45 protein-coding genes and 1 tRNA gene (2 of these 46 only partly in view) are annotated in these 50,020 nt (G+C 58.2%); 24 read left to right on the top strand and 22 right to left on the bottom strand.

Features of this window, described 5'->3' with window-relative positions:
• The 4 genes from RTX96_RS05900 to RTX96_RS05885 form a co-directional block, all read right to left on the bottom strand.
• Positions 1-59: transfer RNA gene (locus RTX96_RS05900), tRNA-Pro, on the bottom strand (it extends 118 nt beyond the left edge of the window).
• A 91-nt stretch (positions 60-150) separates the two neighbouring features.
• Positions 151-1,839: a kdo(2)-lipid A phosphoethanolamine 7''-transferase gene (gene eptB, locus RTX96_RS05895; protein ID WP_103820439.1), complete on the bottom strand. Its 1,689-nt coding sequence runs from the start codon at positions 1,837-1,839 to the stop codon at positions 151-153.
• A 214-nt stretch (positions 1,840-2,053) separates the two neighbouring features.
• The gene (locus tag RTX96_RS05890; RefSeq protein ID WP_042394035.1) at positions 2,054-2,485 is read right to left on the bottom strand and encodes an organic hydroperoxide resistance protein; all 432 of its coding nucleotides are present in this window, start codon (positions 2,483-2,485) and stop codon (positions 2,054-2,056) included.
• A gap of 85 nt (positions 2,486-2,570) precedes the next feature.
• Positions 2,571-3,773 (bottom strand): MFS transporter, encoded by a 1,203-nt coding sequence (locus RTX96_RS05885; RefSeq protein ID WP_103820440.1) that lies wholly within the window; start codon positions 3,771-3,773, stop codon positions 2,571-2,573.
• On the opposite strand from RTX96_RS05885, the gene RTX96_RS05880 reads away from it, so the two are divergent.
• Positions 3,772-3,945, top strand: coding sequence for a hypothetical protein (locus RTX96_RS05880; RefSeq protein WP_312670516.1), 174 nt, complete (start codon positions 3,772-3,774; stop codon positions 3,943-3,945). The two genes, RTX96_RS05885 and RTX96_RS05880, sit on opposite strands and share 2 nt — an antisense overlap.
• 73 nt (positions 3,946-4,018) lie before the next feature.
• Here the strand turns inward: RTX96_RS05880 and RTX96_RS05875 are convergent, their stop codons facing one another.
• Positions 4,019-4,711 carry an autotransporter domain-containing protein gene (locus RTX96_RS05875; protein ID WP_103820442.1) on the bottom strand — a complete coding sequence of 231 codons (693 nt, stop codon included), beginning with the start codon at positions 4,709-4,711 and terminating at the stop codon, positions 4,019-4,021.
• A 152-nt stretch (positions 4,712-4,863) separates the two neighbouring features.
• Here RTX96_RS05875 and tag point away from each other — a divergent pair, with 152 nt between their 5' ends.
• A complete protein-coding gene (gene tag / locus RTX96_RS05870; RefSeq protein ID WP_103820443.1) occupies positions 4,864-5,445 on the top strand; it encodes a DNA-3-methyladenine glycosylase I in 582 nt (193 codons plus the stop codon).
• On the top strand, positions 5,423-5,863 hold the full coding sequence (locus tag RTX96_RS05865) for an N-acetyltransferase (protein WP_312268412.1): 441 nt from the start codon (positions 5,423-5,425) through the stop codon (positions 5,861-5,863). The genes tag and RTX96_RS05865 overlap by 23 nt, the downstream gene beginning before the upstream one ends.
• Here the strand turns inward: RTX96_RS05865 and RTX96_RS05860 are convergent.
• Positions 5,832-8,216, bottom strand: a complete 2,385-nt coding sequence (locus RTX96_RS05860; protein ID WP_312670511.1) for a molybdopterin guanine dinucleotide-containing S/N-oxide reductase — start codon at positions 8,214-8,216, stop codon at positions 5,832-5,834. The two genes, RTX96_RS05865 and RTX96_RS05860, sit on opposite strands and share 32 nt — an antisense overlap.
• A gap of 114 nt (positions 8,217-8,330) precedes the next feature.
• On the opposite strand from RTX96_RS05860, the gene RTX96_RS05855 reads away from it, so the two are divergent.
• The 6 genes from RTX96_RS05855 to ghrB all read left to right on the top strand — a co-directional run bounded on the left by RTX96_RS05855 (position 8,331) and on the right by ghrB (position 14,280).
• Positions 8,331-8,993 (top strand): OmpA family lipoprotein, encoded by a 663-nt coding sequence (locus tag RTX96_RS05855; RefSeq protein ID WP_103820446.1) that lies wholly within the window; start codon positions 8,331-8,333, stop codon positions 8,991-8,993.
• A 118-nt stretch (positions 8,994-9,111) separates the two neighbouring features.
• Positions 9,112-10,134, top strand: coding sequence for a LacI family DNA-binding transcriptional regulator (locus tag RTX96_RS05850; RefSeq protein ID WP_312670509.1), 1,023 nt, complete (start codon positions 9,112-9,114; stop codon positions 10,132-10,134).
• A gap of 96 nt (positions 10,135-10,230) precedes the next feature.
• Positions 10,231-10,992, top strand: a complete 762-nt coding sequence (locus tag RTX96_RS05845; protein WP_312670507.1) for a sugar phosphate isomerase/epimerase — start codon at positions 10,231-10,233, stop codon at positions 10,990-10,992.
• A complete protein-coding gene (locus RTX96_RS05840) occupies positions 10,985-11,929 on the top strand; it encodes a sugar kinase (RefSeq protein ID WP_103820449.1) in 945 nt (314 codons plus the stop codon). Before RTX96_RS05845 ends, RTX96_RS05840 begins: the two co-directional genes overlap by 8 nt.
• A 63-nt stretch (positions 11,930-11,992) precedes the next feature.
• On the top strand, positions 11,993-13,291 hold the full coding sequence (locus RTX96_RS05835; RefSeq protein ID WP_312670504.1) for an MFS transporter: 1,299 nt from the start codon (positions 11,993-11,995) through the stop codon (positions 13,289-13,291).
• A 14-nt stretch (positions 13,292-13,305) separates the two neighbouring features.
• Positions 13,306-14,280 (top strand): glyoxylate/hydroxypyruvate reductase GhrB, encoded by a 975-nt coding sequence (gene ghrB, locus RTX96_RS05830; protein ID WP_312670502.1) that lies wholly within the window; start codon positions 13,306-13,308, stop codon positions 14,278-14,280.
• A gap of 63 nt (positions 14,281-14,343) precedes the next feature.
• Here the strand turns inward: ghrB and cspA are convergent, their stop codons facing one another.
• Both cspA and RTX96_RS05820 read right to left on the bottom strand, forming a co-directional pair.
• Positions 14,344-14,556 (bottom strand): RNA chaperone/antiterminator CspA, encoded by a 213-nt coding sequence (gene cspA / locus RTX96_RS05825; protein WP_042393997.1) that lies wholly within the window; start codon positions 14,554-14,556, stop codon positions 14,344-14,346.
• A gap of 265 nt (positions 14,557-14,821) precedes the next feature.
• Positions 14,822-15,532, bottom strand: coding sequence for a DUF3053 domain-containing protein (locus tag RTX96_RS05820; protein WP_103820452.1), 711 nt, complete (start codon positions 15,530-15,532; stop codon positions 14,822-14,824).
• Positions 15,533-15,912: 380 nt separating this feature from the next.
• Between RTX96_RS05820 and RTX96_RS05815 the strand changes: the two genes are divergently transcribed.
• On the top strand, positions 15,913-16,203 hold the full coding sequence (locus tag RTX96_RS05815) for an HTH-type transcriptional regulator (RefSeq protein ID WP_103820453.1): 291 nt from the start codon (positions 15,913-15,915) through the stop codon (positions 16,201-16,203).
• Between the two features lie 76 nt (positions 16,204-16,279).
• On the opposite strand, the gene glyS is transcribed toward RTX96_RS05815, so the two are convergent.
• From glyS to RTX96_RS05800, 3 genes are all read right to left on the bottom strand, one after another.
• Entirely contained in the window at positions 16,280-18,349 is a 2,070-nt protein-coding gene (glyS, locus tag RTX96_RS05810; RefSeq protein ID WP_312670499.1) for a glycine--tRNA ligase subunit beta, read from the bottom strand.
• Positions 18,350-18,358: 9 nt separating this feature from the next.
• On the bottom strand, positions 18,359-19,270 hold the full coding sequence (gene glyQ / locus RTX96_RS05805; protein ID WP_042393986.1) for a glycine--tRNA ligase subunit alpha: 912 nt from the start codon (positions 19,268-19,270) through the stop codon (positions 18,359-18,361).
• 105 nt (positions 19,271-19,375) lie between these two features.
• A complete protein-coding gene (locus RTX96_RS05800; RefSeq protein WP_103820455.1) occupies positions 19,376-19,678 on the bottom strand; it encodes a YsaB family lipoprotein in 303 nt (100 codons plus the stop codon).
• A gap of 93 nt (positions 19,679-19,771) precedes the next feature.
• On the opposite strand from RTX96_RS05800, the gene RTX96_RS05795 reads away from it, so the two are divergent.
• Entirely contained in the window at positions 19,772-20,764 is a 993-nt protein-coding gene (locus RTX96_RS05795; protein WP_312670497.1) for an acyltransferase, read from the top strand.
• 38 nt (positions 20,765-20,802) lie between these two features.
• Here RTX96_RS05795 and xylB read toward each other — a convergent pair whose 3' ends face one another.
• Together xylB and xylA are read right to left on the bottom strand one after the other, a co-directional pair.
• Positions 20,803-22,257 (bottom strand): xylulokinase, encoded by a 1,455-nt coding sequence (xylB, locus tag RTX96_RS05790; RefSeq protein WP_312670496.1) that lies wholly within the window; start codon positions 22,255-22,257, stop codon positions 20,803-20,805.
• 95 nt (positions 22,258-22,352) lie between these two features.
• On the bottom strand, positions 22,353-23,675 hold the full coding sequence (xylA, locus tag RTX96_RS05785; protein WP_042394153.1) for a xylose isomerase: 1,323 nt from the start codon (positions 23,673-23,675) through the stop codon (positions 22,353-22,355).
• Between the two features lie 318 nt (positions 23,676-23,993).
• Between xylA and xylF the strand changes: the two genes are divergently transcribed.
• The 4 genes from xylF to xylR all read left to right on the top strand — a co-directional run bounded on the left by xylF (position 23,994) and on the right by xylR (position 29,041).
• A complete protein-coding gene (gene xylF / locus RTX96_RS05780; protein WP_103820458.1) occupies positions 23,994-24,986 on the top strand; it encodes a D-xylose ABC transporter substrate-binding protein in 993 nt (330 codons plus the stop codon).
• A gap of 75 nt (positions 24,987-25,061) precedes the next feature.
• Positions 25,062-26,603, top strand: coding sequence for a xylose ABC transporter ATP-binding protein (locus tag RTX96_RS05775; RefSeq protein ID WP_312670495.1), 1,542 nt, complete (start codon positions 25,062-25,064; stop codon positions 26,601-26,603).
• Entirely contained in the window at positions 26,581-27,762 is a 1,182-nt protein-coding gene (gene xylH / locus RTX96_RS05770; RefSeq protein ID WP_312670493.1) for a xylose ABC transporter permease XylH, read from the top strand. The genes RTX96_RS05775 and xylH overlap by 23 nt, the downstream gene beginning before the upstream one ends.
• Before the next feature lie 100 nt (positions 27,763-27,862).
• Positions 27,863-29,041 (top strand): D-xylose utilization transcriptional activator XylR, encoded by a 1,179-nt coding sequence (xylR, locus tag RTX96_RS05765; protein WP_103820461.1) that lies wholly within the window; start codon positions 27,863-27,865, stop codon positions 29,039-29,041.
• A gap of 98 nt (positions 29,042-29,139) precedes the next feature.
• Here the strand turns inward: xylR and RTX96_RS05760 are convergent, their stop codons facing one another.
• Positions 29,140-30,015 carry a protein bax gene (locus RTX96_RS05760; RefSeq protein WP_103820462.1) on the bottom strand — a complete coding sequence of 292 codons (876 nt, stop codon included), beginning with the start codon at positions 30,013-30,015 and terminating at the stop codon, positions 29,140-29,142.
• Positions 30,016-30,329: 314 nt separating this feature from the next.
• Between RTX96_RS05760 and RTX96_RS05755 the strand changes: the two genes are divergently transcribed.
• Positions 30,330-32,366, top strand: a complete 2,037-nt coding sequence (locus RTX96_RS05755; RefSeq protein WP_312670490.1) for an alpha-amylase — start codon at positions 30,330-30,332, stop codon at positions 32,364-32,366.
• Between the two features lie 124 nt (positions 32,367-32,490).
• Positions 32,491-33,747 carry a valine--pyruvate transaminase gene (gene avtA / locus RTX96_RS05750; RefSeq protein ID WP_312670488.1) on the top strand — a complete coding sequence of 419 codons (1,257 nt, stop codon included), beginning with the start codon at positions 32,491-32,493 and terminating at the stop codon, positions 33,745-33,747.
• Between the two features lie 49 nt (positions 33,748-33,796).
• Here avtA and RTX96_RS05745 read toward each other — a convergent pair whose 3' ends face one another.
• From RTX96_RS05745 to aldB, 3 genes are all read right to left on the bottom strand, one after another.
• Entirely contained in the window at positions 33,797-34,207 is a 411-nt protein-coding gene (locus RTX96_RS05745) for a type II toxin-antitoxin system HicB family antitoxin (protein ID WP_103820465.1), read from the bottom strand.
• 15 nt (positions 34,208-34,222) lie between these two features.
• A complete protein-coding gene (locus tag RTX96_RS05740; RefSeq protein WP_103820466.1) occupies positions 34,223-34,408 on the bottom strand; it encodes a type II toxin-antitoxin system HicA family toxin in 186 nt (61 codons plus the stop codon).
• Between the two features lie 220 nt (positions 34,409-34,628).
• Entirely contained in the window at positions 34,629-36,167 is a 1,539-nt protein-coding gene (gene aldB / locus RTX96_RS05735) for an aldehyde dehydrogenase AldB (RefSeq protein WP_103820471.1), read from the bottom strand.
• Positions 36,168-36,331: 164 nt separating this feature from the next.
• On the opposite strand from aldB, the gene RTX96_RS05730 reads away from it, so the two are divergent.
• On the top strand, positions 36,332-37,216 hold the full coding sequence (locus tag RTX96_RS05730) for an ROK family protein (protein WP_103820472.1): 885 nt from the start codon (positions 36,332-36,334) through the stop codon (positions 37,214-37,216).
• Between the two features lie 102 nt (positions 37,217-37,318).
• Here RTX96_RS05730 and selB read toward each other — a convergent pair whose 3' ends face one another.
• From selB to RTX96_RS05705, 5 genes are all read right to left on the bottom strand, one after another.
• Entirely contained in the window at positions 37,319-39,178 is a 1,860-nt protein-coding gene (gene selB, locus RTX96_RS05725) for a selenocysteine-specific translation elongation factor (RefSeq protein WP_312670481.1), read from the bottom strand.
• Entirely contained in the window at positions 39,175-40,563 is a 1,389-nt protein-coding gene (gene selA / locus RTX96_RS05720) for an L-seryl-tRNA(Sec) selenium transferase (protein WP_312670479.1), read from the bottom strand. Before selA ends, selB begins: the two co-directional genes overlap by 4 nt.
• A gap of 95 nt (positions 40,564-40,658) precedes the next feature.
• Entirely contained in the window at positions 40,659-41,267 is a 609-nt protein-coding gene (locus RTX96_RS05715; protein ID WP_103820475.1) for a glutathione S-transferase, read from the bottom strand.
• A 90-nt stretch (positions 41,268-41,357) separates the two neighbouring features.
• Positions 41,358-42,494 carry an HlyD family secretion protein gene (locus RTX96_RS05710; RefSeq protein WP_312670476.1) on the bottom strand — a complete coding sequence of 379 codons (1,137 nt, stop codon included), beginning with the start codon at positions 42,492-42,494 and terminating at the stop codon, positions 41,358-41,360.
• Between the two features lie 3 nt (positions 42,495-42,497).
• Positions 42,498-42,827: a DUF3302 domain-containing protein gene (locus RTX96_RS05705; RefSeq protein ID WP_312670475.1), complete on the bottom strand. Its 330-nt coding sequence runs from the start codon at positions 42,825-42,827 to the stop codon at positions 42,498-42,500.
• Between the two features lie 433 nt (positions 42,828-43,260).
• Between RTX96_RS05705 and RTX96_RS05700 the strand changes: the two genes are divergently transcribed.
• From RTX96_RS05700 to lldR, 6 genes are all read left to right on the top strand, one after another.
• The gene (locus RTX96_RS05700; protein WP_312670473.1) at positions 43,261-45,186 is read left to right on the top strand and encodes a PTS mannitol transporter subunit IICBA; all 1,926 of its coding nucleotides are present in this window, start codon (positions 43,261-43,263) and stop codon (positions 45,184-45,186) included.
• A 94-nt stretch (positions 45,187-45,280) separates the two neighbouring features.
• Complete coding sequence (gene mtlD, locus RTX96_RS05695; RefSeq protein ID WP_312670471.1) at positions 45,281-46,429, top strand: mannitol-1-phosphate 5-dehydrogenase; 1,149 nt, start codon at positions 45,281-45,283, stop codon at positions 46,427-46,429.
• On the top strand, positions 46,429-47,019 hold the full coding sequence (gene mtlR / locus RTX96_RS05690) for a mannitol operon repressor MtlR (protein WP_103820480.1): 591 nt from the start codon (positions 46,429-46,431) through the stop codon (positions 47,017-47,019). The genes mtlD and mtlR overlap by 1 nt, the downstream gene beginning before the upstream one ends.
• Positions 47,020-47,077: 58 nt before the next feature.
• Entirely contained in the window at positions 47,078-47,440 is a 363-nt protein-coding gene (locus tag RTX96_RS05685; protein ID WP_103820481.1) for a YibL family ribosome-associated protein, read from the top strand.
• A 258-nt stretch (positions 47,441-47,698) separates the two neighbouring features.
• A complete protein-coding gene (gene lldP, locus RTX96_RS05680) occupies positions 47,699-49,354 on the top strand; it encodes an L-lactate permease (RefSeq protein WP_312268392.1) in 1,656 nt (551 codons plus the stop codon).
• Positions 49,351-50,020, top strand: the 5' portion of a protein-coding gene (gene lldR / locus RTX96_RS05675) for a transcriptional regulator LldR (protein WP_103820483.1). Its footprint extends 104 nt past the window's final position; 670 of the gene's 774 nt are visible here — the first part of the coding sequence; the start codon lies at positions 49,351-49,353; the stop codon falls past the right edge of the window. The genes lldP and lldR overlap by 4 nt, the downstream gene beginning before the upstream one ends.

Genomic DNA, 50,020 nt, shown 5'->3' with positions numbered 1-50,020 from the left:
TCGAACCTCCGACCCCTTCGTCCCGAACGAAGTGCGCTACCAGGCTGCGCCAATCACCGAATGCGGGGCGCATCTTACTGCTGGCAACCCCAACCGTCAATCCCTTATTGTAAAAAAGCCATTCGATCGGTGAGAAACTCACCACCGGGCTTAATTCGCTTTTGCAACCTTGTCCGGCAGACGACACCAGTTGTTATTCTGGTTGATCCCACCGTCCGGCGAGGTGTAGCCCAGACAGCCCATAATGGTGTCATACAGCTCAACGTGGCGGCGCGGTACCTTCATATCCGCTTCCCGCTTGAGCTGGGCAAACATCTTCGCTTTCTCCGGGTTCTCCAGATATTTGTCAGACATCCATACCATCATCGGCACGCGGAACTGCTCCGGCGGCGCCATGTTGCGCGGCGTACCGTGCAGGTGCTCATGCTCGTTGATCGACTCACCGTGGTCGGCCGCATAGAAGACTATCGCCTTCTTATCCCGCACCTGATCGATAACCTTCGTAATAAAGCTGTCGACGTAGGTCACTGAGTTGTCATAGGCGTTAATCAGCTCCTGCTTGCTGCACTCCTTATCGATACCCACGCACTCCGGCGTCCACTGCGCATAGCTGCGCGGATAGCGCTGCACATAGTTATAGTGCGACCCTTTGGTATGCAGCACAATCAGATGCTTACCGGTCGGGTTGTTCTGCAACGCAATGTTAGTCTCATCCAGCAGCAGCATGTCGTCGACGTGCTTGCCCCGGTTGCGTGGCTCAGCGCCAATCTGCTCGCGATAGCTGATGTTATCCGCCATCGTGTTGCTATAGAACCACATCTCGCTCTGCATCGCATAGAGATCCGAGGCAAAGCCGAGCTGCTTAAGTACTGCAAAGATATTCTGCTCTTTCAGAGTACGCTGCGGATTCTCATCTGCCCCGCCCTGGCGCACAAACATACAGCGCAGTGAGAGCTTGGTCGCCGTATCGCAGGAGTAGCCGCGGAACGCCGCCAGGTTCTTCTCCTGAGCCAGCTTAGGCGTGGTATTACGCTCGTAGCCGAAGATGCCCATATGATCCCAGCGGGTGGTCTCACCAATGATAAAGATCACGGTGGTATCCTCCAGGTCTTTAGGCGGTACGTAGGTGAACTTCGTCGCCGGGTTCATCAGCGACTTATTGTCCGAAGACTCATCCACCTGCGCCCAGGCGTAAAGCCCCAGCGCCGACAGCCAGTTGGAGGGCAGATAGGAGTTCGCCACCACGCCGCCGTAGCTCGGCATATCAATCCCGGTGCTGCGCTCGACTTTCTTCTGCTGCATATCCATCAGGCGGATCGGCCCCCACACCATCAGCCCCGCCAGCACCACCAGCGTCACGCTGCGCAGGCGCTGCCCCGGCGTACGCAGCTGGCGCAGCAGGGTGTAGCGGCACCGGTTGCTCCAGATAAACAGCAGCGGCAGCGCGCTGACGGCCACTAGCCAGAGCACAAAGTGCAGGCCCACCACCTCTTTCGAGAGGTCGATATCCGTGGTCATCACCGAGGCAACGATGCCATAGCCAATCACCACGTTCAGGAAGGTCATGTAGTAGCTGGCTCCGGCGGAGAAGAGCACCAGCAGGGTGGCCAGCACGCGCCAGACGCGGCGGCCAAAGAGAGAAAGCACCCGCAGTAAAAAGAAAGTAATCAGTACCGTGCCGAACAGCTCAATGGCCACGGCGCAGGCTTTTGAAAAGGTAAAATCCTGCGCATAGCTGTCGAAGCGGCGGAAGAAGACGGCACAGTTCATAAACAGGCCGATGTATAACGCCAGCAAGAAGCTAAGCCTCTGCTGCGTCATGACTTTGATATATCTCATGCAAGCTGCCCTGTGAAAAGGGAATCAATAAAAGCACCCGCATACTGTGTCTTTCACCAGCAGGCAGGTTAATAGAGTGCGTTGGAAGTCAAACCAGGTAACTTCTTAAAGCGCGGCATAGTAGACCACAAGGCCAGGAAAAAGTGTCATGGGGAATGTGATCCGGTCAGATATTTACAAAAATATGACCGGATCGAGAGAGGCAGAAAAAAGATTAAGAGGTGATGACGTTCAGGGTAACGTCGATGTTGTCGCGGGTGGCGTTAGAGTAAGGGCAGACGACATGCGCTTTTTGCACCAGCTCTTCTGCTTCCTGGCGATCCATCCCCGGCAGATGAATATCTAGCTGGGCTTCAATGCCAAAGCCAGTGGGGATCGGGCCGATACCTACCTGCCCTTCTATATAGGCATCCTGGGGAATTTTCTTCTGCTCTTGCGAGGCGACGTGCTTCAGCGCGCCCAGGAAGCAGGCCGAGTAGCCTGCGGCAAACAGCTGCTCCGGGTTGGTCGCTTCACCACCTGCCCCGCCCATCTCTTTGGGTACGCCAAGTTTGATATCCAGCACGCCATCAGAAGAGACAGCGCGGCCATCACGGCCGCCGGTTGCTTTTGCTTTCGCGCGGTAAACCACTTTTTCTAAAGACATAGGGTGACTCCTTTTTGTTGGAAGCGCTAATCACTAAAGATAGTCGCTGTCACCCGTCCTGGCAGGTTTACCGCACGAAAAGCCGTTAGGCGTGTGCCTGTTTGTATACTTTGCTCTGCGGCTGGCGAATGGTGGTGGAGAGCGCCAGGGAGAGGATAAGCAGGGCGAAAATCACGCAGAAGGTGATATAGAAGCCGCCGAACAGCGAGGCGATGATCGAGCCGCAGATGCTGCCGATACCAAAGCCCAGGTAGATTACGCCGTAGTTTTTCGCCAGATTGTTCAGGCCGAAGAACTCGCTCACCAGCGACGGGAAGACGGTAATGGTACCGCCGAAGTTAAAGGCGACGCAGGCAATGGCCGCGAAGAAGGTCACCGCGTTGAGCGGAGCAAACAGCAGCGCGGCCATCCCCACCAGCGAAACCATCTGGCCGAGGGTAATCACCCGAATGCGAGCGATCTTATCAGAGAGGATGCCCAGTACCAGGCGGCCCGTCAGGTTAGCGATAGCAATCACCGTTACTGCGTTGGCTGCGGTGGCCATATCCAGATGTACCATGCCCTGGGCGATATCTTTCGCCACGCCAATCACGTACAGGCCGCTCATGCAGGCGGTCAGGAACATCACCGCCAGCATCCAGTACTGCGGTTTCCGCATCGACTGTGCAAGAGTGAAGTCGTTTTCGATCACGCCGTTGGTCATCGTCACTTTCTGCTGCGGAGCGTCTTTCATCAGCATCGCGCCGAACAGGATCATGCCCATCACAATCGCCCCCCAGATCATAAAGGTGCTTTCAAGGCCAACGGTCGCCAGCAGATGGCTGTCGATAAACTTAAAGCCGAGGCTGCCAAGACCGTACGAGCCAATGGCGAACGCTGAGATCAGCCCTTTACGCTCCGGGAAATATTTAACGCAGTTGGAGAGGGTCAGCAGGTAGCCTGCGCCATCGGCCAGGCCAACCAGCACGCCAGCGCTGAGCCAGAGCATCATCAGGTTGTTTGCATGGGCGGTGAGCATTAAGCCAACGCCAAGCAGGATGCCGGAAGCCATCGTGACGCGCTTAACGCCAAAACGCTCCTGCAGCTTCCCGGCGACCGAGGAGGAGATCGCGAGCCCCAGGCTGAGCAAGCCGAAGGAGAAGGCGACCTGGCTTACAGGCTCATCGAGCTTTTCTGCCAGCGCGCTGTTGAACAGGCTCCATGTATAGACCGATCCTAAGGCAAACTGAGTGATGATAGTGCCGACCAGGGTTAGCCAGCGGGTGCGATTTGCGGTTGATGTTTTCATGGCAGTCTTCCTGCATAAGGAAATTAAGAAATTCTCTGCCGTCAACGATAGCGAAGCGCATTTCATGCCGGGTGAAAAAAGGCATGAAATGCAGCGAGAAGGGAATGAAATGCCTTGGAGAGGGAATGAATGGCAGCGTCTTTTTCGGCCGCTGCGTTTTTTTACCCTATAAGTTAGTGCGTACTATCAGCGCCAGGCGCGCCAGCTATGTAGTTTAAATGTTACTCAGCTGTTTAAAATGGGTATCAGAAACGCGCACTTACGCCCATGCTGTAGAGATAGTTCTGCCCGGTCACATCGTTCTCCGACTGCGACATAGAGGCATAGGCGGCGAGGTGCGGATTGAGCAGCATATCCGCGCCAAAGGTGACGTCCATCCAGTTGCCATACTGGCTGGAGGCAGAGAGGCGATTGAGGCCCGACTGGCTTTTCCACTGATTCTCGCCAAACTGCTGGTTGTAGCTAATCTGCGCCCACGAGCGGAGGTCACCAAAGTGGCTGTCTACCCGCCAGCCCACGGAGCTGACGCTGGCATGCCACAGCGGATCGCTAAACTGCAGGTTGGCTGGGCTATCACCAAACTCATTAAACATGGTTGAGGTTGAGCTGTCGTAATGCCAGACGGCCACCGGCCCGGTAGTCACACTGTGAGCCAGTGGAAAATTCCACCCCATGCTCATCGTACTTGTTGCGTCGAGTGGGTTATCATCGGGCAGGTTAAAGGTTGCGCCAGGCAGGTTCTGCCCCGACCGGATGCGCTCCTCCAGAATATCGTCATAGCGTGGTTGGTGATCGCTATCCCATGTATAGCGATCGGTCATATTACTTTGCGGGTCGGTCACGATATATTCCTGCTGCCAGGCATTCGCCGTGTGGCAGAAAAACACGCAAACAGACACTAACGCCAGGCGGCGGCCACTGAATTTTTTCGTGTTCATCAATGCGACTCCAGGAGAGAGCCGAATTCGGCATTATTGTTATCGTTCTTGGTGGGCTTAAAACCCTGTATTAAATATTGTCTCTTTACCAGGCACGTCAAGCCAGCGGCAGTGATTTCTTTTGTGATTCATAGCAACAAAGGGAGAAGAAAATGCAACGTTGTGGCTGGGTCAGTCAGGACCCGTTGTACATCGACTATCACGACAGGGAGTGGGGCGTTGCGCAGACCGACGGCCAGAAGCTGTTCGAGATGATCTGCCTTGAAGGCCAGCAGGCCGGGCTGTCATGGATCACGGTGCTGAAAAAGCGGGAAAACTACCGCCGCTGCTTCCATCATTTCGATCCGCAGCGGGTGGCGGCGATGCAGGAGGAGGACGTTGAGCGCCTGATGCTGGACGCGGGCATTATTCGTCACCGGGGGAAGATCCAGGCCATTATCGGCAACGCCCGCGCCTACCTGGCGATGGCGGAGAAGGGCGAGTCCTTTAGCGAGTTTGTCTGGTCCTTTGCCGGGAACCCACCGCGCGTGACCCAGGCGGCCACCCTGAGCGAGATCCCTACCTCTACCCCGGAGTCGGACGCCCTGTCAAAAGCCTTGAAGAAGCGCGGCTTTAAGTTTGTCGGCACCACCATCTGCTACTCGTTTATGCAGGCCTGCGGGCTGGTCAACGATCATATTATCGGCTGTTTCTGCCATCCAGGAGGCGAGGATGATCCACGAATGGCATCGTAAAGATAGCGCTCCGCTGCTGCGGCTGTGGCTGGAGAGCACCACCTTTGCCCACCCCTTTATCCGGGAGAGCTACTGGCAGGAGAGCATCGCTATGGTGCGGGATGTCTATCTCGCCAACGCCACCACCTGGGTGTGGGAGGACAAAGAGGCGCTACAAGGATTTGTCAGCGTGATGGATGCGCGCTTTGTCGGCGCGCTCTTTGTACGCCCCGCCGCCATCGGCAGGGGCATAGGTCGAGGGCTGCTGGAGTACGTTATGCAGCGCCACCCCCAGCTTAGCCTGGAGGTGTACCAGAAGAACACCCGGGCGGTGCACTTCTACCATGCCTGCGGGTTCCGCATTGAGGATTGCGCATGGCAGGATGAAACGCAGCACCCGACGTGGATTATGAGCTGGCAGGCGGATCAAACGCCGTAAGCGTCAGCGCCGGTCCGGTATATTTCTCTACCCATGCCAGGGCGGTATTGCCTGCGCAGCCGTTGCCCAGCCGTGAGGTGGGAAGATCCCTGGTCAGCACGTTGACCGCACCGTTTTTACAGATGCCTCCCGCCGCTGGGTCGAGATCCGGCCAGCCGCCTTCATGAATACAGATCACCCCAGGTCGGATCCCCTCGGTCACGACCGCGCCCGCCAGGACCTGCCCGCGTTCGTTCCATACGCGCACCACGTCACCTGCAACAATCCCACGCGCCTGCGCATCCTGGGGATGCAGGGTAATGGGCTCACGCCCGGCTACCGCGTACCGCTCGCGCAGTTCGCTGTAGCTTAGCTGGCTGTGCAGACGGTGTGCCGGATGCGCCGAGAGTACCTGCAGCTGTCCGGACTCTGCGTTGCCGTGCCACTCCACCGGCGCAAGCCACATCGGGTGCGGCGGACAGTCGGCATAACCATATCCGGCAATGCGCTTTGAGTAGATCTCAATTTTACCGCTGTCGGTTTTCAGCGGATTCGCCTGCGGATCGCGACGGAAGTCGGCAAAGCGTATGAAGCGCGCGTTCTGTTCGCTCTCCGGCATCTCAATCAGCTGGTTCGCTTCCCAGAATGCCGCAAACGGCGGCAGGGTCACGCCCTGGCTGGCGCCGCGCTGGCCAGCGATCTCATAGAAAGTTTGCAGCCACTGCAGATCGGTTTTGCCCTCGGTAAAGCGCACCCGGCCCCCCTCTTCCCAGCGCTCGCTCAGGTCAGCAAAGATCTCAAGATCGTCCCGGGCTTCGTCCTGCGGAGCAACAACCTGCTTCATCGGCACCAGATGCTGGTTACTGTAGTCGCCGGTCATGGTGAGATCGTTACGTTCAAAGGAGGTGGTGGCAGGCAGGACGATATCCGCGTGTTTCGCAGCGGCGGTCCAGTAGCACTCGGAGATCACCACCAGCTCCGGCTTCTGCCAGGCGCGGATCAGGCGATTGGTATCCTGGTGATGGGTAAAGTTTGCCCCGCCCGCCCACCAGATAAAACGAATGTCCGGGAAGTGCCTGTCCATGCCGTTGTGCTGGTACGCGCCGCCAGGGTTTTCCAGCGCCTCGACGATGCGCGCCACCGGGATTTTATCGACCGCATCTACGCCGCCCTGAACGCTGCCCTGCATCGACGCCAGCACCGCCGCCCGCCGCGTCGGGTTGCCGCCGTTGGCAAAGTGGTAGGAGAGACCAAAGCCGCCGCCCGGGGTGCCGATCTGTCCGAGCATGGCCGCGAGGGTCACCAGCATCCAGTGCTTCTGCTCGCCGTACTGCTGGCGCTGCATCCCCCAGCCGGACATCAGCATGGTGGTGTTTTCATGGAATAGCTGCGCCAGCTCGCGGATTTTCTCCGCCTCAATGCCGCAAATCGCTGCCGCCCACTCGGCGGTTTTCGCCACGCCGTCGCTCTCGCCGCTCAGGTAGGCAGCAAACACCTCATAGCCTTCAGTGCAGCGCGCCAGGAAGTCGTTGTCCTGCCAGCCGTTCTCCAGCAGGGTATGGGCGATGCCGAGCATCAGCGCGACGTCGGTTCCCATATGCGGCGCGATCCACTCCATGCTATCGCCAAAGAAGTCGACCGTCTCCGATCGCATAGGATCGATGCAGATCAGCCGCTTGCCGCTGCGCCGTAGCCGATCAAAAAAGGCGATGCCCTGTTCATCCGAGGCGTTCCAGGCAATTTTCAAGGTATTAAGCGGGTTGGCACTCCAGAGCACTACCACTTCACTGTGCTCCAGCACCAGCGGCCAGCTGGTCTGCTGCTGATAAACCTCGTTGCCACCCACCACGTAGGGCATGATCGCCTGCGCCGCGCCGGTGGAGTAGTCCCCCAGGTGACCGGTATAGCCGCCTGCAAGGCTCATATAGCGCTGCAGCAGCGTCGCCGCCTTGTGCAGCACGCCGTTAGATCGCCAGCCGTAGGAGCCAGCAAAGATAGATGACGGACCGTAGCTGTCGCGAATGCGCTTATGCTGGGCGTGGATCAGATCCAGCGCCTCGTCCCAGCTGACGCGTACAAACTCATCCTGACCGCGAACGCCCTGTGGGCTATCCGGCGAAGCGAGAAAGCCTTTGCGCACCATTGGAAAACGCACCCGGGTATTGCTATGAACCTGGTCGCGTACCGCCGTCTGGAGCGAGTTCGGATGGGAGGTCGGCAGCGCGCCGCGTGAGTTCAGAACCTGTACGCCATCGGTTTCAACCAGCATGGGCCCCCAGTGGGCCGCGGTCAGAACCGTTTTAATCGTTGTGTTTGCCAAAGCGCGTGCTCTCCGGTCGTAGATGCAGGTGTGATGGTCCTTTATACAGACCATTCAATGTTATTTACAAAATTCGGATTCTTTCCGGAAATTTTCACCCTATTCAGGCGTCATAATCAACCACCACCTTGCAGTGGCTTAGAACGAAAACGCATTTAAGGATAAACGATGAAAAAACGCGTCATTATGATTGCCGCCGCGGTATGCGGTGCCCTGGCAATTTCTGGCTGTACGACTAACCCCTACACCGGCGAACGTGAAGCAGGAAAATCTGGCATCGGCGCGGGCATTGGCTCGCTGGTCGGCGCAGGCGTAGGCGTCCTCTCCTCCTCGAAGAAAGATCGTGGTAAAGGTGCGCTGATTGGCGCAGCGGCAGGCGCGGCGCTCGGCGGCGGTGCAGGCTACTACATGGACGTGCAGGAAGCCAAACTGCGCGAGAAAATGCAGGGAACCGGCGTCAGCGTGACGCGAAACGGCGACAACATCGTGCTTAACATGCCGAACAACGTGACCTTCGACAGCAGCAGCGCCACCCTGAAACCGGCGGGTGCTAACACCCTGACCGGCGTGGCGATGGTGCTGAAAGAGTACCCGAAAACGGCGGTGAACGTGGTGGGCTACACCGACAGCACCGGCGGCCAGGATCTCAACATGCGCCTGTCACAACAGCGCGCCGACTCGGTTGCCAGCTCGCTGATTACCCAGGGCGTGGATGCCAGCCGCCTGCGCACCAGCGGCATGGGTCCGGCGAACCCGATCGCCAGCAACAGCACCGAAGAGGGCAAGGCGCAGAACCGCCGCGTCGAGATCACGCTTAGCCCAACGCAGTAAACAGAGACGCTCGCTCCTGTAGGCCGGGCAAGGCGGAGTCGCCGCCCGGCATTTCACATCAAATCCTACCTTGCGTAAAATATGTTACTCTCCAGAAGGTTACCCCTCGGAGACGGACATGAACGCAAAGGCCGCGCGCCCCACCATCAGCGATGTCGCAAAAGCGGCAAAAACCGGTAAAACCAGCGTATCGCGCTATCTAAACGGCGAGCAAAACCTGCTCTCTGAGGATCTGCGCCTGCGCATAGAGCACGCCATTGCCGCTCTCGACTACCGCCCCAGCCTGATGGCGCAGGGCCTCAAGCGCGGACGTACCCGCCTGATTGGCCTGATCATCGCCGACATCACCAACCCCTACTCCGTTAACGTGCTTAGCGGTATTGAGGCGGCCTGCCGGGAGAAGGGTTTTACGCCGCTGGTCTGTAATACCAATAACGAGCTGGATCGGGAGCAGCACTACCTGGATCTGCTCCGCAGCTATCAGGTCGAGGGGATCGTGGTCAACGCCGTCGGGATGCGGGAGGAGGCGCTGAACCGCCTGCAACAGTCGGCGCTGCCGATGGTGCTTATCGATCGCAAAATCCCTGATTTTGCCTGCGACGTGGTGGGGCTGGATAACACCCAGGCCGCTACCACCGCCACCGAGCATCTTATCCAGCAGGGGTTTGAAGCGCTGCTGTTTCTCAGCGAGCCGCTTGGCACGGTCAACACCCGCCGCGAGCGTCTGAACGCCTTTCGCGCTACCCTTGCCCGCTACCCCGGCGTGGTGGCCGAGAACGCCGAGACGGTGCTTCACGAGACGGCGCAGATCGATAACGCCCTGCGGCAGTTCCACGCCCGTCATCGCGGCATGCGTAAGGCGGTGATCTCTGCCAACGGCGCGTTAACGCTTCAGGTAGCCCGTTCGCTCAAACGCATTGGCCTCCACTGGGGCAGCGACATTGGCCTGCTTGGCTTTGACGAGCTGGAGTGGGCCGAGCTGGCTGGCGTTGGCATCACTACCCTCAAGCAGCCCACCTGGCAGATTGGCTATGCCGCCGTCGAGCAGGTGGTACGCCGTATCGACGGCACTGACGATACCGTCCGCGAACAGCTCTTCTCCGGCGAGCTGATTGTGCGCGGCTCAACGTCTCTTTACTAACCTTCGTGACGACGATCATGCTTTAGAGATGGTGTTCTTTTCTTTGGAACCGGTTCCATCTAGCGTTAAGACAAGAGTTAACGCTGGAGCTGCCAGATGGAAAGAAAAATTATTGTTGTCACTGCCGCCTACGGCCACGATCGCCTAAACCAGTTGGGCGGCCAGGCGGCGGTACTCCCGTTTATCGCTAACGGCGGTGCGGACGGTGTCGAGATCCGCCGGGAGCTGTTTAGCCCGCAGGAACTGGAGAACCTCTCCAAGCTGGCCGCCGCCATTGCTGGGCACAATCTGCTGGCCTGCTACTCCGCGCCGGAGCCGCTCTGTCTGCCCGACGGCACGTTGAACCCGCTGCTGCCTTTGCTGCTGCAGGAAGCTCACGCCCTTAACGCCCTGTGGTTAAAGGTCTCCCTTGGCCACTTCCAGCACAAATCTTCCCTTGAACCACTGCGCGCCATGCTGGCGGAGAGCGGTATGGCGCTGGTGGTCGAGAACGACCAGACCGAGTGTGGCAAGCTGGCCCCCATGCAGCGTTTCAGCGCCGCCTGCAGGGTAATGAATCTCCCCGTGACGCTGACCTTTGATATGGGCAACTGGCTGTGGGTGGATGAGTCCCCGGAAGAGGCCGCGCGCCTGCTGGCACCTGCCGTGAGCTATGTCCACGTGAAGGCTGCCCAGGCCCACCATTTTCACTGGCGTGCCGTGCCGCCAGACCATGACGATCCGCGCTGGCAGGCGCTGCTTGACGTGCTGCCCGCCGACGCGCCGCGCGGTATCGAATTCCCTCTTGAAGGGCGCGATTTGACCGCCGTCACGCGCCGCTACGTCACCTGGTTACGTGAGGAGTTTCATCATGCATAACGCCCTGGATGTCATCACTATCGGCGAAGCGATGGCGATGTTTGTTGCCACCGAACCGGGTGAGCTGGCCGAGGCCGATGCCTTTATCAAACGCGTCGCGGGCGCGGAGCTTAACGTCGCCACCGGTCTCGCCCGCCTGGGTTTAAACGTTAGCTGGGTCAGCCGCGTCGGGTCCGATAGCTTTGGCCGCTTCGTACTGAGCTCGCTGGAAAAGGAGCGTATTAATAGCGAGAGCGTCACCGTTGACGATCGCTATCCTACTGGTTTTCAGCTGAAATCGCGGGCGGAAAATGGAACCGATCCCATCGTGGAGTACTTCCGCAAAGGCTCTGCGGCCAGCCATCTCTCTCGTGATGACTTTGATGCAGCGACCTTTACCCGCGCCCGACATCTGCACCTGAGCGGCGTGGCAGCGGCGCTCTCCCCCAGCGCTTACGATCTTCTGGATCACGCGGCAAGTACGATGAAGGCGCAGGGGAAAACGATCTCTTTCGATCCCAACCTGCGTCCGGTGCTGTGGAAAAGCGAAGCGGAGATGGTTGAGAAGCTGAACCGCCTCGCCTTCCAGGCCGACTGGGTGCTGCCAGGCTTAAAGGAAGCGGCCACGCTTACGGGTCAAAGCACGCCGGAGGGGATGGCAGATTTCTACCTTGCCCAGGGCGTCAAAGCAGTAGTCATTAAAACCGGTGCCGACGGAGCATGGTTCAAAACCGCCGCGGGTGAGCAGGGTGCAGTGGCTGCCGTCCGGGTGGATAACGTTGTCGATACCGTTGGCGCAGGGGATGGCTTCGCCGTTGGGGTGATCAGCGCCCTGCTTGAGGGGAAAACCTTCCCGCAGGCGGTCGCTCGCGGGAATAAGATCGGCTCGCTGGCGATCCAGGTTCCCGGCGACAGCGAAGGCTTACCGACGCGTGCGCAGTTAGCAGAATCGTTCTAATTACAGATCCTCTGTACCCTACACCACAGAGGCAGCATAAACCTCAACATTCGAGGCAAGCCTATGAAAAGTTCGACCAATGCAGCTAAACGCTGGCTGTATATTATGCCGATTATATTTATCACCTACAGCCTGGCCTATCTCGACCGGGCCAACTTCAGCTTCGCATCCGCTGCAGGGATTAACGAGGATCTGGGGATCACCAAAGGCATCTCATCGCTGCTGGGGGCGCTCTTCTTCCTCGGCTACTTCTTCTTCCAGATCCCCGGCGCGCTGTATGCCGAACGCCGCAGCGTCCGCAAGCTGATCTTCATCTGTCTGATCCTGTGGGGCGCATGTGCCTCGCTGACCGGCGTGGTCACTAATATCCCAATGCTCGCCGCCATCCGCTTTATTTTGGGCGTGGTGGAGGCGGCAGTAATGCCGGCGATGCTGATCTATATCAGCAACTGGTTTACCAAATCTGAACGCTCGCGGGCCAATACTTTCCTGATCCTCGGCAACCCGGTCACGGTGCTATGGATGTCGGTGGTCTCCGGCTACCTGATCCAGTCCTTCGGCTGGCGTGAAATGTTCATTATTGAAGGCGTTCCGGCCATCATCTGGGCCTTCTGCTGGTGGGTGCTGGTAAAAGATAAACCTGAGCAGGTTAAGTGGCTGGCGGAAGATGAAAAGACTGCCTTGAAAGCACAGCTGGAGAAAGAGCAGGAGGGTATTAAAGCGGTACGTAACTACGGCGAAGCCTTCCGCTCGCGCAACGTTATCCTGCTCTGCATGCAGTACTTTGCCTGGAGCATTGGCGTGTACGGTTTCGTACTGTGGCTGCCGTCGATTATCCGCAGCGGCGGCGCGAACTTAGGCATGGTCGAAGTGGGCTGGCTCTCCTCTGTCCCTTACCTGGCCGCGACTATCGCGATGATCCTCGCCTCCTGGGCCTCTGATAAGCTGCAAAATCGTAAGCTGTTCGTCTGGCCGCTGCTGCTGATCGCCGCCTTCGCCTTTATTGGCTCCTGGGCGGTGGGTGCGGATCACTTCTGGATCTCCTATACCCTGCTGGTGATTGCCGGTGCGGCGATGTATGCCCCGTACGGCCCGTTCTTCGCCATCATTCCCGAGATGCTGCCGCGTAACGTGGCGGGTGGTGCGATGGCGTTGATCAACAGCATGGGCGCGCTCGGCTCCTTCTTTGGCTCGTGGTTTGTAGGTTATCTCAACGGTTCAACCGGCAGCCCGTCCGCATCGTACATTTTTATGGGGGTAGCGCTTTTTGTTTCGGTATGGCTTACTTTGATTGTTAAGCCTGCGAATAATCAACAGGCTCCTGCCCGCATGATGCGCGCCGGACGCCCCTCAACCCATTGATTACGGAGATACGCATGAAGCCGTCCATCATCCTGTACAAAGCACTGCCTGACGATCTGCACAAGCGTCTGGAAGACCACTTTACCGTCACCCGGGTCGATAACCTTGACCCGGAGACGGTGCAAAAAAACGCGGAGGCGTTTGCAAATGCAGAGGGCTTGCTGGGTTCGAGTGAGAAAGTGGACGCGGCGCTGCTGGAAAAGATGCCGAAGCTGCGTGCCGCCTCCACCGTATCGGTTGGCTACGATCAGTTTGATGTCGATGCGCTGAACGCGCGGGGCATTTTCCTGATGCATACTCCTACCGTGCTGACGGAGACGGTCGCCGATACCATGATGGCGCTGGTCCTCAGCACCGCCCGCCGCGTGGTAGAAGTGGCGGAGCGAGTAAAAGCAGGCGAATGGAAACAGGGCATTGGTCCGGACTGGTTCGGCATCGACGTGCACCACAAAACGCTGGGGATTATCGGCATGGGCCGCATTGGGCTGGCGCTGGCGCAGCGGGCGCACTTTGGTTTCGGTATGCCGATCCTCTATAACGCCCGCCGCCATCACAGCGAGGCGGAGGAGCGTTTCCAGGCCCGTTACTGTGATATCGATACCCTGCTGCAGGAGTCAGACTACGTCTGCGTAGTGCTGCCGCTGACCGACGAAACGCACCACATGATTGGCGCGGAGCAGTTCAAGAAGATGAAGTCATCAGCCATCTTTATCAACGCCGGTCGTGGCCCGGTAGTCGATGAACAGGCGCTGATTGCGGCGCTGAAAAGCGGTGAGATCCACGCCGCCGGGCTGGACGTCTTCGAGCAGGAGCCGCTGCCGGTGGACTCGCCGCTGTTGAGCCTGCCGAACGTCGTCGCCCTGCCCCATATCGGCTCGGCAACGCACGAGACGCGCTACAACATGGCCGCCTGCGCCGTCGATAACCTGATCGACGCCCTGAGCGGCAAGGTAGAGAAGAACTGCGTGAATCCGCAGATAGCGAAGTAAAACGCAGAAAACAAAAAACCCGCCGAGGCGGGTTTTTTTAACATCGTGCTTTAAACGTTAAGCTTACAGGCTTACAACGTTACCAGCAGACGGGCCTTTAGCGCCGCTTTCGATGGTGAAGGATACTTTCTGACCTTCATCAAGAGATTTGTAGCCATCGTTCTGGATAGCAGAGAAGTGTACGAACACATCTTTAGAGCCATCGTCAGGAGTGATGAAGCCGAAACCTTTGTCAGCGTTAAACCATTTTACTAAACCAGTCATTTTGTTAGACATAGATATTACCTTTTTAATTAAGTTTGCCTTCCGGCGCTATGGCGTGCTTTACAGATTTTTTAAGCGATAAAGGAGAGCTCACTACGAGGAGTATCTATGGATAACTCTTGAAGGGGACTGCTTTACTAAACTGCTTTAAGGTCTGTATATCAAACCGATGACGCATTAACTCATTTTACAGGCATCATGGCAAGCACTAATTGTTTTACTTACCTTTCATTACAATGCCCCCGCCCGTAGACGGGGACATAGAGACGCTCGCGTATTACTGCGTCGCGTTTACCGCCGCGCTCCAGGCCTGCGTAAACGCCTGATGCTGAGAGGCCAGCGGCCCAATCAGTGAATTATACTGGCTGGCCTGCTGAGAGGTCGGGAACTGAATACCGTTAGCCACAAAGCTCACCTGCGCCTCCTGCTGGGCGATAAAGTCACCTACCTGAACCAGCTGCTGGGTAAAGACCTGCGCCGCCGGGATCAGCGGCTGTAGCGCATTAGCTGGCTGGGTTACCACTTTCTCATAGACCTGATCGTAGACCGGCTTCAGGTCGTCGTTCAGCTTTAACGCGGAGCGAGAGGCATCCGCCTGAACTTTGGCATTCTGCAGCTGCTGGCTTAGCACGCCGAGAGAGCCGTTAGCCTGACGCAGCGGCTCGCGCTGGGTCATATAATCCTGCGGGACGCGGATGGCATTCACGCTGTCCACTACCGGGCGCAGACCGGCGTCCATCGCCTGATTAACCTGCTGGGAGTAGCCATACAGAATGGCATAGTCCGACACGAAGGGGCCGAACTGCTTTTTCTGATCGGCAGTCAACGTCGGCAGTCGCTCACCGCTACGCATCGCTGTATTTTGCAGAAAATCGATAAACGCCTTGCGCTGATCGCCCTCTTTATCAAAACACCCACTCAGGCTAACTACCATTAATAACGCCGCAAGAGGCGCGAACCAGCGAGAGCAGGACTTTCCTGTCGCCATTTTATTACTCCTTTCACCCAAAAAAAGCGCACACCGGCACACGTGTGCCTGACGCTGACAAGGATAGTCCAGGTGAGCCGCGCAAGATACCCCTTTCGTTGCATTCTTGTGCGGAAAATCAGCAGGTAGAAAAATGACGCGGCGGGGTGATTAGCGATTTTTTTGCAAAGGATTGACGAAAATTTTCGTCTGGCAATGCAGCCAGCTAAATCAACCTGTTACGTAGTAAAAAGTCACATAACTATGCAGGCCAAACGCGTAAAATTGATTTGTATGGCAAATAATTATCGCGTCCCACCACCATGTTATTTTTTAGCGACTATTCTTAAATCTCTCTGTGCTGTTCACGGCCTCGTGATGTGATGTATGAGGAGTTTTCAATGGAATATAAAGATCCAATGATTGAGCTGCTAAGCAGCCTGGAACAAATTGTTTTTAAAGATGAATCCCGGAAAGTAAGTCAGATCCAAAAACCCAATCCGTTTAGCGAATTTGAAAAGCTGCGCAAGGGTACGGGCCTGAAAATTGATGATTTTGCACGTGTAATGGGCGTTAGCGTAGCGATGGTGCATGAGTGGGAATCTAAACGAGTAAAACCTTCTACCACCGAGCTAAAACTGATGCGATTGATTCAGGCAAACCCACGCCTCAGCCGACAGCTGATGGAGTGATTTTTTGCCCGCTTTACCTGTTTGAAAAAAATAAACCCGCCAGAGGCGGGTTTTTGGTTTTTGTAGCCAAACCGAATTACTGCAGCAGCGAAATATCCGCTACCTGCAGGAATAGCTCCCGCAGCTTCGACAGCAGCGTCAGGCGGTTGATACGCACGTCTTTATCTTCCGCGTTAACCATCACCTGCTCGAAGAACTCATCGACCGGCTCACGCAGCGCCGCCAGCTCGATCAGCGCTTCCTGATAGCGCCCTTCGGCGAAGAACGGCTGAAGCTTATCGCGCAGTACCACCAGATGGCCTGCCAGACGGATCTCCGCCGCCTCTTTCAGAACCGACGCGTGAACAATATCGTTCAGCGGCTCGCTGGACTTGGCCAGGATGTTGGAGACGCGCTTGTTCGCCGCCGCCAGCGCCGCTGCTTCCGGCAGAGAGCGGAAGTGCGAGACCGCCTTCATGCGGGCGTCAAAATCGGCTGGACGGGTCGGACGACGCGCCAATACCGCCTGGATGGTATCCACGGTGTAGCCTTCGTCCTGATACCAGGCGCGGAAGCGGCCCAGCATAAAGTCGATGACGTCATCCACGACCCTGGCGTTGGTCAGCTTGTCGCCGTACAGACGCACCGCTTCCTCAGTGAGGGTTTGCAGATCGAGGTTGAGGTTCTTCTCAACGATGATACGCAGCACGCCCAGCGCGGCACGACGCAGCGCAAACGGATCTTTGTCGCCTTTCGGATGCTGGCCGATGCCAAAGATGCCCGCCAGGGTATCCATCTTATCGGCGATGGCGACCGCACAGGCCACCAGGTTAGACGGCAGTGCGTCACCGGCAAAGCGCGGCTGGTACTGCTCGTTCAGCGCGACGGCCACCTCTTCGGCTTCGCCGTCATGACGCGCGTAGTGCATCCCCATCACGCCCTGGGTGTCGGTAAACTCAAACACCATATTGGTCATCAGGTCGCACTTAGAGAGCAGGCCCGCCCGCTCGGCGTGAGCCACGTCGGCGCCAATCTGGGTAGCAATCCAGCCGGAGAGCGCCATGATGCGATCGGTTTTGTCACGCAGGGTGCCCAGCTGCTGCTGGAACAGCACGGTCTGCAGACGTGGGAGATTGTCTTCCAGGCGTTTCTTACGGTCGGTATTGAAGAAGAACTCGGCATCTGCCAGACGCGGACGCACCACCTTCTCGTTACCGGAGATGATCTGCTGCGGATCCTTCGACTCAATGTTGGAGACGAAGATAAAGTTCGGCAGCAGCTTGCCGTCGTTGGCGTAGACCGGGAAGTACTTCTGGTCGCCCTTCATGGTGTAGACCAGCGCCTCAGCCGGCACGGCGAGGAACTTCTCTTCGAAGGTGGCGGTCAGCACCACCGGCCACTCTACCAGCGAGGCAACCTCTTCCAGCAGGCTTTCGCTCAGGTCAGCGTTGCCGCCAATCTGGCGCGCCGCCGCTTCGGCGTCCGCTTTGATTTTCGCTTTACGCTGCTCGTAGTCGGCCATTACCTTGCCGCGCTCCAGCAGGATCTGCGGATACTGGTCGGCATTGTCGATGGTGAACTCCGGCTCGCCCATAAAGCGATGACCGCGGATCACGCGATCGGAGTCGATGCCCAGAATAGTCGCCGGAATGACATCGCTGCCCAGCAGCAGGGTCACGGTGTGCACCGGACGGACAAACTGCACGTCGTTCGCGCCCCAGCGCATCAGTTTCGGGATCGGCAGCCTGGTCAGCGCGGTGGCGATCATGTTCGGCAGCAGCGCCTGCGCGCTTTCGCCTTTCACATGGGCGCGATAGAGCAGCCACTCGCCTTTATCAGTGGTCAGACGCTCGGCCTGGTCTACGGTGATACCGCAGCCGCGTGCCCAGCCCTCCGCCGCTTTGCTTGGTTTACCCTCGGCGTCAAACGCCTGGGAGATCGCCGGGCCGCGTTTTTCAACTTCGCGATCCGGCTGGGCGGCGGCAAGGTTAGCCACTTTCAGCGCCAGGCGACGCGGAGCGGCAAACCACTCTACGCTGCCGTGGGCGAGGCCGGCTGCATCCAGCTCGGCAGTAACGTTTGCAGCAAAGGACTCTGCCAGGCTGCGCAGGGCTTTTGGTGGCAGCTCTTCAGTGCCAATCTCCACCAGAAAAGTTTTCTCAGACATGGCCGCCTCTTATTTGTTTCGGTTGCACATCGGGAAGCCAAGGGCTTCACGGGACGCGTAGTAAGCCTCGGCAACAGCCTTGGTCAGCGTGCGGATGCGCAGAATATAGCGCTGACGCTCCGTCACGGAGATGGCCTTACGCGCGTCCAGCAGGTTGAAGCTGTGGGCGGCCTTCAGAATACGTTCGTAGGCAGGCAGCGGGAGCGGATTTTCCAGCGCCAGCAGCTGCTGCGCCTCTTTCTCATACTGCTCGAAGCAGGTGAAGAGGAAGTCGACGTCGGCATGTTCGAAGTTATAGGTGGACTGCTCCACTTCATTCTGGTGGAACACGTCGCCGTAGGTGGTTTTCCCCAGCGGGCCGTCGCTCCACACCAGGTCATAAACGCTGTCCACGCCCTGAATGTACATCGCCAGGCGCTCGAGGCCGTAGGTGATCTCACCGGTCACCGGCTTACACTCCAGGCCACCAACCTGCTGGAAGTAGGTGAACTGCGTCACTTCCATGCCGTTCAGCCACACTTCCCAGCCGAGACCCCAGGCACCCAGGGTCGGGTTTTCCCAGTTATCTTCGACGAAGCGAATGTCATGAATGGTCGGATCCATACCCAGCTCTTTCAGCGATCCGAGATACAGCTCCTGGATATTGTCCGGCGACGGCTTGATGACCACCTGGAACTGATAGTAGTGCTGTAAGCGGTTCGGGTTTTCACCATAGCGGCCATCGGTCGGACGGCGTGACGGCTGCACGTAGGCAGCGGCCATCGGCTCCGGGCCGAGCGCACGCAGGCAGGTCATAGGATGGGAGGTGCCTGCGCCAACTTCCATGTCCAACGGTTGAACAATGGTGCAGCCCTGGCGAGCCCAGTAATCCTGTAAGGTCAGGATCAGGCCCTGGAAGGTCCGGGTATCAAACTTTTGCATATTATTTCGTGCTGGATACGTGTGGATTTAAAGGAAGCAGCCAGTATACCCATTGACCGCAAGATATACAGTACGAAACGGGGGTTGTTTGGGAAAATTGGCCTGCTAACGCATGGAAAGGTGTAAAAATTGCCCATCAGGATCGAAGGCGCAGACGAAGCGCTCTTCTCGTGGCGTCAAACCGCGCATCTCGTAGCTGGCCTGAAACTGCACCAGCCCGGTAACTGCGATACTTTGCTCGCGCGTATTGTAGCGCTGCGCCGCGGTCTCCCGGCAGAGCTGCTCCATGCTCAGGGTCGTCGCCGGACTCACCTTCGGCTTATGAGCAGGTTGCACGGCGGCCTGCTGCGTCGATCCGCAGCCTACAAGCAGAAAAATTAGCGCCGTTATGCAACACTTTGTCATCATTTTAATCCCCGCCGGATGAGCTGGCTGTTATGTTATTTATTAGATAACACATGGTTATCGCTCTGTCATTGTTAGCGGGAGAAAGAGAGTCGGATGGCGGCAAAAATCAGCTGGATTGATAACCTACGCGGGATCGCCTGCTTAATGGTGGTGATGATCCACACCACCAGCGGATACATTACGGATACACAGAGCATCAGCCTGCTCAACTGGGATATTGCTAACGTTCTCAACTCGGCCTCGCGGGTCAGCGTCCCGCTGTTCTTTATGATCTCCGGCTACCTCTTCTTTGGCGAACGCAGCGCCCAGCCGCGCAATTTTCTGCGCATTGCGCTCTGCCTGCTCTTCTACAGCACCGTCGCCCTGCTCTACATCACGCTGTTTACCTCGATGAACGTCGAACTGAGCCTGCGCAACCTGCTGCAGAAGCCGGTCTTCTACCACCTGTGGTTTTTCTTCGCGATTGTGGTGATCTACCTGGTCTCACCGCTGATTCAGGTGAAAAACGTCAGCGGCAAGATGCTACTGGCGCTGATGGTCGTGCTGGGGATTGTGGCGAACCCCAATACCGTGCCGCTGAAAGCGGGCGGCGTGGAGTGGCTACCGGTGAATCTCTATATCGCCGGAGATACCTTCTACTACGTGCTCTACGGCCTGCTCGGTCGCGCTATCGGCACAATGGACACCGATAAAAAATACCTCAGCTGGATCTGCGGGGCGCTGTTTGTTATCGCGGTAACGATCATCTCGCGCGGCACTCTCTATGAGCTACGGTGGCGCGGCGACTTCGCCGACACCTGGTATGTCTACTGCGGGCCGATGGTCTTTATCTGCGCGGTCTCGCTGCTAACGCTGGTGAAAAACAGGCTCAACACACGCCCGCTGCCGGGGCTGGGACTGATCTCACGGCATTCGCTGGGGATCTACGGCTTCCACGCGCTGGTGATCCACGCCCTGCGCACCCGCGGCATCGAGCTGCCCTGGCCAGTACCGGATATCGTGTGGATTTTCAGCGTGACGGTGGTGATTAGCCTGCTGTTGTCGATGGCCCTGCAACGCGTTGATACGCGTCGGTTTGTGAGTTGATAACGCCCGGCGGCGCGTGCGCTTGCCGGGCCTACGGATCATGACATCAACGGTAATAACTGCTGATAAATTTTACGGAAGGTCTCGCGCCGGGGCGCATAGTCCCGATGGCGTGCTGCATCCGGACGATGGGCCTGCTCCAGCGGCAGCTGTGGGAGAAGATCGGCCAGCGGCGTCTCGGGGTTAACGGCAATCTGCGCTAGCCGGGCCGCGCCCAGCGCCGGACCGACGTCCCCTCCGGTGCGGTAGTCGAGCTGCTGGCCGCTAATATCCGCCAGCATCTGCCGCCAGTAAGCGCTTCGCGCTCCGCCGCCGATCAGGGTGATGCTCTTCGGCGTGACGCCGCAGGCATGCACCGCATCCATCCCGTCCGCCAGCGCGTAGCCAACCCCCTCCAGCACCGCCCGGGCCAGCTCGCGCTGTCCATGCTGATGCGTCAGGCCAAAGAAAACGCCCTTCGCCTGCGGATTGTTGTGCGGAGTGCGTTCTCCGGAGAGGTAGGGTAAAAACCAGAGATCGCCTGCGCGCTCGTCCGCCTGCTCCGCCGCGGTAATTAGCTCAGAGACCGAACCCAGCCCGGTGAGCGCTGCCGCCCAGTCGAGGCAGGAGGCCGCGCTGAGCATCACCGACATCAGGTGCCAGCGATCGGGCAGCGCATGACAGAAGCTATGCACGGCGCTCTCGGGCTTGCTAAGAAAACCATTGCTGACCGCGAAATAGACGCCTGAGGTGCCCAGGGAGAGCATCGCCTGCCCGGCGTCTGCCATGCCGACGCCGACCGCGCCCGCGGCGTTATCTCCGCCTCCGGCCACAACCGGCACGGCAGGCATCCCCCATCCGGCAGCCACCTCCGGCAGCAGGGGGCCGGTGATCTCACTGCCCTCAAACAGGGCGGGCATGTTATCCCGAGAGAGACCGCAGGCGGCCAGCATCTCATCACTCCAGTCGCGTTTGGCCACGTCCAGCCATAGGGTTCCCGCCGCGTCGGACATATCGCTGGCGTACTCCCCGGTCATGCGCAGACGCAGATAATCTTTCGGCAGCAGCACCTTCGCTACCCGGGCAAACACCTCCGGCTCGTGGCGCTTGACCCACAGCAGCTTGGGTGCGGTAAAGCCGGGCATCATCAGGTTGCCGGTGATCTGCCGTGAGCCAGGCACCGCCGCTTCCAGAAGGGCACACTCCTCTGCACAGCGACCGTCGTTCCACAGAATGGCCGGACGCAAAATGCGGTCGTCGCGGTCCAGCAGCGTTGCGCCGTGCATCTGCCCGGCAATGCCGATGGCCTTTACGCCGGACAGCGGCTGCTGCTGTGCCAGCGCCGTTAACGCGCGATCCGTCGCTAGCCACCACTGCTCGGGATCCTGTTCTGACCAGAGCGGATGCGGGCGTGAGACGGAAAGCTTCTCGGTGTGCGAAGCCAGCATCTCGCCCTGCTCGTTCAGCAGAATGGCTTTTACACCCGACGTGCCTAGATCGATGCCGATATACATAGCAGTGACTCCCTTGAAAACGCCGGGCGGCACTGCGTTTGCCCGGCCTACAGGATCGTAGGCCCGGTAAGCGCAGCGCCACCGGGCATTGCTGACTATTTATCAAAAATATAGTGGTTAACCAGGTTCTCCAGCAGCTCCTGATGACCGCTCTGGTGCTGCGGGGCCAGGTTTTGCTGTTCAGCGTACTTCGCCAGCTCGGTCAGCGTAAGCTGCCCTTTCAGGATCTGCTGGCCCAGCTCACCATTCCAGCCCGCATAGCGTTTCGCCACGCGCTTATCCAGCTCGCCATCTTCAATCATGCGTGCCGCCACCTTCAGCGCCAGCGCCATCGTATCCATCGCGCCAATATGGCCGTAGAACAGATCGTATTTGTCGGTGCTCTGGCGGCGCACCTTGGCGTCAAAATTCAGGCCGCCGGTGATAAAGCCCCCTGCCTTCACGATCTCATACATCACCAGCGCGTTCTCTTCGACGCTGTTTGGGAACTGGTCCGTATCCCAGCCCAGCTGCATGTCGCCGCGGTTGGCGTCAACGGAGCCAAAAATGCCCAGCGCAATGGCGGAGGCGATTTCGTGATGGAAGGAGTGTCCGGCCAGCGTGGCGTGGTTAGCCTCGATATTGACCTTGATCTCTTTCTCAAGGCCAAACTGCTTGAGGAAGCCGTAGACCGTGGCCACGTCATAGTCGTACTGGTGTTTGGTTGGCTCCTGCGGCTTCGGCTCGATCAGTAGCGTGCCCTGGAAGCCAATTTTGTGTTTGTGCTCGACCACCATCTGCATAAAGCGGCCAATCTGCTCCCGCTCCTGGCGCAGATCGGTATTGAGCAGCGTTTCGTACCCTTCCCGGCCGCCCCACAGCACGTAGTTTTCACCGCCCAGCTTATGGGTAGCGTTCATGGCGGTCACCACCTGCGTTGCCGCCCAGCTAAAGACCTCCGGGTCCGGGTTGGTCGCTGCGCCCGCGCCGTAGCGTGGGTGAGTGAAGCAGTTGGCCGTCCCCCACAACAGCTTCACGCCGCTCTGCTGCTGCTTCTCGGCCAGAATGTCGGTCATGGTGGCAAAGTTATTGAGATACTCCTTCAGCGATGCGCCCTCTGGGGAGACATCCACATCGTGGAAGCAGTAGTAGGGCACGTTGAGCTTGTGGAAAAACTCAAAGGCCACGTCAGCTTTGCGTTTTGCCAACGCCAGCGCATCGCCAGCCTGCTGCCACGGGCGTTCGAACGCGCCGACGCCAAACATATCCGCGCCGGTCCAGCAGAAGGTGTGCCAGTAACAGGCGGCAAAACGCAGATGATCTTCCATGCGCTTGCCCAGCACGAGTTCGTCCGGGTTGTAGTGGCGAAAGGCTAACGGGTTGGCGGTTTTCGGGCCTTCATAGCGAACGCGGTCAAGTTGGTCGAAATAGGCTTGCATATTCAGCTCCATAATCAATTTCTGCGGCAGGGGGGTATCAGTGGCATTAATAGTGGATATTCGACGGGCGTTGCTCAATTACGTTATTTCACACTGCTATTGAGAGAATGCACAAACGTGCGCTGGCTCTCAAATATCCCTCTGGCGGCTTAAAATAAGATCGCGGTCATAAATTAGAAAATAAACCAAAAAACGTAATCAGAAGATAAAAATCTGTAATTGCCAGCCCGCAATAAGATGTTAAAAATTTGCTACGTCTGTCGCTGTGCATGTTTCTTTTATCTCAAGCCCGATAACCCTACAAAAGGTATTAATATTATGAAGATAAAGAACCTTTGCCTTACGCTTTGCGCCTCGCTGCTGCTCGCCAGCGCCGCGAGCCATGCTAAAGAGGTCAAGATTGGGATGGCCATTGACGATCTGCGCCTCGAACGCTGGCAAAAAGATCGCGATATCTTTGTTAAAAAAGCCGAATCGCTGGGGGCGGAAGTCTTTGTCCAGTCGGCCAACGGTAACGAAGAGACCCAGATGTCGCAAATTGAAAATATGATCAACCGCGGCGTTGACGTGCTGGTGATTATTCCCTACAACGGCCAGGTATTAAGTAACGTCGTAAAAGAGGCCAAGCAAGAGGGTATTAAAGTATTAGCCTACGACCGTATGATCAATAATGCTGATATCGATTTTTATATCTCCTTCGATAATGAAAAAGTAGGTGAAATGCAGGCGCAAAGCCTGGTCAAAAAAGTGCCTGAAGGCAACTATTTCCTGATGGGCGGCTCGCCGGTGGATAATAACGCTAAGCTGTTCCGGGCGGGTCAGATGAAAGTATTAAAACCCTATATCGACAGCGGCAAAATTAAAGTGGTTGGCGACCAGTGGGCCGACGGCTGGCTGCCGGAAAACGCATTGAAAATTATGGAAAACGCCCTGACCGCCAACAATAACAAAATCGATGCGGTTGTCGCCTCGAACGACGCCACCGCAGGCGGCGCAATCCAGGCGCTTAGCGCCCAGGGGCTGGCAGGTAAGGTGGCTATCTCCGGTCAGGATGCCGACCTTGCCGGGATTAAACGTATTATGAACGGCAGCCAAACCATGACCGTCTATAAGCCCATCACCGAGCTGGCCAATACCGCGGCCGAAATCGCCGTCGAGCTGGGAAATGGCCAGCAGCCGAAAGCGGACACCTCGTTAAATAATGGCCTGAAGGATGTCCCTGCCCGCCTGCTGACGCCTATCGAAGTGAATAAAGAGAATATCGACGCCACCGTGGTGAAAGACGGATTCCATAAGAAAAGCGAGCTGTAAGCATCACATCCTCCCCCGGCAAAACGGGGGAGCGCCCTCAGGCACTGTTATTCCAACGATTCACGCGGAGCAGGTATGCCTTATTTACTGGAAATGAAAAACATCACCAAAGCGTTTGGCGCGGTAAAAGCCGTCGATAACGTGAGCCTGGCGCTAAATGCTGGCGAGGTGCTGGCCCTGTGCGGTGAAAACGGCTCGGGCAAATCTACCTTAATGAAGGTGCTGTGCGGCATCTACCCGCACGGCAGCTACGATGGCGAGATCCTCTTTGCCGGTGAGCCGCTCATCGCCAGCCATATCCGCGACACTGAACGCCGGGGTATTGCCATTATTCACCAGGAGCTGGCGCTGGTTAAACACCTGACGGTGCTGGAGAACATCTTCCTGGGCGCGGAGCTGACCCGCCACGGGATTATGGATTATGAGGCCATGACGCTGCGCTGCGACAAGCTGCTCAAGCAGGTCAGCCTGGCCATCTCGCCGGATACGCGGGTTGGCGATCTGGGTTTAGGCCAGCAGCAGCTGGTTGAGATTGCTAAGGCGCTCAACAAGCAGGTGCGGCTGCTGATCCTCGACGAGCCTACCGCTTCGCTGACCGAGCAGGAGACGGCGGTGCTGCTGGATATCATTCGCGACCTGCAAAACCACGATATCGCCTGCATCTACATTTCACACAAGCTGAATGAGGTGAAGGCCATTGCGGATCTCATCTGCGTGATCCGCGACGGCAAGCCGGTGGGGATGCGCGACGCAGCGGGCATGAGCGAAGATGCCATTATCACCATGATGGTGGGCCGGGAGCTGACCGCGCTCTACCCGAGTGAGCCACATACGGCGGGAGATGAGATCCTGCGCGTGGAGCACCTCACCGCCTGGCATCCGGTTAACCGGCACATCAAGCGGGTAAACGACGTCTCCTTCTCCCTGCGGCGCGGGGAGATCTTAGGTATCGCCGGGCTGGTGGGGGCCGGGCGCACCGAGGCCGTACAGTGCCTGTTCGGCGTCTGGCCTGGTCGCCATGAAGGCAGCGTATTTATCGACGGCCAGCCGGTGAAGATAAGCAACTGCCAGCAGGCTATCGCCCACGGGATCGCTATGGTGCCGGAGGATCGGAAAAAAGATGGCATCGTGCCGGTGATGGCCGTCGGCAAAAACATCACCCTGGCGGCGCTGGATCAATTTTCCGGCACGCTCAGCACCCTTGACGACGCCGCCGAGCAGCAGTGCATTTTAAATTCGCTGCAACGGTTGAAAGTCAAAACCTCTTCGCCGGAGCTGGCGATTGGCCGTCTTAGCGGCGGCAACCAGCAGAAGGCGATTCTGGCGCGTTGCCTGCTGCTCAACCCACGCATTCTGATCCTCGACGAGCCTACCCGCGGGATCGATATCGGCGCGAAGTACGAAATCTACAAACTGATTAACCAGCTGGTACAACAGGGCATTGCCGTTATCGTGATCTCATCGGAGCTGCCAGAGGTGCTGGGGCTGAGCGATCGGGTGCTGGTGATGCATGAAGGCCGACTCAAGGCCAATCTCATCAATCACCATCTGACCCAGGAACAGGTTATGGAAGCGGCGCTGAGGAGCGAACATCATGTCGAAAAGCAATCCGTCTGAACTGAAGCTCTCCTCCCCGGCTCCCGGGGCGTTTAGCGGGCTAAAATCTCTCAATCTCCAGGTCTTTGTCATGATTGCCGCCATCGTGGCAATTATGCTCTTCTTTACCTGGATGACCGACGGCTCGTACCTGAGCGCGCGTAACATCTCTAACCTGCTGCGCCAGACCGCCATCACCGGCATCCTGGCGGTGGGGATGGTCTTTGTCATCATCTCTGCCGAGATCGACCTCTCCGTGGGGTCGATGATGGGCCTGCTGGGTGGCGCGGCGGCAATCTTTGACGTCTGGCTGGGCTGGCCGCTGCCGCTGACCGTGGCGGTGACGCTGGTGCTGGGGCTGCTGCTGGGCACCTGGAACGGCTGGTGGGTGGCGTACCGCAAGGTACCGTCGTTTATCGTCACCCTCGCGGGGATGCTGGCGTTTCGCGGCGTGCTGATTGGCATCACCAACGGCACCACCGTCTCGCCCACCAGCGCGGCAATGTCGCAGATTGGCCAGAGCTACCTGCCGGATGGTTTTGGCTTTGGCGTCGGCGCGCTGGGGCTGGTGCTGTTTGTACTCTGGCAGTGGCGCGGACGTCTGCGCCGTCAGTCGATGGGGCTGGCCACATCGGCTTCCACGATGGTGGTCGGCAGACAGGCGCTGATAGCGGTGGTGGTGTTGGGTGCGATCTGGCTGCTCAACGACTACCGTGGCGTGCCGACGCCGGTGCTGCTGCTGGTCTTCCTGCTGCTGGCGGGGATGTTTATGGCTACCCGCACTGCCTTCGGGCGGCGGATCTACGCCATCGGCGGCAACATTGAGGCAGCGCGCCTGTCGGGAATTAACGTCGAGCGCACCAAGCTGGCCGTGTTCGCCATCAACGGCCTGATGGTGGCTATCGCCGGGTTGATCCTCAGCTCGCGTCTCGGCGCAGGCTCGCCGTCGGCGGGGAACATTGCCGAGCTGGATGCCATCGCCGCCTGCGTTATCGGCGGCACCAGCCTTGCGGGCGGGGTCGGCAGCGTAGCGGGCGCGGTGATGGGGGCGTTTATTATGGCCTCGCTGGATAACGGCATGAGCATGATGGACGTCCCAACCTTCTGGCAGTACATCGTCAAGGGGGCGATCCTGCTGTTGGCGGTGTGGATGGACTCTGCCACAAAACGCCGCACATAGCGCACAAATTACAGGGATGATCACACTGCCGGGGAAAATCTCTCCGGCTTTGTGCTGAATGTGATAATCAGAAACGGTGATTTTTCAGGAAGAGATCAACATGTTTGCCAAGCGCCACCGGATCACGCTGCTGTTTAACGCCAATAAAGCCTACGATCGCCAGGTCGTTGAAGGCGTTGGCGAATATCTTCAGGCTTCCCAGTCAGAGTGGGACATCTTTATTGAGGAAGATTTCCGTACCCGCCTCGACAATATTAAAGAGTGGCTGGGGGACGGGGTAATTGCCGACTTCGACGACGGCGAGATCGAGCGCGTGCTGGCCGAGGTTGGCGTGCCAGTCGTCGGGGTAGGCGGCTCCTACCATCGCCCAGAGGACTACCCGGCGGTGCACTACATCGCCACCGATAACTACGCTCTGGTCGAGAGCGCCTTTCTGCATCTAAAAGAGAAAGGGGTACACCGCTTCGCCTTCTATGGCCTGCCCGCTGCCAGCGGTAAAGGCTGGGCGGCGGAGCGGGAGCACGCTTTTCGCCAGCTGGTCGCGCAGGAGAAGTATCGCGGCGTGGTCTACCAGGGGCTACAGACGGCCCCTGAGAACTGGCAGCATGCCCAAAACCGTCTCGCCGACTGGCTGCAAACCCTGCCGCCGCAGACCGGCATTATCGCCGTGACCGACGCCCGTGCTCGCCACGTGCTGCAGGTGTGCGAGCATCTGCATATCCCGGTTCCGGAGAAGCTGTGCGTCATTGGTATCGATAATGAAGAGCTGACCCGTTATCTGTCACGGGTGGCGCTTTCCTCAGTGGTGCAGGGCACGCGGCAGATGGGCTATCAGGCGGCGAAGCTGCTGCACCGCCTGCTGGATAACGAAGCAATGCCGCTTCAGCGGCTGCTGGTGCCGCCGGTGCGGGTGGTAGCCCGCCGCTCGACGGACTATCGGTCGCTCAACGACCCGGCGGTGATCCAGGCCATGCACTACATCCGCAATCACGCCTGCAAAGGGATTAAGGTCGATCAGGTGCTGGATGCGGTAGGCATCTCCCGTTCGAACCTCGAGAAGCGTTTTAAAGAGGAGGTGGGCGAGACCATTCACGCGATGATCCACGCCGAGAAGCTGGAGAAGGCGCGCAGCCTGCTCATCTCGACCTCATTGTCGATTAACGAGATCTCGCAGATGTGCGGCTACCCGTCGCTGCAATACTTCTATTCGGTATTTAAGAAGGAGTACGGCAGTACGCCAAAAGATTATCGGGATCGCTATAGCGAGATAGTGATGTAAGCAAACAAAACGCCCGGCGGCGCTCTGCTTGCCGGGCCTACCTGTAAAAGCGTAGGTCGGGTAAGCAGAGCGCCACCCGACCATAACGGACTATAAGATTACATATGCGCTGCAATTAACCGCTGATTGTCCTGATACATGGCAAACAGGTAGCTGTTATAGCGCTGACCCTGCGTCGAATAGCCGCTGAGTTTGTGGATCATGTTACTGGCGGTCACTTCCTGATCCGCTTTACGCAGCTGCGCACGGGATTTACGGAACGACGCGTACGCCGGGTGGGTGTTGAGGTTAGCCGCGTAGGCACCCACCGACTCTTTTACCGAGTCAAACTGGGAGTAGCCTTTCACCTTGCCCGGGCCGTTGTTACAGCGACCTTTTGCACACTTCATGCCGAACAGGTTGTTGTTGCTGCGCGCCAGCTTTGACGTTCCCCAGCCGCTCTCGGCCGCCGCCATAGTGGCAACCATGCTGGCAGGGATAATGTCGACGCGATCCAGCAGCGTATTCCACGGAATGCGGCGGGTATTACCCGACCAGCTCACCTTGTAACGCGTAGCAATATCTTTCAGACGCGCACGCTCGGTCGGCGACCAGCGATTGTCGTACTGTTTAGAGATCAGCCAGTTGCGCTCAGCGGTAATCGCAGCATTTTGGCTAGTGATGTAGGGCATAACCGTCCGGAGAAACGCCTTTTTCCTTGGTGTTCCGGAAGGGTATTTTCGCAAATCAGGAAGTGAACTGCTCTTTGCACTATTGCGAGAATACTCTTGTTTACTGCTTGCCAGCTTACTACTAACTGTTTTACTGCTAACCTTTTTACTACTGCTTAACGTTTTACTGTGCTTATGACTGCTTGTGTGGGCTTTATAACTCGTTGTCTCTGCGTGCGTTTTCGCAATCGCCTCACCTGAAAATGCCGCGGTGAGTAACATGAGTATCGCAGCCCCATATCGTCGAATGGGAGTCGATATCATTAGGTCTCCTGGTCGGATTGATGCATTCCAACACCTTATTTTTACAAGATTTTGAGAGCGGAATCTCAAATTGTATCAAAAATACCCCTCGGGAGCACCCTAAGAAATAGTCCATTTCCTAATTGGTGTCATCAGCCAAACGGGTCTATAGAGGCAAAAATAGTCAAAAACTGTGTGGCCTCTCGCAAATTTCCGCTTAAATGTGAAGCAGATCGCTCAGCCTTTGACCTCCGCCCCGGCAAACGCCCGGCAGGGATGAGTTTGCCCAGCACAACGGGTGGCACACTAATGGAAACCCTGGAGAGGATGCCACTATGCAACGCTGTGCCCTTGCGCTTTTACTGCTTCCCATCACCGCCTGGTCCGAGTGGACCGCGCCCGGTTTTCCTGCGTTCACCGCTAACGGCAGTGGGGTTTACCACAGTGAGGCCACGTTCAAAAAGGGTACCACTCCTCTTACCTTAAAAAGTGACAATGCGTGCTGGCAGCCCGCCAGCGCGCCCAAGCTTAACCAGATGCTGTCGCTTCAGCCCTGCGCCGGTGACGCGCCGCAGTGGCGCATCTTTCGCGACGGCGACTATGCGCTACAGATAGATACCCGCTCGGGGACGCCAACGCTGATGCTGACGGTTGCCGCTCCACCGGAAGCAGAGACCGACAGCACCGCCCTGCGCCAGTGTCCGGTATGGGACGGCAAACCGCTGACGGTGGACGTGAGTAAAACCTTTGCAGAAGGTAGCCAGGTACGTGACTTCTATAGCCAGCAGGTTGCCACGGTGAGCGGAGGAAAAATTACGCTCCAGCCCGATGCCAAAAGCGGCGGCCTGCTGCTGCTTGAGCAGGCCGATACGCCTGCGGATGTTCCCTTTAGCTGGCACAACGCTACCGTCTACTTTGTCCTTACCGACCGCTTCGTCAACGGCGATCCGGCTAACGACAACAGCTATGGTCGCCATCAAGATGGCATGCAGGAGATCGCCACCTTTCACGGCGGCGATCTGAAGGGGCTGACCAGCAAGCTGGACTATCTCGCCGGGCTGGGGGTTAATGCGCTGTGGGTCAGCGCACCCTTTGAGCAGATCCACGGCTGGGTAGGCGGCGGTACCAAGGGCGACTTCCCGCACTATGCCTACCACGGCTACTACACCCTGGACTGGACAAAATTGGATGCCAATATGGGCAGCGAGGCGGATCTGCAGGCACTGGTCGACGGCGCGCACCAGCGCGGCATCCGCGTGCTGCTGGATGTCGTCATGAACCACACCGGCTATGCCACGCTGGCGGATATGCAGACTTACCAGTTCGGCGCGCTCTATTTGCAGGGCGAGGAGCGGCAGAAGATCCTTGCCGACAGGTGGACGGAATGGCGGCCCGCCGCCGGGCAGAACTGGCACAGCTTTAATGACTACATCAACTTTAGCGATAAAGCGGCGTGGGAGAAGTGGTGGGGAAAAAGCTGGATCCGCACCGATATTGGCGACTACGACAGTCCTGGCTTTGACGATCTCACCATGTCCCTCGCGTTCCTGCCGGATATCAAAACCGAATCCACCACCCCGTCTGGGCTGCCAGTCTTCTATCAGCATAAGCCCGACACGCGCGCCAAAGAGATCGCAGGCTATACGCCGCGCGACTACCTGACCCACTGGCTAAGCCAGTGGGTAGGCGAATATGGCATCGACGGTTTCCGGGTGGATACTGCCAAGCATGTTGAGATGGCCGCGTGGCAGCAGCTCAAGACGCAGGCAACGGCGGCGCTGGCAGAGTGGAAGCAGGCGAACCCGGAGAAAAAGCGTGACGATGCGCCATTCTGGATGACCGGCGAGGCCTGGGGTCACGGCGTGATGCAGAGCGAATACTATCGCCACGGCTTTGATGCGATGATCAACTTTGATTATCAGGAGCAGGCGGCGAAAGCTACCGAGTGTCTGGCAAATATGGTGCCGATCTGGCAGCAGATGGCGGATAAACTGCAGGATTTTAACGTCCTGAGCTACCTCTCCTCCCACGATACCCGCCTGTTCCGTGAGGGCGGGCAGCGGGCCGCTGAGCTTTTGCTGCTGGCCCCCGGCGCGGTACAGATTTTCTATGGTGATGAATCGGCGCGCCCCTTCGGCCCCACCGGCTCTGACCCGCTGCAGGGTACGCGGTCCGACATGAACTGGCAGGACGTAAGCGGCCAGTCAGCGGCCACCGTCGCACACTGGCAGAAGCTTGGGCAGTTCCGCGCTCGTCACCCCGCCGTGGGGGCAGGTAAACAGTCGCCGCTGGACCTGGCCCAGGGCAGCGGATTTATGCGTGAAAACGGCACAGATAAGATCATGGTGGTGTGGGCAGGGAAACAGAATTAACGTCTGACGGTGAGAGTGTCTTTAGCATAAAAACACGAAGCGCAGCCAGGCCAGCGATTTGCACCGGGCCTGCGCTAGCGTTAAGGTGTGCCAATTTTAAAATCAGACCGACAGATCACCTGCTATGACATTCTCACTTTTCGGCGACAAATTTACCCGCCATTCAGGCATCACGCGCCTGATGGAGGATCTTAACGACGGCCTGCGTACCCCTGGCGCTATTATGTTAGGTGGCGGCAACCCGGCGCAGATCCCGGAGATGACTGACTATTTCCAGAAGCTGCTGGCGGAGATGCTTGCCTCTGGCAAAGCCACTGATGCGCTGTGCAATTATGATGGCCCGCAGGGGAAATCCGAGCTGCTGGTGGCACTCGCCGATATGCTGCGTAGCACGCTGGGTTGGGATATTGCGCCACAGAATATTGCACTGACTAACGGCAGTCAGAGCGCATTTTTCTACTTGTTCAATCTGTTTGCTGGCCGCCGTGCCGATGGAACCACCAGGAAGGTGCTGTTCCCGCTGGCACCGGAGTACATCGGCTACGCGGATTCAGGGCTGGAAGAGGATCTCTTTGTCTCTGCCCGTCCTAATATTGAACTGCTGCCGGGCGGCCAGTTTAAGTATCACGTCGACTTTGAGCATCTGCACATTGGCGAGGAGACCGGTATGATCTGCGTCTCCCGTCCGACGAACCCAACCGGCAACGTCATTACCGACGAGGAGCTGATCAAGCTGGATGCCCTCGCCAACCAGCACGGCATCCCGCTGGTGATCGATAACGCCTACGGCGTGCCGTTTCCAGGCATTATCTTCAGCGAGGCGCGCCCGCTGTGGAACCCAAACACCATTCTCTGTATGAGCCTCTCCAAGCTGGGCCTGCCCGGCAGCCGCTGCGGTATTATTATCGCTAATGAGCAGACCATCTCGGCGATCCGTAACATGAACGGCATTATCAGCCTTGCCCCCGGCGGGATTGGCCCGGCAATGATGTGCGAGATGATTAAACGCAACGACCTGCTGCGCCTGTCGGAGACGGTGATCAAGCCGTTCTACTACCAGCGGGTGCAGGAGACAATGGCCACGCTGCGCCGCTACCTGCCGGAAGAGCGCTGTCTTATCCATAAGCCTGAAGGAGCCATCTTCCTCTGGCTCTGGTTTAAAGATCTGCCGATCACCACCGAGTTGCTCTACCAGCGTCTGAAAAAGCGCGGCGTGCTGATGGTGCCCGGCGACTTCTTCTTCCCGGGTCTCGACAAGCCCTGGCCGCATACCCACCAGTGCATGCGCATGAACTATGTGCCGGATCCAGATAAAATTGAGGCTGGGGTGAAAATCCTTGCGGAAGAGGTGGAGATTGCGTGGCAGGAGCGGACGAATTAACACCGTTGTAGGCCGGGTAAGCGCAGCGCCACCCGGTAAAGCATAGGATTCAGCGACTGGGTAGAACGCGTCTGGCCGCCTCAGCCAGAAAGGCGCTTCGGTTGCTGTAGTCGGGATGCTCACGAACAAAATGATCAATTTTCGTTAGCAATCGCTTCGGCAACGTAATATTGATTCGTTCTGCACGGCCATCAAACTGGTTGATATTAATATCAACCAGTAACCATTGCCCGTCTGTAAAATCAGCAGGATTATTTTTCAGATGCGCTTCTATCGATCCGGGGCCCGGGAGCGTCTCCTGGGTTTCACAAAGTAATTCAAAGTGTGCCGTTAAGGCCTCTTTCGCATCCTGAAAGGCATCATCTAGCGTATCGCCAGCAAAGAAACAGCCCGGCACATCCGGAAAGAAACCACTGGCGCTGCCGTCAGGATCGGCATGAATATAAGCCGGATAAAACATAGAGACTCCTGCATATTAAAGTTTTAAACCAGCCTGACGCCAAATCTGCGCCAGCGTACCGGGTTTAATGTCTTTTCGCGGATGCGGAACCGTCACAAGTCCGGTACGCGTTGGATGACAAAACTGATGATGGCTTCCTCTGACCCTGACCAGCATCCAGCCATGCCTTTTCAAAATCGTAATGACATCCTGGCTCTTCACATCCCTATCCTTCACTGGATTATACACATCATACACACAGTTAATGGCTACAGGATCACAATAGCGCATAACAAAAATGGAAGCAGTCAGAGGATTTTCAGGTTGGAAAGCGATACGAAAAGACACGTTGGAAAGGAGAACGCATTACAGTTTATTGCGAGCGGTCTGGTAAAGAGAGGTAGGCCGGGCAAGCTTGCGCCGCCCGGCTATAGGTAGGAACTCAGAACAGCCCGAGTGGTTTATCCGAGTAGCTCACCAGCAGGCACTTGGTCTGCTGGTAGTGATCCAGCATCATCTTATGGGTTTCGCGCCCGATGCCGGACTGCTTGTAGCCGCCGAAAGCCGCGTGGGCGGGATAGGCGTGGTAACAGTTGGTCCAGACGCGTCCGGCCTGGATGCCGCGACCCATCTTATAGGCCAGGCTGCCGTTGCGGCTCCAGACGCCCGCGCCCAGTCCGTACTGGGTATCGTTGGCTAGCTCCAGCGCCTCCTCCACGGTTTTAAAGGTGGTCACGGCGAGCACCGGGCCAAAGATCTCCTCCTGAAAAACACGCATGTTGTTCTGTCCGAAAAGGATGGTGGGCTCAAGGTAGTAACCCTCTTTCAGCTCGCCCTCCAGCAGCTTGCGCCGCCCGCCGGTGAGCACGTCCGCCCCCTCGTTTTTACCGATATCGATGTAGTTCAGGATGGTCTCCAGCTGCCCCTGGGAGACCTGGGCACCCATCTGGGTGACGGTATCCAGCGGGTTGCCGCTGCGGATGCTCTCTACCCGACGGATGGCACGCTCCATAAAGCGCTCGTAGATCGACTCCTGCACCAGCGCCCGGCTCGGGCAGGTACAGACCTCTCCCTGGTTAAAGGCAAACAGGGCAAAGCCCTCCAGCGCCTTATCAAAGAATGCATCCTCTTCGTCCATCACGTCAGCAAAGAAGATGTTTGGCGACTTGCCGCCCAGCTCGAGAGTGACCGGAATAATGTTCTGGGTCGCGTACTGCATAATCTGCTGGCCCACTTCGGTGGAGCCGGTAAAGGCCACCTTGGCGATGCGCTTCGAGGTGGCAAGATACTCACCAATTTCACCCCCGGCGCCGTTGACCACGTTCACTACGCCCGGCGGCAGCAGATCGCCCACAATCTCCATCAGCAGCAGCACCGAGAGCGGCGTCAGGCGCGCAGGTTTCAAAACGATGCAGTTCCCGGCGGCGAGCGCAGGCGCCATCTTCCAGCTTGCCATCAGCAGCGGGAAGTTCCACGGGATAATCTGCCCAACCACGCCCAGCGGCTCGCGGAAGTGGTAGGCCACCGTCTCGCTGTCTACCTCGCTGATGCCGCCCTCCTGGGCACGAATACAGGAGGCAAAGTAACGGAAATGGTCGATCGCCAGCGGCACGTCGGCCCCGCTGGTTTCACGGATCGGCTTGCCGTTATCCCAGGTCTCGGCGGTCGCCAGCAGCTCCAGGTTCTGCTCCATGCGATCGGCTATCTTCAGCAAAATGGCCGCCCGATCCTGCACGGAGGTATGCGCCCACTTATCTTTCGCCTTATGGGCAGCGTCCAGCGCCAGATCGATATCACGCTTGCTGGAGCTGGCAATTTCACACAGCGGCTGGCCGGTGACCGGGGTCAGGTTCTGGTAGTACTCGCCGTCGGCAGGGGGAACCCAGTCGCCGCCGATAAAGTTTTCATAGCGCGCTTTTAAGGTAAGAGGATAACCGTATTCGCCAGGCTGGATGCGGTTGGCGGGGGGATTGTTTGTCATGGCCGTCTCCTTGCAGGGGTGTCCTTCAAGGGTAGCCGCGGTGGATAAAAAAGAAGCAATCAGATTGCCGCTTTTCGACGCTGTTCACGTATTACCTTACTTTACATTCTCCCGCCTGGCCTGAGCCATAATTAAGCGTATGGAACCGGAAAAGGGAAATACCTATGCACTATTTTATTGGTTTTGATGTCGGGGGAACCCACATCAAGCATGGCCTGATCGACGAGCATGGTAAAGAGCTCTCTTCGGAGGAGTTCGACACGCCTGAGGACGAAGCGTCGTTTAAAAAAGCGTGGAAAGAGGTCGTTGAAACCTATCAGAAGGATCATGAGATTGCCGGTATCGGCGTCAGTTTTCCCGGCCATATCAACGTGCATACCGGCAAGGCGAAGAAAGCGGGCGCGCTGGACTTTATGGATGGCGCAAATCTGCACGATCTCTTCTCGACCCTCACCGATCTGCCCGTAGTGGTGGAAAACGATGCCAACTGTGCGGCGCTCGGCGAGCGCTGGCGCGGTGCCGGGCAGGAATTTGAGAACTTCGTCTGCATCACCGTGGGAACCGGCATCGGCGGCGGGATCATCGTCAACGGTGAGCTGTTCCGGGGTGTGCACTTCCACGCCGGTGAGTTTGGCGTGATCCCGGTCGGCAACAACGGCGAATGTATGCACGAGGTCGCCTCCGGCAGCGGTCTGATGAAAGCCTGCCGCCAGGCGCTGGCGGTCTCCGCCGACGAGCTGCCGCACGGTAAAGAGCTCTTCGAGCGGATGGATAGCGATGTCCATCTGCGCGAGGCCATTAACCAGTGGGCGCTCTTCCTGGCGCGTGGCGTCTATAGCGTCATCTCCATGTTCGACCCCGAGGCGGTGCTGATTGGCGGCGGGCTGAGCGAGCAGGAGAAGGTCTACCAGCTACTCGATCGTCACCTGGAAACCTTCGAGATGTGGGAGGCGCTGCGCGTGCCGATCCACCCCTGCAAGCTGGGAAATCAGGCGGGCAGATTAGGCGCAGTGTGGCTGGCAAAGCAGAAAATCACCCCAGATGAGTAAGTAACACTTGCCAGTTAGGCTGTTGCCCGGCGGCGCTACGCTTGCACGGGCCTACGGTCTGGCGTTTTTTGTAGGCTGGGCAAGCGTAGCGCCGCACGGCATTCAGGCAATAACGGCCGGGCCAGCCGGGAACAGCAGGGCGTCGCGCAGCAGGTGATCGTTGCCGCGTCGGCGGGTAAAGCCGATGCGGTCGAAATATTCGAGGATCTGAATGGCCAGCTTGCGTCCGACGTTGAGCCGGTCGCGGAAATCGGCGGCACAGGTTGATCCGCGCTCGCCGTCCAGCTCACGGATCAGGTTCGCAAAGGCCACAATACGATCGTTACGGTAGTAGCGATCTTTTACGATCGCCACGATCATCCCCTGCTGTGCCGCCTGATGCAGAACACCGCGCATAGCCTGCTCGTCTGCCCCTACCTCCCGCGCCAGGTCACGCACCCACCAGGGTTCATCCGCAAACAGCGTGGCGGCTTTCTGCCAGACAGCCTCCTGCTCAGGAGTGAAGCCCGCTTTATGATCCGGCAGGTGCAGCCAGCCGTGATGGCTGTGGATATCTCTGCTCTCCCGCATCCGCTCGATGAGCGTCAGTACTAACGCCTCGTTCTCCATCGGCAGGGCCATGCGGCGCAGACGCTCGCGGCCTGGCCCCGGCTCGTCCCGGTGCTGCGCATGGTAGGTCGCCAGGGTATCAAGGATCTTGCGCTGCCAGCGGGCGGCGACCGCGGCGCTAATCAGGCTGTTTCCGGCCTGGATCAGCTCTGGGCTCTCGGTCAGTGCCGTCATCCCTTGGGCGTTAAGCTGTCTCTCCCACGCGAACGACGGCAGATCTACCGCGCCGCGGGTCAGGTGCACCGCCAGCACGCTGGCATCGTCACCTGCTGCTGCCAGCGCGGCGATCCACGCCAGGTACTCCGGCTTACGTTTGCCCCGGCGCGGCGGATTGAGCGTGACCACCCGCGCGCCGGCCAGCGTCACGCGGGCAGAGATATCCCGCAGCACCAGCCGATCGTTATCCGCCAGCCACAGCGGCGTATCCAGCACCAGCTCGGCCAGGTTATCTTCGAGCAGCGAGACGCGGCCCGTCACGTGGCTGGCGGCATGGTGAATGTGCAGCGGCTGCCACTGGCCCAGCGGCGCGTGGGTGTGCAGCGCCACGATCAGCCGTGTCACAGGCTCGGGCGGCGCCTCGGCCAGCAGCCAGTCGCCGCGGCTGATAGCCTCTTTTTCAGCATCGCCCGCAATGTTCAGGGCGATACGCTGCCCGGCGTGGGCCTGCTCTACCGGCTGGTTTTGGGCGTGCAGGCCACGCACGCGCATCGGCCTGTTTACCCCGGTGAGCCACAGAGTATCACCTACCCTTACGCTGCCGGAGAGCGCCGTGCCGGTCACTACCAACCCTGCCCCCTTGACGCTAAACGCACGATCGATAGCGAGGCGGAAACGGTGCTCAGCCGTCTGCTCGCGCTCGGGCAGCGCCAGCAGATGCCCACGCAATGCCTCAATCCCAAGGCCCTGCGTCGCGGCGGTAGTAAACAGCGTGGCTTGCGGGTAGCCAAACTCCGCCAGCACGCTGCGCACCTCGGCCTCGACTTCAGCTATCCGCGCCGCGTCCACACGATCGGCCTTGGTGAGCGCCACGGTCAGCGCCGGGTTGCCGGTGAGCTGCAAAATCGCCAGATGTTCACGGGTCTGCGCCATCACGCCGTCGTCACAGGCGACCACCAGCAGCGCCCCATCGATGCCGCCGACGCCTGCCAGCATATTGGCGAGAAATTTCTCGTGGCCCGGCACGTCGATAAACCCCGGCACGCGCCCGTCCGGCTGCGGCCAGTAGGCGTAGCCGAGGTCGATGGTCATGCCACGCTTCTTCTCTTCCGGCAGCCGGTCGGCGTTGATACCGGTGAGCGCCTCCAGCAGCGTCGTTTTGCCGTGGTCGACGTGCCCGGCCGTTGCAATAATCATTTCAGTAACCTGTTCAAAAAGCGGGATTCATTGTCAAGGCAGCGCAGATCGAGCCACAGACGACCGTCGGAGATGCGGCCAATGACCGGCTGCGGTAGCGTGCGCCACTGGGCTGCCAGCGCCTCGAGGCGGCTGCCGCGTCCGTCGCGGGGGGTAAAGGTCAGCGCCGCGCTGGGTAGCCTGTCAACCGGCAGCGAGCCGCTGCCGATTTGCGACTGGCAGGCTTCAACCTGAACCAAAAACTCAGCGTAGCGGCTCTCCAGCGCGGGCTGCAGCCGCTCGGCCTGCTGGCGGATATCGTCCGCGCTGCGGGTCAGCAGGCGCAGCGTCGGCAGCCGTTCGGCCAGCTTCTCCGGATGCAGATAGAGCCTGAGCGTTGCTTCCAGCGCGGCGAGGGTCATCTTATCCACCCGCAGGGCGCGCTTAAGCGGGTGCTGCTGGAGCTTCGCAATCAGCTCGCGCTTGCCGATGATGATCCCCGCCTGCGGGCCACCGGGCAGCTTATCGCCAGAGAAGCTTACCAGGCTGACGCCTGCGGCAATCATCTCCTGCGGCATCGGCTCTTTCGGCAGGCCGTACTGGCTGAGATCGATCAGCGAGCCGCTGCCCAGGTCGGCCACTACCGGTACGTTCAGCGGCAGGCCGAGCTGCACCAGCTCCGCCTCCTCCACCGCCTTGGTGAAGCCGGTGACGGCATAGTTGCTGGTATGGACCTTCATCAGCAGCGCCGTATTCTCGTTCACCGCCTCACGATAATCTTTGGCATGGGTGCGGTTGGTGGTTCCTACCTCATGCAGCATACAGCCCGCCTGACGCATTACGTCTGGAATGCGGAACGCTCCGCCAATCTCCACCAGCTCGCCGCGCGACACCACGACCTCTTTGCCGTTCGCCAGCGCGGCCAGCATCAGCAGCACCGCCGCCGCGTTGTTATTGACGATGCAGGCATCTTCTGCGCCGGTCAGGCGGCAGAGTAGATCCGCCACGCCGCGATCGCGATGGCCGCGCCCGGCCTCATCAAGGGCGTACTCCAGGGTCACCGGGGTACGCATCGCCTCGGCAACCGCGTCGATGGCGACCTCCGCCTGCAGGGCGCGCCCGAGGTTGGTATGCAGCACCGTGCCGGTGAGGTTAAATACCGGCCGTAGGGCGCGGGTTTCATGCTGCGCCAGTCGGCTCTCGGTTGCCGTCGCCCAGTCCGCGCACCAGGCGGGCAGCGTCTGGGTTTCACGCACTGCAAGACGGGCCTCATCCTGAAGCTGGCGCAAGGTATCTACGACGCGGCGGTGACCGAAGGTGTCGACTAAGGCAGCAAACGCGTCGGCACGCAGCAGACGATCGGTTGCCGGGATCTGGCTGAAAAGTGAGCGTGATTCAAGGGTCATGACAAAGCCTGCAGTAGATTACCCCTCCCGTCGGAGAGGATTCGACGTGAAGGGGGATTGTACAGCGTACCGGCGCAGGCTGTCAGTATCGTGAGTTAGGACTTTGGCGGTTCGGTGCGGGCAAAGCTTTCTCGCTGGAACAGGGTCTCCACCAGTTTCACCAGCTGCGGCCTGTCCACGCACCAGCCGGGCGAGACGCGGCGGAAGTTGATATAGCCGATGGCGCAGGCCACGGCGATAGTGGCAACGTTAAGGCTATCCGGCTGAATATCGCCCTCGCTGACGTGCTTTTCCAGCATGTCCAGCGCCCGGCTAATTTTCTCCCGCTGGCGCAGCAGCTCGGTTTCCGACTGCTGGGCTGCCGGTCGAGCCTGCTCGCGCACCGAGACCAGCGCGGCGTCCATCACCCCATCGGCCAGGGCCTCTATCTGGCGCAGCTTCAGGGCGGCTTTCGGCTCCTTCGGCAGCATAGCGGGCGCAGCGTCCAACAGTTCCAGCCAGGCGGCAATTATTGGCGAGTCGTACCAGACCTCCCCCTCGTCGGTAACCAGCGCCGGGACTTTGCCTAGCGGGTTATAGTTCGCAACGCCGTTTTCGCCGTTGTAGGGGAACTCATTTACAAATTCAAAGGTGATCCCCTTTTCCAGCAGGATAACGGAGATTTTGCGTACGTAGGGGCTGGTGTAGCTGCCGATAAGTTTCATTATCTGATCCTGTCTACCCACAAAAAAGTAATTATGGATCAGCGATGAAAAAAAGGCAGGTGATGCCTGGCACATTCCTGCCTTTTGAGATTAATGGTCAAGGTAGAGGTAGTGCATCCAGCTGGTCATCCGCAGCAGCACTTTGCGCATCACTGAGACGTGGTGAAAGTGATCGGAATAGACCGCGACCTGGGCATAGATGCCGTCCGGCAGGGCGTCCACCTCGGCATTGGGTTCCAGCTCAATGGTGCCCAGCACGCCGTCGGTACCGGGCACCACCGTCAGCGACTGCAAGACGCCCTGCGCCTGATAGGAGCCGCCCGGCACCACGGGCAGGATAGTGGTTAGCTTGCCCTTAAACACCTGGCCAGGCAGGGCGTTGAACACCACCTCCGCTTCGTCGCCCGGCTCAAGGCGCAGCAGGGAGTTCTGGCGGAACTGGGCCACAATCTGCCGCTTCTGCTGGGGAATAAAGACCATCACCGGACGCAGAGGCAGCGCGGCGGCGTAGGTTCCCGGGCGGATCAGCACCTGAGTAACATAGCCATCGCTCGGGGCGCGGATCACCGTCTGCTCAAGGTTATATTTTGCCTCGGTCAGCTGCGCCCGCAGGCTAACGATCTGCGACTGTTCGCCGTTGACCATGCTGTCCAGCTGGCTCTGGATCTGCACCTGGTCAGCCACAGAGGTTTTTACCATCGCATCCTGGGCAAGGTAGTTCTGCCGCGCATTGTCGATATCGCTTTCAGAGAACGGATTCACCCTTGCCCGGCTGCCGCGCACGTAGCGCTGGTAGTCTTTATAGAGGCGGTCGCGTTCGGCCGAGACGCGCATAGTATTGGCCTGGGCGCCCGCCAGCTGCGCCTTGAGCACGTGGATATTATGGGTAGCCGTCACCAGGTCAGCGTTAAGCCTGTCGACCCTGGCCTGATACCGCACAGGATCGAGCTTAAAAAGCACGTCGCCCTTTTTAATCAGCTGGTTTGATTTATCCGTTACCTCACTGACGATACCGGTGACCTGCGGCGTAATCGGAATCGAGATCACTGCCTTCTGCGCTGTAAAGGTATAGGGGTGGTTGTAGTTCATGAGCAGGATCAGGGCGCTGACGAGAAATATGCCTCCCAGCGCCGCCGTGGAGAGCGTCCACTGATTCACCGGAATGCGGAATATTTTAAATATCGCCCAGGCAAGAGCGACATAGGTTAAGACGATCAGCAGATCCATATACTACTCCCCCGCTCGGGTTTGCATTCGCTTCAGCTCTCTTTCCAGCGCCTCGACGCGCTGGTGCAGCTGTAGCTCACTGCCGCCGCTAACGTGGGACTGCATCCCCCACCCGCGCTCCGGGCGGTAGAGCGTGGCCCAGATCCAGAGAAAGGGCCACAGCACGTGCAGGGTAAAGAGGCTCACCCAGCCTGCAATATGAATCGCATCGGCATGAGGATGGTTGCGGGCTTTGGCAATCCGGTAGGGAATGTCATGAATAATAATGATGCCGTAGAAGAGCACCAGGAAGACGAAAATCAGGATGCCGAGCGCAAAATAATTCAGGAACATAGTGTTGACCTCGAATTTACGCTGAGAAGATGTTGCTGACTTACAGTATTGCCGAGCCCCGTAATAAGAAGTTGCTGCCGCTCACGTTAAGAAAAGTCCAGGTGAAAATTTCTTGTGATCTAAATCACAAATGAATAACAAAGTAACGACATATAACTGTGATTAACATCACATTAACAGCTACCTGTCGTCTTTTTTTTAGCCGCTGTTCTTTTTTTACACCTATGATTTGTGATCTGAATCACACCTAAGTAGGGCGTGATCCCCATATTAGTGTGATATTCATCACACTATAGGGCGTCATCTGGACAGTTCCTCGATTCAGTGCCAGATTCGCCACACAGAACATGGGTTCGGCTACCTCTGCCGCCTCGTTAACAAAAAAAGTTGGGCTTCCGCCCTGCGCGACAGCAAACATAAGAAGGGGTGTTTTATGTCATCCGATATCAAGATCAGAGTGCAAAGCTTTGGTCGTTTTCTCAGCAACATGGTAATGCCCAACATTGGCGCATTTATCGCCTGGGGTATTATCACCGCGTTGTTTATTCCAACAGGGTGGTTGCCTAACGAAACGCTGGCAAAACTAGTCGGCCCAATGATTACCTATTTGCTGCCGCTGCTGATCGGTTACACCGGTGGTCGCCTGGTCGGTGGCGATCGCGGCGGCGTGGTCGGTGCCATCACTACGATGGGCGTTATCGTCGGTGCGGATATGCCGATGTTCCTCGGCGCAATGATTGCCGGTCCGCTGGGTGGCTGGGCGATTAAACGCTTTGACGTCTGGGTTGATGGCAAGATCAAGTCCGGCTTCGAAATGCTGGTGAACAACTTCTCCGCGGGCATCATCGGTATGATCCTCGCGATTCTGGCGTTCCTCGGCATTGGCCCGGCGGTAGAAGTGCTCTCTAAAGCCCTGGCCGCTGGCGTTAACTTCATGGTTGTCCATGACATGCTGCCGCTGGCCTCTATCTTTGTTGAACCGGCAAAAATCCTGTTCCTCAATAACGCCATCAACCACGGTATCTTCTCGCCGCTGGGTATCCAACAGTCCCATGACATCGGCAAGTCTATCTTCTTCCTGATTGAAGCAAACCCGGGTCCGGGGATGGGCGTCCTGCTGGCGTATATGTTCTTCGGTCGTGGCAGCGCGAAACAGTCTGCGGGCGGTGCAGCTATCATCCACTTCCTGGGCGGTATCCACGAAATCTACTTCCCGTATGTGCTGATGAATCCGCGCCTGCTGATTGCCGTTATCCTTGGCGGTATGACCGGCGTGTTTACCCTGAGCGTGCTGAACGGTGGCCTGGTCTCTCCGGCTTCTCCTGGCTCTATCCTCGCCGTGCTGGCGATGACGCCGAAAGGTGCCTACTTCGCTAACATTGCCGCTATCGTTGCTGCGATGGCTGTTTCTTTCGTGCTCTCCGCCATTCTGCTTAAAACCAGCAAGGTGAAAGAAGAGGACGATATCGAAGCGGCAACCCGTCGTATGCAGGATATGAAAGCGGAATCCAAAGGCACGACCACTGCCGCTGCTGGAACGCCGCTGGCGGCGGGTGCGGTCTCTAACGACCTGAGCCACGTGCGCAAAATCATTGTGGCCTGCGACGCCGGGATGGGTTCAAGCGCAATGGGTGCAGGCGTGCTGCGTAAGAAAGTGCAGGATGCTGGCCTGACCAACATCTCCGTCACCAACAGCGCGATCAACAACCTGCCGGCAGATGTAGACGTAGTCATTACCCACCGTGACCTGACCGAGCGTGCGATGCGCCAGGTTCCGCAGGCGCAGCACATTTCGCTGACTAACTTCCTTGACAGCGGCCTCTATACCAACCTTACCGAGCGTCTGGTTGCGGCCCAGCGTCATACGGACAACGAAGCGAAAGTGCGCACCAGCCTGCAGGACAGCATTGACGAGAGCAACAGCCATCTGTTCAAGCTGGGCGCGGAGAACATCTTCCTGGGCCGCACCGCGAGCCATAAAGAAGAGGCGATTCGCTTTGCCGGTGAGCAGCTGGTAAAAGGCGGCTACGTGCAGCCGGAGTATATCGACGCCATGCTGGAGCGTGAAAAACTGACCCCAACCTACCTGGGTGAGTCTATCGCGGTTCCGCACGGTACGGTTGAAGCGAAAGATCGCGTGCTGAAAACCGGCGTCGTGTTCTGCCAGTACCCGCAGGGCGTGCGCTTTGGCGAAGAGGAAGATGACATTGCCCGTCTGGTCATCGGTATCGCTGCACGTAATAATGAGCACATTCAGGTGATTACCAGCCTGACCAACGCCCTGGACGATGAGTCCATTATCGAGCGCCTGGCGCATACCGATAGCGTTGAAGAAGTGCTGGCGCTGCTGAACAAGTAAGCCCTCCTCCCCTCTCCCTTTGCGGAGAGGGTTTGGGTGAGGTCAGAGCCTCACCCCAGCCCTCTCGGGTAAAAACTTAATGAAGGTTAATACTATGAAAGCATTACATTTTGGCGCAGGTAATATCGGACGTGGCTTCATCGGCAAACTGCTGGCGGACGCTGGCATTACCCTGACGTTCGCCGATGTGAATCAGACGGTGCTCGACGCCCTGAATGCCCGTCATAGCTATCAGGTTCATGTAGTGGGTGAAAATGAGCAGGTTGATACCGTCTCCGGCGTCAACGCGGTAAGCAGCATCGGTGATGAGGTGGTCGATCTGATCGCCGACGTGGATCTGGTGACCACGGCGGTCGGCCCGGTTGTGCTGGAGCGCATCGCCCCGACCATTGCTAAAGGACTGGCGAAGCGTAAAGCCCAGGGCGTAGAGGCCCCGCTGAACATTATCGCCTGTGAGAACATGGTGCGCGGCACCATGCAGCTGAAGGGCCACGTTTTTGACATCCTGGCCGATGAAGACAAAGCGTGGGTTGAAGCGCACGTTGGCTTTGTCGACTCGGCCGTAGACCGCATCGTTCCACCGTCGGCCTCTGCCACCCACGATCCGCTGGAGGTCACCGTTGAGACCTTTAGCGAGTGGATTGTCGACAAGACCCAGTTCAAGGGCGCGCTGCCGAATATTCCAGGCATGGAACCGACAGATAATTTAATGGCGTTTGTAGAGCGTAAGCTCTTCACCCTGAACACCGGTCATGCTATAACCGCGTACCTTGGCCGCCAGGCGGGCCACCAGACCATTCGCGACGCTATTCTTGATGAGAAGATCCGTGCGGTGGTGAAGGGAGCGATGGAGGAGAGCGGCGCGGTGCTGATCAAGCGTTACCAGTTTGATGAAGCCAAGCACGCTGCCTATATCGAGAAGATCCTCGGCCGCTTTGAGAACCCGTACCTGAAGGATGACGTTGAGCGTGTAGGCCGTCAGCCGCTGCGTAAGCTGAGCATCGGCGACCGTCTAATTAAACCGCTGCTCGGCACCCTGGAGTACGGCCTGCCGCACGAGAACCTGGTCAAAGGGATCGCCGCTGCCATGCATTACCGCAGCGAGCAGGATCCGCAGGCGCTTGAGCTGGCCGCGCTGATTGACGAAAAAGGCCCGCAGGCTGCGCTGGCGCAGATCTCTGGCCTGGAAAGTACAAGCGACGTTGTCGCCGAAGCGGTTAACGTTTATAACGCTCAGGCATGATGCCCTACCCGGCGCGGGGTGAACCTCCGCGCCCGAATATAAGATTGTCGGATATGCAGGCAATAATGGAAGAAACCCAGGCCTTTGAAAACCGTGTGCTTGAGCGTCTGAATGCTGGCAAAACCGTCCGAAGTTTCCTCATCGCCGCCGTTGAGCTACTCACGGAAGCGGTGAATATTCTGGTACTTCAGGTGTTCCGCAAAGACGACTATGCGGTGAAATACGCCGTGGAGCCGCTGCTGGAGGGCGATGGCCCGCTGGGCGATCTCTCCGTGCGCTTAAAGCTGATCTACGGCCTCGGCGTGATCAGTCGTCACGAGTATGAGGACGCCGAGCTGCTGATGGCCCTGCGTGAAGAGCTGAACCACGACGGCAACGAGTATGGGTTTACCGATGACGAGATCCTCGGTCCCTTTGGCGAGCTGCACTGCGTCTCTGCCCTGCCCCCTCTGCCCCAGTTTGATACCAGCGACGCTAACCTCTACGCCATGCAGAGACAGCGTTACCAGCAGGTGGTACGCTCCACGATGGTCCTCTCCCTGACCGGGCTGATCTCTCGCATCAGCCTGAAAAAAGCCTTTCAGAAGTAACGTTGCGCACATTAGTGTATCCTTTGCAGTAATTCCCCTGTTTTTAGAGTCATCTGTTATGAAAGAAATCGAAAAGAACGAAATTAAACGCCTGAGCGATCGCCTTGATGCCATCCGCCACCAGCAGGCTGCCCTGTCGCTGGTTGAATCTGCCGACAAGTACGCCGAGCTGGAAAAAGAGAAAGAGACGCTGGAAGCGGAGATTACTCGCCTGCGCGAAGTACACGGCCAGAAGCTGAGCAAAGAGGCGCAGAAGCTGATGGATCTGCCGTACCGTCGGGCGATTACCAAAAAAGAGCAGGCCGACATGGGCAAGCTGAAGAAGAGCGTCCGTGGACTGGTGGTGGTGCACCCGATGACTGCGCTGGGCCGCGAGATGGGCCTGAAAGAGATGACCGGCTTCGCGAAGACCGAGTTCTGATTTTTTTGCCGGGTAGCGCCATGCCTGCCCGGCATATCCTCTAATTGGCCCTACCAATCCCTGAACCAACCGCCCTGCGCTTCACACTTCCACGATTTCCACTTACAAACTCATTGCTGAAACATAACATCTGGTTAACCATTTGTTGTCATAAACCCTACACAACCCAATTGGCTGGACCACTTTTACACTGACCGTGACGCAGAGATGAGCGCAGACTCACCGCCGATCGGCCTGAAGGGTCCCAGGAGAGACGCAATGAGCCTGTGGCAACAAAACTACGATCCGGCTGGTAACATCTGGCTGTCGAGCCTGATCGCATCCCTGCCCATCCTGTTCTTCTTCTTTGCGCTGATAAAGCTCAAGCTGAAGGGCTACCTTGCTGCAACGTACACCGTTGCTATCGCTCTGCTGGTAGCGCTCTTTTTCTATAAGATGCCGGTCGATCGCGCGATGGCGTCGGTGGTGTATGGCTTCTTCTACGGCCTGTGGCCAATTGCATGGATTATTATTGCCGCGGTGTTCGTCTACAAAATCTCGGTCAAGACCGGGCAGTTTGACATTATCCGCTCGTCCATCCTCTCTATTACGCCAGACCAGCGCCTGCAGATGCTGATCGTTGGCTTCTCCTTCGGCGCGTTTCTTGAAGGGGCGGCGGGCTTTGGCGCGCCGGTGGCGATCACTGCTGCACTGCTGGTGGGGCTGGGCTTTAACCCGCTCTATGCCGCCGGACTGTGTCTGATCGTCAATACCGCGCCGGTGGCCTTTGGCGCGATGGGGATCCCGATTCTGGTGGCCGGGCAGGTCACGGGACTGGACAGCTTCGCGATCGGCCAGATGGTGGGTCGTCAGCTGCCGTTTTTAACCATTATCGTGCTGTTCTGGATCATGGCGATTATGGACGGCTGGCGCGGCATTAAAGAGACCTGGCCAGCAGTCATGGTAGCGGGCGGCTCCTTCGCCATCGCCCAGTACCTGAGCTCTAACTTTATTGGTCCCGAACTACCAGATATCATCTCCTCGCTGGTGTCGCTGGTCTGCCTGACGCTGTTCCTGAAACGCTGGCAGCCGGTGCGCATCTTCCGCTTCGGCGATATGGGCGCGTCGCAGGTCGATGAGTCCCTGACGCGTACCCGCTATAGCGCCGGGCAGATTATCAAGGCGTGGTCGCCCTTCCTGTTCCTCACCGCGACGGTGACGCTGTGGAGCGTGCCGCCGTTCAAAGCGTTGTTTGCGCCGGGCGGGGCGCTGTACGACATGGTGATCAACATTTCGGTACCGTACCTGGATAAGCTGGTGGCCCGTATGCCGCCAGTGGTCAACGCGGCAACGCCCTATGCGGCGGTTTATAAATTCGACTGGTTCTCGGCGACCGGTACGGCGATCCTGTTTGCCGCCCTGCTCTCCATCGTCTGGCTGCGGATGAAGCCCGCGGCGGCGGTGCAGACCTTCGCCAGCACGCTGAAGGAGCTGGCCCTGCCTATCTACTCCATCGGCATGGTGCTGGCGTTCGCCTTTATCTCGAACTACTCCGGTCTCTCCTCGACGCTGGCGCTGGCGCTGGCCCATACCGGCAACGCCTTTACTTTCTTCTCGCCGTTCCTCGGCTGGCTGGGGGTGTTCCTTACCGGCTCCGATACATCGTCAAACGCCCTGTTCGCCGCCCTGCAGGCGACGGCCGCGCAGCAAATTGGCGTCTCGGACGTGCTGCTGGTTGCGGCCAATACCACCGGCGGCGTGACCGGGAAGATGATCTCTCCGCAGTCCATTGCCATTGCCTGCGCGGCGGTGGGGCTGGTGGGTAAAGAGTCGGATCTGTTCCGCTTTACCGTGAAGCACAGCCTGATTTTCACCTGCATGGTGGGGATTATTACCACCCTTCAGGCCTATGTCTTAACCTGGATGATCCCGTGATCGTCATGCCTAAACGCCTCTCCGATGAGATAGCCTCTCGCGTGCGGGCGCTGATAAAAGAGCAGCAGCTGGAGGCGGGCATGAAGCTGCCTGCCGAGCGCCAGCTGGCGGCGCAGCTTGGCGTGTCGCGCAACTCGCTGCGTGAAGCGCTGGCTACGCTGGTCAACGAAGGGGTACTGCTGAGCCGTCGCGGCGGCGGCACCTTTGTGCGCTGGCAGCACGACGACTGGTCTGAGCAAAATATTGTCCAGCCGCTGAAAACCCTGCTGGAGCACGATCCCGACTACAGCTTCGATATACTCGAAGCCCGCCACGCCATCGAGGCCAGCACCGCCTGGCACGCGGCGATGCGCGCCACCGATGCCGATAAAGAGAAGCTTCGTGCTTGCTACGAGGCTACCCAGAGCAAGGATCCGGACATCGCCTCGCAGGCGGACGTGCGTTTTCATCTGGCGATCGCCGAAGCCTCACATAATGTGGTGCTGTTGCAGACCATGCGCGGCTTCTTCGATCTGTTGCAGTCGTCGGTTAAGCAGAGTCGCCAGCGCATGTATCAGGTTCCGCCTGTGTTCGCCCAGCTTACCGAACAGCACCAGGCGGTGCTCGACGCTATCCTGGCCGGCAACGCCGAGGCCGCGCGCAAGGCGATGATGGCGCATCTGGGAT

Source organism: Pseudescherichia sp. (assembly GCF_032052675.1).
GTDB lineage: Bacteria > Pseudomonadota > Gammaproteobacteria > Enterobacterales > Enterobacteriaceae > Pseudescherichia.
This window is presented reverse-complemented; position numbering and strand designations above follow the sequence as displayed.

Excerpts from the sequence above, each read along its gene's own strand:
- eptB (WP_103820439.1), bottom strand. The coding sequence starts at position 1,839 with ATGAGATATATCAAAGTCATGACGCAGCAGAGGCTTAGCTTCTTGCTG.
- RTX96_RS05890 (WP_042394035.1), bottom strand. The coding sequence starts at position 2,485 with ATGTCTTTAGAAAAAGTGGTTTACCGCGCGAAAGCAAAAGCAACCGGC.
- RTX96_RS05880 (WP_312670516.1), top strand. The coding sequence starts at position 3,772 with ATGGCAGTCTTCCTGCATAAGGAAATTAAGAAATTCTCTGCCGTCAAC.
- RTX96_RS05885 (WP_103820440.1), bottom strand. The coding sequence starts at position 3,773 with ATGAAAACATCAACCGCAAATCGCACCCGCTGGCTAACCCTGGTCGGC.
- RTX96_RS05875 (WP_103820442.1), bottom strand. The coding sequence starts at position 4,711 with ATGAACACGAAAAAATTCAGTGGCCGCCGCCTGGCGTTAGTGTCTGTT.
- tag (WP_103820443.1), top strand. The coding sequence starts at position 4,864 with ATGCAACGTTGTGGCTGGGTCAGTCAGGACCCGTTGTACATCGACTAT.
- RTX96_RS05865 (WP_312268412.1), top strand. The coding sequence starts at position 5,423 with ATGATCCACGAATGGCATCGTAAAGATAGCGCTCCGCTGCTGCGGCTG.
- RTX96_RS05860 (WP_312670511.1), bottom strand. The coding sequence starts at position 8,216 with ATGGTCTGTATAAAGGACCATCACACCTGCATCTACGACCGGAGAGCA.
- RTX96_RS05855 (WP_103820446.1), top strand. The coding sequence starts at position 8,331 with ATGAAAAAACGCGTCATTATGATTGCCGCCGCGGTATGCGGTGCCCTG.
- RTX96_RS05850 (WP_312670509.1), top strand. The coding sequence starts at position 9,112 with ATGAACGCAAAGGCCGCGCGCCCCACCATCAGCGATGTCGCAAAAGCG.
- RTX96_RS05845 (WP_312670507.1), top strand. The coding sequence starts at position 10,231 with ATGGAAAGAAAAATTATTGTTGTCACTGCCGCCTACGGCCACGATCGC.
- RTX96_RS05840 (WP_103820449.1), top strand. The coding sequence starts at position 10,985 with ATGCATAACGCCCTGGATGTCATCACTATCGGCGAAGCGATGGCGATG.
- RTX96_RS05835 (WP_312670504.1), top strand. The coding sequence starts at position 11,993 with ATGAAAAGTTCGACCAATGCAGCTAAACGCTGGCTGTATATTATGCCG.
- ghrB (WP_312670502.1), top strand. The coding sequence starts at position 13,306 with ATGAAGCCGTCCATCATCCTGTACAAAGCACTGCCTGACGATCTGCAC.
- cspA (WP_042393997.1), bottom strand. The coding sequence starts at position 14,556 with ATGTCTAACAAAATGACTGGTTTAGTAAAATGGTTTAACGCTGACAAA.
- RTX96_RS05820 (WP_103820452.1), bottom strand. The coding sequence starts at position 15,532 with ATGGCGACAGGAAAGTCCTGCTCTCGCTGGTTCGCGCCTCTTGCGGCG.
- RTX96_RS05815 (WP_103820453.1), top strand. The coding sequence starts at position 15,913 with ATGGAATATAAAGATCCAATGATTGAGCTGCTAAGCAGCCTGGAACAA.
- glyS (WP_312670499.1), bottom strand. The coding sequence starts at position 18,349 with ATGTCTGAGAAAACTTTTCTGGTGGAGATTGGCACTGAAGAGCTGCCA.
- glyQ (WP_042393986.1), bottom strand. The coding sequence starts at position 19,270 with ATGCAAAAGTTTGATACCCGGACCTTCCAGGGCCTGATCCTGACCTTA.
- RTX96_RS05800 (WP_103820455.1), bottom strand. The coding sequence starts at position 19,678 with ATGATGACAAAGTGTTGCATAACGGCGCTAATTTTTCTGCTTGTAGGC.
- RTX96_RS05795 (WP_312670497.1), top strand. The coding sequence starts at position 19,772 with ATGGCGGCAAAAATCAGCTGGATTGATAACCTACGCGGGATCGCCTGC.
- xylB (WP_312670496.1), bottom strand. The coding sequence starts at position 22,257 with ATGTATATCGGCATCGATCTAGGCACGTCGGGTGTAAAAGCCATTCTG.
- xylA (WP_042394153.1), bottom strand. The coding sequence starts at position 23,675 with ATGCAAGCCTATTTCGACCAACTTGACCGCGTTCGCTATGAAGGCCCG.
- xylF (WP_103820458.1), top strand. The coding sequence starts at position 23,994 with ATGAAGATAAAGAACCTTTGCCTTACGCTTTGCGCCTCGCTGCTGCTC.
- RTX96_RS05775 (WP_312670495.1), top strand. The coding sequence starts at position 25,062 with ATGCCTTATTTACTGGAAATGAAAAACATCACCAAAGCGTTTGGCGCG.
- xylH (WP_312670493.1), top strand. The coding sequence starts at position 26,581 with ATGTCGAAAAGCAATCCGTCTGAACTGAAGCTCTCCTCCCCGGCTCCC.
- xylR (WP_103820461.1), top strand. The coding sequence starts at position 27,863 with ATGTTTGCCAAGCGCCACCGGATCACGCTGCTGTTTAACGCCAATAAA.
- RTX96_RS05760 (WP_103820462.1), bottom strand. The coding sequence starts at position 30,015 with ATGATATCGACTCCCATTCGACGATATGGGGCTGCGATACTCATGTTA.
- RTX96_RS05755 (WP_312670490.1), top strand. The coding sequence starts at position 30,330 with ATGCAACGCTGTGCCCTTGCGCTTTTACTGCTTCCCATCACCGCCTGG.
- avtA (WP_312670488.1), top strand. The coding sequence starts at position 32,491 with ATGACATTCTCACTTTTCGGCGACAAATTTACCCGCCATTCAGGCATC.
- RTX96_RS05745 (WP_103820465.1), bottom strand. The coding sequence starts at position 34,207 with ATGTTTTATCCGGCTTATATTCATGCCGATCCTGACGGCAGCGCCAGT.
- aldB (WP_103820471.1), bottom strand. The coding sequence starts at position 36,167 with ATGACAAACAATCCCCCCGCCAACCGCATCCAGCCTGGCGAATACGGT.
- RTX96_RS05730 (WP_103820472.1), top strand. The coding sequence starts at position 36,332 with ATGCACTATTTTATTGGTTTTGATGTCGGGGGAACCCACATCAAGCAT.
- selB (WP_312670481.1), bottom strand. The coding sequence starts at position 39,178 with ATGATTATTGCAACGGCCGGGCACGTCGACCACGGCAAAACGACGCTG.
- selA (WP_312670479.1), bottom strand. The coding sequence starts at position 40,563 with ATGACCCTTGAATCACGCTCACTTTTCAGCCAGATCCCGGCAACCGAT.
- RTX96_RS05715 (WP_103820475.1), bottom strand. The coding sequence starts at position 41,267 with ATGAAACTTATCGGCAGCTACACCAGCCCCTACGTACGCAAAATCTCC.
- RTX96_RS05710 (WP_312670476.1), bottom strand. The coding sequence starts at position 42,494 with ATGGATCTGCTGATCGTCTTAACCTATGTCGCTCTTGCCTGGGCGATA.
- RTX96_RS05705 (WP_312670475.1), bottom strand. The coding sequence starts at position 42,827 with ATGTTCCTGAATTATTTTGCGCTCGGCATCCTGATTTTCGTCTTCCTG.
- RTX96_RS05700 (WP_312670473.1), top strand. The coding sequence starts at position 43,261 with ATGTCATCCGATATCAAGATCAGAGTGCAAAGCTTTGGTCGTTTTCTC.
- mtlD (WP_312670471.1), top strand. The coding sequence starts at position 45,281 with ATGAAAGCATTACATTTTGGCGCAGGTAATATCGGACGTGGCTTCATC.
- mtlR (WP_103820480.1), top strand. The coding sequence starts at position 46,429 with ATGCCCTACCCGGCGCGGGGTGAACCTCCGCGCCCGAATATAAGATTG.
- RTX96_RS05685 (WP_103820481.1), top strand. The coding sequence starts at position 47,078 with ATGAAAGAAATCGAAAAGAACGAAATTAAACGCCTGAGCGATCGCCTT.
- lldP (WP_312268392.1), top strand. The coding sequence starts at position 47,699 with ATGAGCCTGTGGCAACAAAACTACGATCCGGCTGGTAACATCTGGCTG.